The sequence below is a fragment of the Sphingobacterium sp. ML3W genome, assembly GCF_029542085.1.
In the GTDB taxonomy this organism is placed as follows: Bacteria; Bacteroidota; Bacteroidia; order Sphingobacteriales; family Sphingobacteriaceae; genus Sphingobacterium.
In genome coordinates, this window is the sequence record NZ_CP107036.1 from 4,266,612 (window position 1) to 4,324,282 (window position 57,671).

The following is a 57,671-nucleotide window of genomic DNA, read 5'->3' on the forward strand; positions in this document are numbered from 1 at the left end:
CCTTCGTTTTGGGATTTAAATCCATTCAGGGTATACACGGATCCTTTTTCCTATGCTGAGGGAAATTCGAACTTAAACCCAGCATACGAACACTCCTTTGAACTAGGTTATACTTACGCAAGCAAATATGTCTTAACGCTGAATTATGCACAGCGGTCAAATGTTGTCAACGATATATTGGGAAGAGATCCACTTAATCCCTATATTACTTTTGAAAGGCCCGAAAATATAGGTTCTTTTAAAAATTATGGGATTTCCTTTATTGCCCCGACCCAATTTACCAGCTGGTGGTCGGCAACCCATTTTGCAAACTATTATCGGAATGAATATGAATTGCCGCAAGAAGATGAGCTAATTGTCCGCAAGGGAAATACATTAAGTCTAAACAGCCAAAATTCGTTCAAATTGCCTAAGGATTGGTCTATCGAATTGGGTGGCAACTATGTGTCTGGCTTAACGGTAGGAATCAGTCATATCAAAAGCTACGGACAGATATATTCTGGCATCCAAAAAAACTTCCTCAATAAAAAAGCCACGCTGAAATTAGTGGTTAATGACATTTTCAGAACCAATAATCGACGATATGAAACTATCTCGCCAACGATCAGGCTGATTGGTAGATCTAATCCCGACAGTAGAACTGCCATCCTATCTTTCAGCTACCGTTTCGGTGGTTCTCAAAACACAACGGCACAACGCGCTACGGGTTCCGAAGAGATAAAAAGTCGACTCTAAACTCATGACAGTTAGCTAACTTTATACTAATACCAAATTTTGTACCTTTGTAAAAAAAAATTGAAGATGTCGGTCAAGATTGGTGAAAATATTGAATTGGGAGAATTCCCTTTGTTACTTGCTCCGATGGAGGATGTCAGCGATCCCCCATTTCGGTATGTTTGCAAACAAAATGGTGTTGATTTAATGTATACTGAATTCATTTCCTCAGAAGGGCTGATTCGTGATGCGGCTAAATCTGTTCAAAAACTTGATATTTTTGAATATGAACGGCCTATCGGTATCCAGATATTCGGTGGAGATATTGAAAGTATGCGCCAATCAGCTGAAATCTGCACAAAAGCAAATCCAAATCTAATCGACATCAATTACGGCTGCCCTGTTAAGAAAGTTGTCTGTAAGGGAGCGGGCTCTTCCTTATTGCAAGACATTGATAAAATGGTTGCGATGACCAAAGCTGTTGTTGAAGCAACTCATCTACCCGTTACAGTAAAAACACGTCTTGGCTGGGATGACAATACCAAAAATGTATATGAGGTAGCGGAGCGATTGCAAGATGTTGGCATCAAAGCATTAGCAATACATGGCCGTACCCGCGCGCAATTGTACAAAGGTCAGGCTGACTGGTCGATGATCCGTGACATCAAACGCAATCCGCGCATTCAGATTCCAATTTTTGGAAACGGTGATGTGGATTCGGTGGAGAAAGCCGCTGCCTGGAGACAAGAATATGAAGTTGACGGCATTATGATCGGGCGTGCCGCTATCGGCTATCCATGGATCTTTAGAGAAATCAAACATTTCTTCCATACCGGTGAGCGCCTGGAGGGACCTACGATCGCCGAACGTGTCGAAGTATGTAAAACACACTTAAACAAATCCATTGAATGGAAAGGGGATAAATTAGGGATTTTTGAAATGCGGAGACATTACGCAAATTATTTCAAAGGAATTCCAAATTTCAAAGAATCCAGAATGAAACTTGTCAGCTTACAAACGCAAGACGAGATTTTGGATGTACTCCATGATATTGAACATACCTTCGAAACTGAAGTATTTTAAGATTTTTCAATAATTGAAAAAGGCGACAACCAAATTTAAGTTGTCGCCTTTTTTATGTATTGAACAAACCAGCTATTTTCTTCGAATTAATTTCATCAGCCCATTCTTTTCAAGGAAAAAAGTAATACCAAGCAGTAGCAATAACATGGCATTTCCGACCCATATATTACTATGAAAAACTTGAAAGCTCAACCAGGAAATCAACAGCCCTACGCCGAGATAGACAGAGATCTTGATCATCTTATAAGGTATGGGATAATACTTCTGTCCCCAGTAAAGTGAAAAACCGATCATGACCAGATATACTACTGTTGTTGATAAAACAGCCCCCACATAGGAATAAGTTGGGATAAGCCAAACATTGAGCATAATTGTAATTAACGCTCCTATGCCCGAAATATAAATAGCGTAACGTGTATGATCTGTCAACTTATACCAAATCGATAAATTCATATATATTCCTAGTAGCACATAATTGAATAAAAGAATTGGGACAATTTTAAGCCCAGTCCAGTATGTTGCGATCTCTTCTTCATTACCCTTGATAAAATATTTCAGCCAATCCAGATTGACTGTCAATCCGACCATTGCGATAACCATGAGGATAACAAAATACTCCATGATGAGCGCATAGGTTTTCGATGCGTTCTGGTTTTTTGAATATGAAAAGAAGAAAGGTTCCGCCCCTAGTCTAAAAGCTGTAACAAATAAGCTTAAAAATACGGCCAATTTAGCAACTGCACCATATATACCTAAATCATCTTTCCCCGCCTCCCCAGGCACCAATTTCAGAAAGAACATTTTGTCTAGATTCTCATTAATAATAAATGAAATATTAGCTACTAAAATTGGGAAGCTATACTTTAACATTTCATTCATTAATCTTTTATCTAGGCTGAATCGGAAAGTTAACAATTCAGGCAGTAATAGAATTAATGTAACGATACTTGCGAAAAGATTGGAAATAAAGACATAACCGATCCAACCTTCTTTGAACCATGTTCCAGCAAAATCAGCCCAAAAGGTGTACTTATGTACCCAATCCGGCAAGAACAAAATAAAGAACAAATTTGAAATCACGGTAATACCAATATTGACAAATTTCAGTGCACTATACTTATAAGGTCTCCCTTCGGCACGCAATTTTGTAAATGGTATGACAGCAAGCGCATCCGCAACGAGAATAAATGCGAAGTATTTAATATATTGCTCATAGAGAGACACATCTCCACCATCTGCAAACCACGAAGCAATAGGTCTTGTGAAAACAAATACAGACAACAGTAATAATCCGGAGGTAATTAAAGTGATAAAGAAGCTATTGTTGTAAACTTTATTCTTATCCTGTGGTTCAACTTTCTGTAAATACCGGAAATAAGTTGTCTCCATTCCAAATGCTAGAATAGCATTCAGCATGGACATCCACGCATAAAAATTAGAATAAATTCCATAGATCGCTGCATCCTTGAATTTACGGAGATAGAGCGGTGTCATCAGAAATCCTATCATTCTTGAAACGATAGTAGTCACACCATAGATAACTGTATCGCTGAGAAATTTCTTTATTGTTGACACTAGGCTTGGGATTGGATTCTTTTAATCACTTCAAAATTAGAAAAGCCCTTAAGCTCACCTTCCTTAACTTCAACAGCTTCAACACTTGCATCCTCTGGACCTTCCTGGCAGAAGTCCAACATTGAATCAAGTGCAAAATCGTCACCCTCAGCTTCAATATAGACAGTTCCATCTTTTTGATTGACAACAAAGCCTTTTACACCAACCTGATCGGCAACAGCTTTGGCCGTCAATCGAAAAAAGACTCCCTGTACTTTACCCCTTATTGAAATATTCAAATGTTTCATAAGAGCAAAAGTACAGAAGTTTTTGTGGAATTAAATACTATGCTAAACGTTTGATTTTAACTTTATCTGTCAAGCGCATGTGTTCCATACCTTGGAGCAAAACAATTCCCGGCTTTTTACCTACTTCCAGAGATCCATATTTATCTTGGATATTCAGCGCAACAGCTCCGTTGATTGTAGCCCATTGAATGGTTTGCAAGAAATCCAAATCCTCGAAATGTTCATGCAATGCTTTCAACTCTTCCAATACCGAAAGCGTATCGTTCGATGCCAAACTATCCGTTCCGATAACTAATGGTTGTCCAGCATTTATAAAATTATGAATCTTAGGTAAAGCACCTTCGATATATAAATTTGCTTTCGGACACAAACACCACACGACATCCCGATCCATACGCTCCACAAAATCCAAATCTTTTAATGAAGTATAAGTGTTATGAACTAACAACAACTTATTCGGATAAGGCAAATAAGGTAAGTAAGACTGGATCGAATTCCGGGCTTGTGCTTTAATAGAATCTGCATTTTTTCCGATGCTCTTATAGAAGTCTAGAAATTCACCCGTTTTGTATCTAAACAATTTATTCTCTTCGTCACTCTCCTGATTATGAATACTAATGATGTTCGTCTCAGAGACAGCTTTTTTGAATTTTTTAAAAAGAGCTTTTGAACAGGAATAGGGTGCATGTGGCGTAATCGACACATGGCCATTTCTGAATTCTTGCGTCAACGATTTCGCTTCTTTTAATTTAAAATCAGCTTCTTCAGGTTCAACGCCAATGACTTCCACAAACGTATGATAAAGTATTTGCGATTCCTCCTTCAATGTAGAAGAGTTATCTGTATTCGCATGGTCGCCCACCGCTACAATACCATTTTCATACATCTCTTTATCCGCCTTTGCCATTGCATCATCCATTTTCTTCATCGAAGCACTGCGTGAAGTCATCACCTGACTTAAGAAGTTCGGTAGACCGGTACCTTTAGGTACTACACCTTTCATATGTGACAATTCAATATGGCAATGGGCGTTGATAAAACCTGGAATAATAACGCCATCATACCTTTCGATCTTGACCTTATCATTCAAAGTAAACGATGCGGGGTCGTAAATACCCTGAATTACCCCCTCTTCATCTACCGCCACAATACCATCTTTTATTGGCATTGAAGTGATCGGTAGAATATAATTTGCGCTTAAATATTTTAACATTTTATCTCCTCACTCTCAAATTAGTAATTAAAAATTTTTGACCGATATGAATACATACTAACAGTAGAAAACTCTATGCCAAGGTACCTAAAAAGAACAATAAATACCAAAAACAAGCCTAAACGTAAAACTTTAAACCATAAGGAAATTTTAACAAATTTTTAACTACACTACACTTTTGTCAAAAAACAGATCACGTTATATCATTCCGATTTTAATGTATATATTCGCATCATCGAATAGGGGTGCCTTGTTTTGTCAGAAACACAAATAAGGGCTGAGATTATACCCAACAGATTAAGTTCTGTGCACCTGATCCAGGTAATGCTGGCGGAGGGAGAGGTTAGTTAAATAGAACGATCATAGTGACCCCTTTCTATGATTTGTTTAACTTAAACAAAATACATCAACATGATCAAATTTTTGATTTGTAGCGCTTTAGCTACTGTTTCTATCCAAATTGCTGTTGCTCAGCACAATTTGACGATTAAGACCGTAGACAGGAACACACAAAGGCCGCTACAAAATGCATCTGTATCCCTGGATGGACAGGCTTCTTTTACAACCAAATCGGACAAAGATGGTCTGATCAAATTGTATAATATTCAGAAAGGGAAGCATTCCGTTCAAGTTTCTTTTATAGGATATCAAACCTGGATCCAAAACCTGAACATTGAGCGTGATATGGAATTGACTGTCCAACTTGATCCGAAAACAATTCGTACAGAAGAAGTACTCGTTGTATCTACCAGAGCCAAAAAGAATGCCCCAACGACATTCAAGAATATCTCAAAAGAAGAGATTTCACGAAATAACCTGGGGCAGGACATCCCCTATCTATTGAATCAAACGCCTTCTGTCCAGGTCAACTCCGATGCAGGAGCCGGCATAGGATATACAAACATGACCATTCGGGGATCTGACAACCAGCGCATCAATGTAACTCTTAATGGAATTCCACTAAATGATGCTGAAAGTATGGGCTCATTCTTTGTCAATCTTCCTGATTTCGCATCATCTACTGAAAGCATTCAAGTGCAACGGGGGATTGGAACCTCGACAAATGGCGCTGGTTCCTTCGGCGCTTCGTTAAATATTCAATCAAATACTTTAGCCGAAAAATCCTATACCGAACTTAACAATTCATTTGGATCTTACAACACTTGGAAAAATACAGTGAAGCTAGGTACAGGATTGATCAACGACAAGTTTGCTTTCAATGCCCGGTTATCAAGGATTAGCAGCAATGGCTATATCGAAAGAGGCGCCTCAGACCTACAATCTTTTTATATCGATGGCGGCTACTACGGTAAGAAACACATTTTAAAAGGAATCGTATTCTGGGGAAAAGAAAAAACATACCAGGCTTGGAACGGGGTACCAGAACCCTTGATCACGGGGGACAGATCCCGTATGGACGATTATGCAGATTATGGGTTAGAAATAGCTGGAACAGAAAAGGACCGTTTTATGAATGCAGGAAGGAACTATAATCTATATACCTACAAAAACCAAACGGACAATTATACACAGAAGCATCACCAACTTCATTACACCAATATCCTCAGCGACAAGCTCACGCTAAATACCGCGCTACATTATACAAGAGGCTATGGTTACTATGAGGAGATGAGACCAGCCGATAAATTAAGTAAATATGGTTTACCAGATGTCATCATTGGCCAGGACACCATAAAAAAAACAGATCTAGTCCGCAGAAGATGGCTTGATAATTACTTTTATGGTATGACCTACGCTCTTAATTACAAACCCAATGAGCAACTTGAAATTATTTGGGGTGGTGCATACAATCAATACAAGGGAAAACATTATGGTGAAGTAATCTGGGCACAGTATGCCTCAACGGGATTTATTGATGACAAATATTACTTTGGAAAATCGCAGAAAAACGACTTCAGCAATTTCTTAAAGGTAGATTACAAATTGGATAAATGGATTCTAATGGCCGACGTGCAATACCGAAATGTAGACTATCGCATGTATGGCGATGATGATAAGGTCAAAAACTATAATTACCACCCAAAATTCAATTTCCTAAATCCAAAGGCTGGAGCAACCTATCTATTAAATGATCATGCAAATATCTATGCTTCCTATGCCTTCGCACAAAAGGAACCCGTCCGGAAAGATTTCATAGAGAAAAACAGCAAACTTCCGGATCCAACGCCAGAAAAAATGCAGGACATTGAAATTGGATATAGATTCACCAATACAAAATTCAATATTGGATTGAATGGATACGGTATGTTTTATAAGGATCAATTGATTCCGACAGGTGAAATCAGTGATACCGGAGCTCCTATCCGACAAAATGTGAAAAACAGTTATCGCATCGGACTGGAATTTGACGGAGCCTGGAACATCAATAAGCAATTGAACTGGAAGGCTACAGCTACCTTCAGCCAGAATAAGATCAAGAATTTTGAAGAAGTCATGGGTGACCTCAGAATCTCCTATCCAAAGACTGATATTGCCCTATCGCCAAATACGATTTTATCCAGTAACTTCTCCTACAGCCCTATTGAACCGCTCACATTTTCATTGCTGTCAAAGTATGTAGGACGACAATATCTCGATAATTCCTCAGCGAAAGAAAGAAGCATCTCTTCATACTTTGTTAATAATCTACTAGCGAATTATAATTTTACAGCTTTAGGCATAAAAGACATTAACCTAAGTTTACAGGTAAACAACATCCTGAATGAAAAGTATGAAACAAACGGTTATACCTTTGGTTGGATGGAAGGCGATACCAGGAAATATTACAATTTCTACTTTCCACAGGCACCTACAAACTTTATGTTGGGCTTAAATATCAAATTTTAACAATTAGTATCCCAGCTATATAAAAGTCTCCTTCTCTTCAATAGAGAAGGAGACTTTTTATTTTGGTACCAATAAATGCTAGATTGGATCGTGTTTGACGATCGGAATTTTTAACTTTGGTTTTATACTTTTCATTATGCGTGCAGTAATACAACGGGTAAAACATGCTTCCTGTACAATAGACGAACAGATCACCGGGCAGATTCAAAAAGGTTTAGTGATCCTATTGGGAATAGAAGAAGCCGATACAATTGAAGACTTAAAATGGTTGGGACAAAAATTTGTTAACCTACGGATTTTTGAAGATGAGCAGGGACTAATGAATAAATCTATACTGGATATCGGCGGTAATATCTTACTGATTTCTCAGTTCACCCTATTCGCTCAGACAAAAAAAGGAAATAGGCCATCATTTATTCGGGCGGCCAAACCTGATACCGCCAAACCGCTGTATGAAGAAATGGCCAAATTGCTTTCTCAACTGATCGATCAGCCTGTTCAGCTTGGTATATTTGGAGCTGACATGAAAATCAATTTATTGAATGATGGTCCCGTTACCATAATAATGGATACAAAAGATAAGGACAATTTTTAAACTACTTAATCCGAAAAAATGACAATCAAAGAAGCACAGGAAGTAATTGATAAATGGATCAATACAACGGGGATACGCTATTTCAATGAGCTGACAAATACAGCCATGCTTATGGAAGAAGTTGGCGAAGTTGCCCGGATCATGGCGAGACAATACGGCGAACAGTCTTTCAAAAAATCAGATAAAGAGGTTAATCTGGCTGATGAGATGGCCGATGTATTGTTTGTCTTAATGTGTCTTGCAAATCAAACGGGTATAGACCTGACCGATGCACTGGAAAAGAACCTGCAAAAGAAATCTATTCGGGATGCAGACCGTCATAAAAACAATGAAAAATTAAAATAGCACCTTTGTGTTTCAGAGGTGTACAAGGTTTAATATTAATCTTACGCATAATTATAGAGCAGATATTATGAATAAACTATTTATTTATTCGCTAATAGGAAGTTTGCTATTCGCTTCATGTTCCAATACCCACAGGCAGCTTGACGCCCATAAAACTAGCCCCGAGACATTCAACAAAGCAGCTGTAGTAACGGCACATCCCATAGCCTCGGAAGTTGGCGTCACGGTGCTAAAAAAGGGAGGAAATGCCATTGATGCTGCCGTCGCGGTGCAGTTTGCCCTCGCTGTAGTATATCCAAATGCAGGAAATATCGGTGGCGGTGGTTTTATGCTATATCGCAACAATAAGGGGCAGTACGATGCACTGGACTTTAGAGAGACCGCTCCTAAACAGGCTCATCGGGATATGTATCTGGATGCGCAAAAGAATGTTATCCCCGATTTAAGCCTATACAGTGCGCTCGCATCGGGTGTTCCTGGTTCTGTCGCCGGCATGTGGGACGCCCATCAGAAATATGGGAAGCTAACCTGGAAAGAATTACTCTTACCCGCAATCGAACTTGCACGGAAAGGTTTTAAGATCAGTGAAAGGCAAGCCCGCGAGTTTGAAGATCATAAAGAGCGGTTTGTCAAGCTGAATCCCACTGGTGCCGCAATTATCAAAAATACAGCCTGGAAAACCGGTGACCTGTTTGTACAAGAAGATCTTGCAAATACCATCGAAAGAATCGCTAACGAAGGACGCGACGGCTTCTATAAAGGAAAAACGGCCGATCTGCTCATTGCCGAAATGAATAAAGGTAAAGGGATCATTACCCATCAGGATCTAACGAGTTATAAGGCAGCCTGGCGTGCCCCGATTGCATCGAGCTATAGAGGACACAAGGTTGTTTCTATGCCTCCACCATCGAGCGGCGGAACCTCCCTACTGGCTTTATTAAAGTCGGTTGAGCAATTCCCACTTCAGCGCTGGGGATTCCAGAGGGACTCCACCATACGTGTCATCGTTGAAGCAGAACGCTATGTGTATGCAAATAGAGCAAAGTATTTAGGGGATCCTGATTTTATCAATGTCCCTGTACAACAACTGATAGATTCCACGACAAATGCCACTAAACTGAATCCGTTTAATTTTCATCAGGCCACATTGAGTAAAAACGTCAATGCAGATATCATTCCGGGTTACGAAAGTGAGCAAACAACTCATTTCAATATTGTTGATGAGCAGGGAAATGCTGTTTCTATCACCACCACACTCAATGATTCCTATGGATCTGGTGTTATCGTAGATGGTGCAGGGTTTTTATTAAACAATGAAATGGACGATTTCTCAATAAAGACTGGTGTACCTAATATGTATGGCCTGACAGGAGAAAAAGCAAATGAAATTCAGCCTGGGAAGAGAATGTTGAGTTCTATGACACCTACTATTCTAGAAAAGGATGGTAAACTATTTATGGTGGTGGGGACACCCGGCGGATCAACTATTATTACCTCCGTTTTCCAAACCATATTAAATGTGATTGACTTTGGACAAAATGCACAATCCGCTGTCAGTTCGCCCCGATTCCATCACCAGTGGTTACCTGATCGCATTGATGTCGAGCAAGGTGCAATTGACACAATACTACGAGATAAATTGACAAAAGACGGCTATGTGATAAATCCTAGAGGAATAATAGGGCGTGTAGAAAATATTCTTATCCTTCCAAACGGCAAATTGCAGACCGGCGCCGATCCTCGTGGAGATGATACAGCAAAAGGATATTAAACATCAAATAAAAAGGCTCATCTGGAATTCCAGATAGCCTTTTGTATATCAGATAGTTTGGATGATCTTACATCATTCCACCCATACCACCACCCATTGGAGGAGCACCGGCACCTACAGGGTTTTCTTCAGCCTCGTCAGCCAATACACACTCTGTTGTCAACAACATTGAAGCAACTGAAGCAGCATTTTCCAAAGCAATACGAGATACTTTAGTAGGGTCAATTACACCTGCCGCGATTAAGTTCTCGTAACGGTCAGTACGTGCGTTATAACCAAAGTCAGCAGTACCTTCTTTTACTTTCTGAACGATCACTGCACCCTCAATACCTGCGTTATTACAGATTTGACGCAAAGGCTCTTCGATAGCACGTTTGATAATATCAATACCGATTTGCTCATCTTCGTTTTCACCTTTAAGGTTTACCAAAGCTTCAGTAGCACGGATAAATGCAACACCACCACCAGCAACGATACCTTCTTCAACTGCAGCACGAGTTGCATGTAAAGCATCATCAACACGGTCTTTTTTCTCTTTCATCTCTACCTCAGTAGTAGCACCTACGTACAATACAGCAACACCACCTGACAATTTTGCCAAACGCTCTTGCAATTTCTCGCGATCGTAGTCAGAAGTTGTTGTTTCGATTTGTGAACGGATTTGAGCAACGCGAGCTTTGATGTCATCTACGTTACCACCACCATTGATAATTGTTGTATTATCTTTGTCAACTTGAACTTTTTCAGCTTGACCTAAATAAGATAACTCAGCATTCTCCAATTTGAAACCTCTTTCTTCAGAGATTACAGTACCACCAGTTAAGATAGCGATATCTTCCAACATCGCTTTACGACGGTCACCAAAACCTGGAGCTTTTACCGCTGCTACTTTCAATGAACCACGGATTTTATTGACAACTAATGTTGCAAGAGCTTCACCATCTAAATCTTCAGCAATAATCAACAATGGTTTACCAGTTTGAACTTGTTTTTCCAAGATAGGCAACAACTCTTTCATGTTGCTAATTTTCTTGTCGTAGATCAAAATGTAAGGGTTATCTAATTCCGCTTCCATTTTATCAGAGTTCGTAACAAAGTATGGAGATAAATATCCACGGTCAAATTGCATACCTTCTACAGTTTTTACTTCTGTTTCAGTACCTTTTGCTTCTTCAACAGTGATAACACCATCGTTACCAACTTTTTCCATTGCCTGTGCAATCAAAGAACCGATGATCTCGTCGTTATTCGCAGAGATCGCCGCTACTTGTTTAATTTTGTTGTTGTCTTGACCAACTACTTGAGATTGAGATTTCAAGTTAGCAACAACAGCTGCCACAGCTTTGTCAATACCACGTTTTAAATCCATTGGATTAGCACCTGCAGCTACAGATTTGATACCTGGAGCAACGATTGCTTGTGCCAATACAGTAGCCGTAGTTGTACCATCACCCGCTTGATCAGCAGTTTTAGAAGCAACTTCTTTTACCATTTGAGCACCCATATTTTCCAAAGCATCTTTCAATTCGATTTCTTTCGCAACTGAAACACCATCTTTAGTAATTACTGGTGCACCGAATTTCTTCTCAATAATTACGTTACGTCCTTTTGGACCCAATGTTACTTTAACAGCATTAGCTAAAGTGTCTACACCTTTTTTAAGGGCCTCACGAGCCTCAACGTTATATTTTACTTGTTTTGCCATTTTTTTAGTATTGAGTATTGAGATATTAGTAGTGAGACTCTAGTATTACAAGTCTGCAGCTACGAACTGCCTCAATTTTTTAAATTTTAACTTTGTAATTTAGACTTTTAATCCCTTAGATAACAGCGTAAATATCAGACTCACGCATAATTAAGTACTCTTTTCCTTCGTAAGTAATTTCAGTACCTGCATATTTACCATATAATACTTTGTCACCTACTTTTACAGTTAACGGCTCGTCAACTTTACCAGTACCTACAGCAACTACTGTACCTTGAGATGGTTTTTCTTTTGCTGTATCGGGAATGTATAACCCTGAAGCTGTTTTTTCTTCTGCTGGAGCAGCTTCTACTACTACTCTATCTCCGATAGGTTGGATACTTAATGCCATAATTAATTTACTTTTTATCTGTTATTGAATTTATTTTTATGTTATAATCGTTATAGATACATCATCTTTTATGCCAATTGTAAATAAGAGGATGTATAAGACAATTTTTCACCGAAAACTTAACATGTTCACAAATAAAAGCACATTTTGCTGTCACACTGTCACTGTTTGTCTGACAACCTTACAAATACTTGTTTGCCATTCCGATCATACTTCAATAGACAGACTGACAAACCGCGTATAACAAAAAAAGGCCTCGTCTAAATTGTAGACGAGGCCTTTTAAATTTCTTTGTTTGCAACTATTTCTTAGCTTCTTCAGTTGGCTTAGCTGCTGGCGTTGTCGCCGGAGTTTTTTGTTCTGATTGCGCTGGAGCACCTGCAGGTTTCTGTGCTGGCGTACCCAAGTTCAAAGGTCCTGGTTGTTGTGCTGGGGCTTCAATTTGACCACCCAAACCACCTTTAGATGTACTTGGTGATGATCCCATAATGTTAACACCCAAACTAAAAATCATAATAGCAATAACCATGATCCATGTACCTTTTTCCAAAAAGTCACCTGTACGTTTTACACCCATTAGGTTTGTTCCTCCGGAAAAACCAGATGATAAACCACCACCTTTTGGATTTTGGATTAAAACCAAAAATGCTAAAATAATACTAGCTAATATGATAAGACCAATTAATAATCCTTGCATCTCTTTATGTAATTAATTTAATTTCTTTTCTAATTCTGTTATGCGTGCCGCAAAGTAAGCATTTTTTTCTGGATATTTCAAAACTAATTTTTCGTAAACCTCTATTGCTTTAGGATATAAACCCTGTTCGGTATATATTTTTGCAAGGGTCTCTGTCACCAGTGAATGCTGATCTTCTGAGCTTTTTCTCGCTTTATTCTCCAAATCCAACTTTTCAGCCTGCAATGGCTGGATAATAGGCTCTTCGCGGATAAATTTCTCGATCACCTCATCCGTTTTGCGCGGAATCTGGAAAGAGATTGTTGTTTTCACTTCATCACTGAGTTTTGCCTCTGGTGATTGCAAATGGAAAATGTTTTCCCGAATTTGTTGATCCAATAGCTGGCTATCCAATTTTTCATGGATCTTCGCAATATCATCATTTGATGGTGTCATTGGGCCCAACGGTGAATTTACATAAGGTTGGTATGTTTCAGCATACTCAAGTCGCGTTTTATGCAACCACCATAAAAAGCTATAGGGCATTGTATCATCATCATAAACTGTGACACGCTCCTGTGTATCCTCCGATGGCTGAACAGAAATTTCAGAATGAGCTGGCTCAACAGTTTCAGTTGACTCAACAATCGTGGTCTGTTGTTTTGCATCACGCGAACGAAAATAATCCTGCGCTACACCTGCTTGAATCAAACGGTCCAATTCATCTGTCTTCTCCACCTCTTCACCATCAGTTTCCTCCTGCTCAACTTCAATATCTACCGCTACCGCTTCCTCAACAATAATACCCTCCGACAAGCCATCCTCAATTTCATCATCAAGAACGATGTCTTCCAATTGGATTTCTTTCACTGCCACCCCTGGTCTGCTATGCATAAATTCGTATAACCAATTTGGAGACGAAGCATACAACAATGCAGACGATAGATTCTGAACAGGTTTGCTCTCACCAAAAACTTTACGTTCATATATAAATCGCAAACTTTGCGCATAAGGATATTTTTCAATCAAAGCCAAAATTACATCTTCATCAATAGACTCCGGATGATTGATTGCTCGAAAGAAAAGCTCGTTATTCGATAGTGGCATAGTAATATTCATCTTGGAGCAGGATTACCAGTTAGCAAATGCCTTATTATAAATATCCTCTGTCAACATTTGGATAATTTCCTTACCCAGGGTCTCCTCCTGTGCACTCTGAAGATTTCCTGCGAACTCTTTGAAACGCGTAAAGGGTTGCTCAAAATCGTCTTTAGGGTTTATCTTATTATGATAGGAAACTTTAATTGTAATGGTCATTCTATTCATCGCAGCACGGTCCGTTCCCGCTTCAACGGCGGCTGGACTGATCGTATAGTCTGTAATGAACCCCTCAAATGTAGCATCACCATCTTGGTTGACCTGACTTAATCGGGATTGGTTTCGAATACGTTCCTTTAGTGCCTCTGTAAAATTCTGGCTTAAAGTCGGATAAACCAAAGGTGCGATATTTTCGAAATATTGAATATTGACGGTCTTCATCCCTTCTGGAATGGATCCTCCTGTAAATCCATATTTCACACCACAACTATTCATGATGAATAGAAAAGCGGTTGTGAGAAAGCTGTATAAAATTCTTCTTGACAACATGTGCAAAACCCTAGTCTAAATTTAAGTCTTTAATTTTCCGATACAAAGTTCTTTCGGAAATTCCCAATTCTTGTGCAGCAGCTTTCCGTTTACCGCGATGTTTTTTCAAGGCTTTTTTGATAAGATCCGATTCCTTGTCTACCAAAGACAAAGACTCTTCTACCTCCTGTGCATCTTGCAGATAATCGTCCTGCGCAACAGGATTCTTCAATACATTTGCTGTATTATTATTCGGCGAATGTATCGTCAAGGTTGGCGCGATACCGTATCCTTCGGTATCAGATTTTATCTGTGGTTCAATTTCCTGATAGAGCTGATTGATATAAGGAGAATTTTGATCGAATGTAGAAGAATCCACACCTTTCTGGATCAGCTCGACTACGAGCTTTTTCAGATCGACCATATCTTTCTTCATATCGAACAGAACCTTATACAAGAGGTCTCTTTCAGAGAAATCTTCCTTTGCGTTATTATTGGATGAAACTATGGCCGGTAGACTCGTACGTGACTCATTTGGCAAATAGTTTTGCAGTGTATGCGCGTCAACAACACGTTCTTTCTCTAAAACAGCAATTTGTTCGGCAACATTTTTCAATTGACGCACATTCCCTGGCCAGTTATAGTTACGCAGCATATTTTGTGCATCTTCAGTCAGCTGCACACCAGGGGAGCGATACTTTTCCGAAAAATCGACAATAAACTTGCGAAACAATAAATTGATGTCTTCGGGACGTTCTCTGAGTGAAGGCACACGCAGAGGAACTGTATTTAGGCGGTAATAGAGATCCTCCCTAAATTTACCTTTTTGAACAGCTTCAAACATATTGACGTTTGTCGCAGCAACCACACGCACATTGGTTTTTTGAACCTTCGATGATCCCACACGAATATACTCCCCAGATTCCAAAACACGTAGTAATCGAGCTTGTGTACCTAAAGGTAACTCCCCGACCTCGTCCAGGAAAATTGTTCCACCATCAACCACTTCAAAATAACCCTTACGTGCTTCATGCGCACCGGTAAAGGAACCTTTCTCATGGCCAAATAATTCGGAGTCTATTGTTCCCTCTGGTATTGCTCCACAGTTGACCGCTATAAATGGGCCATGCTTACGGGAACTCAATTGATGGATAATATGCGAAAAAACTTCTTTACCACTACCGCTTTCACCTTGTATTAATACAGAAATATCAGTTGGAGCCACCTGCCGGGCAATATCTATCGCCCGATTTAACAACGGTGAATTACCGATGATTCCAAACCTATTTTTTATATCTTGGTTATCCATAAATTTCCAATTGGAAATAAATTTATATTAAGTTTTCTTAATCAACAATTTTACCGAGCAAGGTTGCTGATGTACATGATTCCACAAGCACATTGACATAATCCCCTTGTTTGTAGCGAGGGTCTATAGGAAACACAACCAAGGCATTCTGATCATTACGACCACAAAAATCAAACTCAGATCTTTTTGAAAAACCTTCTATCAGAACTTTACAAACTTTTCCAATAAAATGCTGGTAACGATATAAGCTATGGTCACGTTGTTTGTTGATTACTTCCGTCAAACGACGTTTTTTGACATCCTCTGGAATATCATCTTCATAACGCTTCGCAGCTAATGTGCCTGGTCTTTCAGAATAAGCAAACATATATGCAAAGTCATACTTCACATAATCCATCATCGATAACGTTTCCTGATGTTCTGCTTCCGTTTCTGTACAGAATCCGGTAATAACGTCAGTAGAAATCGCACAATCTGGAATAATTTTACGGATAGCATCTACACGTTCCATATACCACTCACGATCGTAAGTACGATTCATAAGTTCCAATACCCTAGAATTCCCAGATTGCACTGGCAAATGGATATAGTTACAAACATTTTCATGTGATGCGATTGCATATAAAACTTCATCCGTGATATCTTTTGGATGGGAAGTCGAAAAACGAACCCGTAAAAGTGGGCTCACCTCTGCAACCATCGTCAATAATTTGGCAAACGTCACCGTCTCACCTGGAGTTTCTCCTTCAGCAACTGGCGCTGTATGTTTATAGGAATCCACATTTTGACCCAATAAAGTCACTTCTTTATATCCAGCGTTGAATAAATCTTGTGCTTCTTTCACAATAGAATGTGGATCGCGGCTACGCTCACGTCCCCTGGTAAAAGGAACCACACAGAACGAACACATGTTATCGCAACCACGCATGATCGAAATAAAGGCCGTTACACCATTTGAATTTAATCGAACCGGATTAATATCAGCATAAGTCTCCTCACGTGAAAGCAATACATTCACTGCTTTTGCTCCGTCATCTACCTTTTCAATTAAGTTAGGAAGATCACGATACGCATCAGGACCTACTACAACATCAACTAATTTTTCTTCCTCTAGAAACTTCGATTTTAAACGTTCAGCCATACAGCCTAATACGCCGACGATCATTCCAGGATTTCTGGTCTTAGCCGCCTCAAATTCTTTCAGTCGATTACGAACACGTTGCTCTGCATTCTCACGGATTGAACAGGTATTAATAAAGACAACATCAGCTTCCTGATAATTCTTTGTCGTTTCAAAACCCTTATCCAACAAAATAGAAGCAACGATCTCACTATCCGAGAAGTTCATTTGGCAGCCGTAACTTTCAATATACAGTTTACGTCCATTACTGATCTTTGGATCTTGTTCCAATAACAATGCCTCACCCTGACGAGATTCGTCGTGTTCCTTAGTTGTATGTGTTAAATCTAGCATAGCTCAATTTTCAAAGACTACAAAGTTAGAAATTAAAATCCATATAATGACAGTTTGTCAGCCAGAAATATGGTTTATACTTTGTCAAATTTGTGAAGTAAATAATTTATATCATAGCGGGTCTGGCGGGATACTTCACAAAAAAGACGCGGATAGATTCCGCGCCTTCTGTTATTTTGGAAATTCAACAAACTCTCTATTTAAAAGAGTCAAACATATCCGTCTCCAAAGGAGCGATTTGCTTAGATCGTTATTGACCAGCTTGTTGTTTTGCTTCTTTCTTCATTTGGTCACCAGCAACAATAACGATCTCCACACGACGGTTTTGCGCACGTCCAGATTCTGTATCATTACTTGCTATTGGCTCAGAGAAGTTTCTTCCTTCAGTTTTAATACGTGAAGAAGATAAACCTTTAGATACCGCAAAAGCACGTACCGAATTTGCACGATCCAAAGAAACTTTGTCATTTGCAGCTAAAGTTCCCACATTATCTGTGTGTCCAATAACTAAAATTTCTGTTCCTTGCTCTTTATTTAATGTTGCAACTAAATTTGCAATATTATCCTTTGCAGATGTTTTTAAATCAGATTTATTGAAATCAAACAAAATACCCGAATCAAATTTTACAACAATACCTTCTGCAGATTGAGTCACTTCAGCACCTTCTACGGTTTTAGAAATCTCAGCAGCTTGTTTATCCATTTTCTTACCGATCAATACACCCGCTGCACCACCAATGGCCGCACCTGCTAATGTACCAATAGCCGTATTACCAGCCTTACCACCAATTAATGCGCCTAAAGCACCACCCGCAACACCACCGATCACACCACCTTTAGTCGTATTATTTGTATTTTGGATTGTAGAACAACTTCCAAATAACATAGCTGAGGTTGCAACAGTCAAACCAAATACAGCTAATTTTCTATTCATTTTCATATCTATCTAAGACTTTTAATATTCAAATTAAATTACTGTTCATGTTAAAATCAAACAAAGTGCCAAAAGCATCCTTTTTTAACTTTTTTGTTACCATACTCAAAAAAAAGCATCACAACGTTGATAAATGAAGACGATAAGCTACAAATAATCTCGACGGTCAATGTTCACTAGAACTAACAGCATAAAACGAAAAATGTTTTATTTCTCTTGGGTCTTAACTTCAATATCAGGTAATAATGATCCTTTTGGACGCCCTTTTGCTTCAAAATCCTCTAGAGACTGCCGTACATAATTCATCAAATCATATTGGCCCCAATGTTCAGCTAGATCAAATGAGGGACGATAACGTATCATGAACGCATCTAAATCCACGCTATCCAATTTCGTTAATTTCTGGACAGCTGCCCTTGAAAAGATACGGTCTACCTGTAATTCCTCTTTTTCTCGATCCATAAAGCGTCCAAAGCGTTTCGCATTTTTCGCCTCACGTCCAAAAAGATTATAAAGTGCGGTAGCAGGACTACCTAAATAGGTTCCAAATTTATTTTTCCCGCCATTATAGACCCCTTTCTTTGAATAATTTCCCATAGCATCATTCAGTTCGGCTTCCTTGGATTTTCGCTCAACAATGACTGTTTCAAGCTTAATCCCTTCCTGCATCTCAATATAGAATTCATTCAAGTTTGTCAAAACAGTCTTTACCGGTGAAAACCCAACTTTAGTGAAAGAAAGAGAATCTCCCACAGATGCATCTATCGTGAACACCCCAAAAGAGTTTGTCAATGCTGATCTGCTCGTGCGCAAATTCAGGACCACCACATCGCCAATTCTATTGGCAGTTCCCCTTTGCATCACCATACCTGACACTTTCTGTATATGTTGGGCCTTTGCACCGAATGCCGTCAAAAGCAACATCAAGATGCCTAATAGCCCTCCTATGTGTATTCTTCTCATTGGAATATATTGTTTTATCACGCTAGTTTTCTCAGGCATTTATCTCGCCATTAGCGTTTTTTGAAAGCTATGATGTAATATCAACGACTCGAAATCCAAACGACCTGATTCTCCGCTCTGCTCATTATAGCCTTTTGAATCCATCATGCTTTCAACCTATTTCGCTAAAAATAGTAATAGTTTGACAATTGTATTGTTAAAAAAGTTTAAATATTCTTTCTCTATTTATAGGGGTAGAAAACAAAATTGGCTCCTTCAGCAACAACGACAAACAAACACATATAATCCTTCGCAGATTTATAATTCTGAATAAAAGTAGCTTTACGATCCTCTTGAATGATATCCAATTCGACAAACTCTTCCAACGTAGAAGCATTGATTGTCCAATTAGTTTCCAGATCTACTCGATCTAAGATCACTTCACCCACGGAAACCTCATGTTGATGTGCTACAAAAATCGGATAGGAAGAATAGCCTTCCTCTATGATCTCCATCGAAACTTCACGGATCGACTCACTATAAAAATCAAGATCTACCTGCAAACTTTTCAAGGGACTCTGCCCAGTAGATTGCGCCTCCTCATTTCTGGCTCCGCCCGAAAATAAATCCTCTACTTCCATAATATTATGATTTTTTTAGTTCCAATAGAACGACATTTTCTACGTGTTGTGTATGGGGAAACATATCCACCGGCTTGATACGTTTTACATCGTATTTTTCTGCCAATAGTACTAAATCTCTCGCCTGTGTTGCGGCATTACAACTCACGTAAACAATTTTCGGAGACTCCATTTCCAATAACCGGGCCACGACATCCGCATGCATACCTGCTCTTGGCGGATCCGTAATCACTACATCCGGTTTCCCATGCTCAGCAATAAAAGATGGTATCAACACATCTTTCATATCTCCAGCGTAAAACTTCGTATTGTTGATATTATTGATCGCTGAATTGACCTTTGCGTCTTCAATTGCAGTAGGTACGTACTCAACTCCGATCACTTCTTTTGCCTTCTTAGCAACAAAATTCGCAATTGTACCAGCTCCTGTATATAAGTCATAAACCAACTCATCCCCCTTTAGATCCGCAAAATCACGTGTGATCTTATAGAGTTCATATGCTTGTGCAGAATTGGTTTGATAAAATGATTTCGGTCCAACCTTATAGCGAAGACCTTCCATTTCCTCATAAATAAAATCCCGACCCGCATATACTTGAATATCTTGATCAAAGATGGTATCATTGCGCTTTTGATTCACAATATAAAGAAGCGAGGCAATCTGCGGATATTTTTCATTGATGAAATTCATTAACAATTCCACCTGCCCTTCTTCTGGGTAGGCAAAAACCACAATGACCATCATCTCCCCTGTAGAAGAAATACGGATAATCAGATTTCGTAATACACCTGTATGTTCACGAAGATCGTAGAAGGTCATCCCTTTACTTAGTGCAAAGTCCCGTATGGTATTCCGCACCTCATTGGAAGGATCTTCCTGAAGAAAACAATGATCGATATCTAAGATTTTATCAAAACGTCCTGGTACATGGAAGCCCAAAGCATTCATTTCCAATTGCGATGAATCTTCATCAACAGAGGTCAACCATTTCTTATTGGAAAATGTATATTCTAATTTATTTCTATAATACTCCGTTTGAGCTGATCCCAAAATATCTTCCATGGAGGAAGTATCGACTTTCCCAATACGGGATAAAGCATTATCAACAGATTGTTGCTTGAATTTTAATTGGGCTTCATAGCTCATGTGTTGCCATTTACAGCCACCACAAACGCCAAAATGCTCACAAAAAGGGTCTACGCGATAAGTAGAAGCTTCCTTCAAACTCATCACCCGAGCTTCAGCAAAATTCTTCTTCTTGCGCATTAACTCCACATCGACAACATCACCAGGGACAGCTTTTTCGACAAACAAAACCAAATCATCAGTTTTACCTACACCCCTACCTTCTTCGGCAATATCAATGATTGCAATATCTTTCAAGAACTTTTTTTCTTGCGGAATTCTTCTACTCATAGTTTGCAAAAATACAATTTTTTATAATGATTTTCCACTGACCTATACGGTCTTAAAAAAAAGACCTCTTGCGCATCGAAATAATCCATTTACATCAGTCCGATTTCCCCAATATTCAAAATTAGTCAAGCAATAACAAAGACCATTATTCAAGTATCAACGATAATATAAGTTTAGCACAAACAGTTATGAAAATCGGCTAAAAGTTCTTTCGGCTCAATAACCTGAGCCTAACAAGCTCATTGATCCCTTAACGAAAAATACGAATCAATAAAAAACAGACGATTCAGAAAAAAAATTGAAGATTATTTAAAAGTGGATAACCGAAAGGCAATAGACAAATAAGACCCAGCGTCATTTAGAGTATAGTTGCCTGCACCAGATAAGGAAGAATCTCCTTTTGAAAAGAAATGAAATTTTTACGCACATCGGCATCTGAAACAGCTGTAAAAGCAAAAGAGAATACAATGCTCTTACTTGATTTGATCAGAAATGTCAGTTTTTCCTCACTGATCGCCTCATTAATCTTTTCATTCTGAATAAATGTGCTTAAAAGCAAAAATTCCAAATCCTCAGATAGTGTTTTTAGATATTCCTGTGCATTGGCAGACTCACGAATAAATTCCCAGCCAATCAACTCATTACATGCGGTATAGGTTAGTCGGCTGACACGAAGAATTGTGGAAGCCAAAAAAGAGGCCATATCATCCTCATATTTTGTCGTCTTTAAGATCTCCAACAAACTCGCCCGCAGATAATCCATCAAGATAGCATGCAAAATCATCTCCTTACTATCAAAATATTTATAAACAGTCGCTTTAGCAATCTTAGCTTTTTTCGCTAAGGTGTTTACACTGGTTTTATGATAACCATTTTGACGAAAGAGTTCCCGTGCGGTTCTTTTTATGGATTCAATGATATGATCTGGTTCCATATTCTTCAGATAAGACTACCACGCATCACACTATTCCCAATTCCTAAACAGAACAAGATGCGCTTTGAGAGTGGCAATAGTGTGATGGTTTCAATAGTCTTTATTAGCATTGATTTATATTAGTTCAGTCTCAAACTGAGATAAGAAACGTGTATCATTTTCAGAGAAAAGTCGCAAATCTTTGATCACATATTTAAGGTTTGTGATCCTTTCGATACCCATACCGAAGGCAAAACCTGAATACTTTTTACTGTCAATACCACAATTCTCAAGAACATTCGGATCTACCATTCCACAACCTAAAATCTCTACCCAACCTGAATATTTACAAAGATTACATCCAGCACCTTTACAGATCGTACAAGAAATATCCATCTCCGCTGAAGGTTCTGTAAAAGGGAAATAAGATGGACGGAAACGTACTTTAGTCCCCTCACCGTACATTTCTTGAACAAAATGATATAAAGTCTGCTTCAAATCAGCAAATGAAACATTTTCATCTACATATAATCCTTCTACCTGATGAAAGAAACAATGTGCGCGGGCAGAAATTGCTTCGTTCCGATACACACGTCCAGGCATAATCGCTCGGAAAGGAGGTTTACCAGCTTCCATCAGGCGAACCTGAACAGATGATGTATGTGTTCTTAGCGTAATATCGTTACCTTCTTGCTTTTTTATAAAGAATGTATCTTGCATATCACGCGCCGGATGTTCAGGAGGAAAATTCAAAGCAGAGAAATTGTGCCAATCATCTTCAATCTCTGGCCCCTCAGAAACGATGAAGCCTAGCTTTTTAAAGATCTCAACGATTTCCTTGCGTACCAATGAGATCGGATGTCTAGACCCCAATTGAAATCCGTTACCAGGTAGCGTTAAATCACCTTCCATTTGTTGGGATTTCTGCTTTTCACCTGAACCAAATTTCTCTTGTGCTTCCTTGAATGTATTTTCTGCCAACTGCTTAAATTCATTCAGTACTTTCCCCAAAGTACGTTTTTCTTCAGGAGTAACTGTTTTGAATTCGTCAAAAAGATTTTTTACAATCCCTTTGGAAACCAAAAACTTCAATCTGAAATTTTCTACATCGGCTGAAGAAGATGGCACAAACGCCTTAATTTCTTCAGTATACTGCGTAATTTTATCTTGCAACATAATTACGACAAACATAGCCAAAATTTCCGCCAAAAAGAAATTTTAGCGATCTCTCAACTCGTGTCAAAAGCGTTCCTGTATAGAAAATCAGCATTTACGATTCGATGAGACAAAGGTCTTTGTAATCAACTCTTTGAACGCACACAAATGGTTTGATTGTGTTAAAAAAGAATTAGAAATATGCCAAAAATCAAAAAGAGCAGATTTTCATCTGCTCTTTTGCCCATAACTATATTTAATATAAAATGATAATCTTCTAATATTCAAAGCTACCTTTAAGTTCGATTAAAATGGAAGCGGATTATCTTCCTGATCGTTTTCGGTAAAATCAACTTCGATTTCTTTATCCTCAGCTTTCTGCGCCGGTGTACTTGCAACATTCCCCGTGTTAGCAGCGCCAGCAGGTTCAAAATCCGATTTCCGTCCCAAAAGGGTAAAAGTCTCTGCAACGACTTCAGTCGCATAACGTCTGATCCCCTCTTTATCTTCGTAGGTACGCGTACGTAATCGACCTTCGATATAGACCAATTTGCCTTTAGTAAGGTATTTTACTGCCACATCTGCCAAACCACGCCACATGACAATATTGTGCCACTCGGTTTGTTCTACTCGTTTTCCGTCCTTGTTATACGTTTCTGAAGTTGCCAATGGGAAACTGGCAACGGAGACATTGCCTTCTAAATATCGAATTTCGGGATCTTTTCCAAGATGTCCCACTAAAATAACTTTGTTAACTCCTGACATAATTTAAAAGCATAAATGGTTAAAAATTTGATCTTTCCAAAAAGGTAAAGATCAACTTGTGTTTAGCTAATTTATCTAAATCTTTTAAAAATACATAATCCCAACTGGATTTTTTTTGATTTAGACTGCCCTCTAACCGCACTTCAAAGAATGTCGCATAAATATTCTGATGGCTCAGAATATGTTTAGTTTGCTTTTGCAGGAGTTTAATTTCAGCCTTTCCCCCAAAATACTGGACAAATTGCTCATCTCCAAGGAGCTCGGGTATCGTTAATGTTCGATCAGACTCGATCAGCGGAAACTCATATAAATTCTGCCAGACATCGCCTTCCCCGCGTTTTGACATTAAAATTTGTACATCATCCTTGATGATAAAATAATTAAAATATCGATCCTTACTCGCCTTGGCTTTAAGTTTAACTGGCAATCGATCGACCTCTCCTTGCAGCAAAGCGTAACATGATGTATTGAACATACAGGTAATACACAGGGGTTGTTTTGGTTTACAATGAATAGCCCCAAAATCCATGATAGCTTGATTGTATAATGCCGGATGGTCTTGATCTAAATTCTCCTGAGCGATAGCCGTAAAAATTTTCTTTCCCTCAGTAGAATTGATTGCTGTATCTATTCCATAGTATCTCGACAGCACACGAAACACATTCCCATCCAGTACAGCCTGAGCCTCATTATTAGCAAAGGATGATATTGCGGCAGCTGTATATTCACCTACACCAGGAAGTTTTAGCAGCGTTTTATAGTCTACGGGAAAAATGCCCTTATATTCGTCACGGACAATTCGTGCAGCCTTATGCATATTTCGTCCCCTTGAATAATAACCTAGTCCTTGCCAAAGGTGTAAAATATCATCTTCATTTGCATTGGCAAAGTCAACGACTGTCTCAAAACGTTCTACAAATCGTAAATAGTAAGGTAGTCCTTGTTCTACTCGAGTCTGTTGCAAGATAATCTCAGAGAGCCAAATTTTATAAGCATCTCTTGTTTCCCGCCATGGTAAATCACGCTTATGCTGTTGATACCATCCCTGCAATTCCGCACCAAATGTCATAACAACAAAAATGCACAATTTTTCAGCATTTTCAAGCAGCGCGCAAACAAAGATCGGCTGCCGCTATCAAATCAAAACCTGAAACAAGCATTCCAATACTCACCTCTTATTTTTTCGCATTGCGAAGCGATGTAATCTGTTCATCCGGTTCCAAAATGGCATTCTCCAAAGCAATGGAACCATTATATTTTTCTTTTAAAGCCTGATACAGGCGTCCGTCATAGGAGACAGCAAAGCGTCCGTCAGCTTTCAGATACACGGGCAAATGACGATTGCCTACATCAAAACAGAATTCTCCGACCACAGAAAGATCCTGACTGTCAAGCAATACACAAAGACAAGGCAAGATATTGACCTGTATAAACAGATCATCGCTATGATAGATACATTGTCCCGACAGTAAGGCCGTGCTGTCATCGCGTTGTATCTTTACTGTATTGCCCTTACGCGTTTTGCGATGGATAACACGTTTATTCACTTCAAAGTAGGAAAGATCCAAGATATCCGATTCACGATTGAATTTAACATCCTCAAAATTGGGAATGGACTCAATGAGGATTTCGGTAGGCTCTTTCGATTTACGCATATTTCAGCCCTTCCTCCGTTTTACTTTTGCTTACCTTCCTTTTCCGCGGACTGGTTGTACTTTTCTTTTCAACAACAACAACAACCTCTGTCACAACCGATTCCGCCACAACTGGCAAAGATTCTGTTACCTCATTTTCGATAACTTCACCTTCTTTTGACTCCGACAGTTTGTGCATGGTAAAGTCCCAACACAATTGCCCCAGCATTTGCAGAAAATCATAAAGCAATTCACCATCAGAACCCAGCGCTCGTAGAATAACGACATCTGACGAAGCCTGTGTAAATCCATAAGAGATATCATTATATTCTACAGTCAATATTTCATCAAGTTCGCTCTTTAATTCCTGAGCAAAAAGAGCAGAGAATAAAAAGGTCGCTTGATGGGTATAACCTTCAAAGAAGAGCATTTTCTGAATGGGCTGCTTTTTGGGTTGTAACAGCTGATTATCAATAAAGGCCAGTTTTCCTGATCTGAAAATCTTAGTCTGTGTATGCAAACGATCAAATTCAAATGCTTCTTTCATATAGATCCGCCCGACACTGATAATATCACCCCACATCAAAACCGCATCTTCTGCCAAATGAATATGATTGGTCGCCTTGAATATGGAGTCTTTAAAAGGTGTGACCGGATGCGGAATGTAATGCAATATCCCCCCCGAAGCCACCTGTACATCTGTGTGCTGGCTAGCCCCAGTTTTCATCGGGTGCAATTTATTGAAAGACTGCGTAAACAGCTTTAATTGGGCCTCTTCCTTTACATGGACATCAATATGAAGATGATCTGTATCCATAATACCGGGTGATGCACTCATGATAATCATTTCCAGATGGTCAGTTAGATTCGCAGCTCCATAATGAGTCAATTTATAAGGTGCATTATGGTAGCTTTCTTTCAGCCTGCTTCTACCGTCCTCTTTGGCTACATTTAATACTATCTTACTATCCATATCCTATTGTTTTTAGCCTACTTGTTCTAATAAAGCATATTCTTTGATCCATTTCTTTACATCTTCCAACCCTTCTAATGTCATCAGATTCGTAAAAATAAAAGGACGTTCTCCACGCATGCGCAATGTATCTCGGCGCATGACCTCCAAATCTGCATGTACATAGGGCGCCAAATCAATTTTATTGATCAACAACAAATCTGAACGAGTTATACCGGGACCACCTTTGCGTGGCATTTTTTCTCCTTCGGCAACATCAAGAACAAAGATGGTTAAATCCGCTAGATCTGGGCTGAATGTTGCTGTCAGGTTATCCCCCCCACTTTCAACAAAAATAAGCTCCACATCCTCAAAACGGTTGGCCAATTCCTCCACCGCTTCAATATTCATTGATGCATCCTCGCGGATCGCGGTATGTGGGCATCCGCCAGTCTCTACACCAATGATACGTTCTGCTGGTAGTGCCGAATTCTGCTGCAAATACATCGCATCTTCACGTGTGTAAATATCATTTGTAACAACACAGATGCTATAATCTGCGGACATCGAACGTGTCAATCGTTCGATCAAAGCAGTCTTGCCCGATCCAACAGGTCCGGCAACACCAATTTTCACATAATTTCTTTTTGACGTCTTTTTCATCTTTATTTATTTTTTCCATCGATTAGATGAAGTTTACTACGCTTAAAATTTAACTCGCTCAATCAGATAAAATAAATTTTAAGTATAGCAATAATTTTGCTTTTACGATATATAGATACGTGTATATAACTTTTCATGTTGCATACAACGGATATCTTGTGCAATACAACAGTTACCGATTAAATCCTCTTCCAACGTAGGTTGAGCAACAACCAACTTATTGATTAATGGTTGCAACTTAAACAGAATCTGTTGTGCATCCATTTGACTAATAGGGACCAGTTTCGCGCAGTTGGTCATAATACCATTGAGTGAATTATAATAAAAAGCGCTCAGTGCATCTGTATAACTAATCCCTTGCGCATGTGCAAACATGGCGAATGCCATAGCGTAATGCCCATGCAATTCTTGTGTATTTATTGCTTTCAAATAAGCTGAACAACGTTTAACCGGCTGCAATTTTTCAGTCAGCTTCAAGAAGCGTATTCCCAATTTTTTACTTGCATCCCGAATTTCATAAGGCGCTTTAAAGGCCGTGATCAGGGCGTCTAATTCTGCTACCTTTTTTTTTGTAGCCTTTGTTTCGCATAATTGCCAAGTCTTATGAAAAAAGGCCGCATCGTTGTAATAGAAGCTATGTTCCAATAAAGTCTGTGCATACTCTTTGGCAGTTTTCGAGTCATGTACGAGACCTTTGGTTATATAGGTTTCCAATCCATAGGAATGTGTGAATCCTCCAATCGGAAAAACGGAATCATTGATCTGCATCAATGTCAACAATGGATTCATATTATACCTCCTTCGCTAGTGTGATTTTATTTTGCACTACAGCATACTGATGTATGCGCAATGTATGCGTTCGTTCGATTACCCGTGACTCTTTCGTTGGTGTAAATCCTGCCCGCTGTAATTGTTCCCACAGCGGATTTTCGTAAGCCGCTATGATTTCATGATCTTTGTTGATAAAAACAGGGATATGCTTATTGCCTATTTCTAAACATATTCTTGCCATATCCAATACATTTTTTGGTCGTACGACCAAACAAGGACAGGGCAATATTCGGACAACGATACGGAGTTCCTCTGTTTCAAACAGAATATCACCATCGAACAAGGAGTCTTCACCCAGGTTTTTAAATCCGATCTCCCGACCCTGAACGGTAAATCCCCGAATGACACGTCGCTCGGTATTAAACCATTCAAGCTCTAAAAAATCAAGATCCACAGCATCCTGCTCCTTGCCATCTGCCCAAATATTCCCTTTAATGTCTCTTGCTAAAATCATATATTGAATTAGAACAGGAAGTAACGTTGTGCCATTGGAAGCTCTTTTAATGGCTCACAAGTAGCTAAAACACCATCCACTGTAACTTCATACGTTTCTGGATTGACCACGATATTAGGTGTGGCATGATTATGTACCATATCCTTTTTCATCACTGTACGACAGCCTTCTACTGGCAAACATTTACGTGATAAATTCAATTTTTGAATATTTCCATTCTCTAAAGATATTTTTGAAACGAAATTGAAACACAATTTTGACACTGCCTTACCATAGTTTCCGAACATTGGTCTGTAGATGATAGGCTGTGGTGTAGGGATAGAAGCATTTGCATCCCCCATTTTCGCACCTAGGATCATACCACCTTTGATAATCAACTCTGGCTTCACACCAAACAACTCTGGTTTCCACAAGATCAAATCGGCATATTTACCTGTCTCAATAGATCCGATATATTTATCAATACCATGCGCTTTTGCAGGGTTGATTGTAAATTTGGACACATAACGTTTTACACGGAAGTTGTCATTATCTTTACCTTTATCCTCAGCCAAAGGACCGCGTTGTATCTTCATTTTATGTGCCGTCTGGAATGTACGCGAGATAACCTCACCCACACGCCCCATCGCCTGACTATCCGAACTCATAATAGAGAATACACCCATATCTTGAAGAATATCTTCCGCCGCGATCGTTTGTGGACGGATACGTGAATCTGCAAAAGCAACATCTTCTTTCACATTTTTATCCAAGTGATGGCAGACCATCAACATATCAAGATGCTCTTCTGCGGTATTCACTGTAAACGGTTTTGTCGGGTTGGTAGATGCAGGGAGAATGTTTGGATACATCGCAATTTTGATGATATCAGGTGCGTGTCCACCACCAGCTCCTTCTGTATGGAACGTGTGGATAACACGACCATCGATTGCGGCAACGGTATCTTCTAAGAAACCAGCTTCATTCAATGTATCCGTGTGTATAGCCACCTGTACGTCGTACTTATCAGCAACTTTTAAAGCTGCATCGATAGTCGCAGGCGTAGCCCCCCAGTCTTCATGGATTTTCACCCCTAATGCACCAGCTTCAATTTGCTCTTCGATCGGCTTAGTTGTCGAAACGTTACCTTTACCGAAGAAACCAACGTTGATCGGTAAATTTTCAAACGCTTCAAACATACGCTCGATATACCATTTACCCGACGTAACAGTTGTTGCCAGTGTACCATCTGCTGGACCAGCACCACCACCGATAAATGTAGTTACACCTGAGTATAACGCAGTCTCGATCTGTTGTGGTGATATAAAGTGAATGTGTGTATCAATACCGCCAGCAGTAAGGATGTAACCAGCGCCACCATGCACTTCTGTAGAAGCTCCGATAATCATACCTTCGGTTACACCATCCTGCACGTCAGGATTACCCGCTTTTCCGATTCCAACAATTTTACCATCTTTGATACCGATATCAGCCTTCACAATACCCCAATGGTCAATAATGATCACATTGGTAATACAGAAGTCTAAAACACCTTCATCACGCAGGGCACGGGCAGATTGTCCCATACCATCACGGATCGTCTTTCCACCACCGAATTTATTTTCTTCGCCATATACGTTGAAATCTTTTTCAATTTCTATAAACAACTCCGTATCAGCCAAACGCACCTTATCACCCGTTGTCGGGCCAAAAAGAGCAGCATATTTTTCTCTAGGGATATAAAGCTCCCCATCAATATATTTAACAGATGATTTGTCTAAACCTAGTTTATCTAAACCAAGCGCATGTAGACCAACGGTAGATCCCAATGTCGTGAGTCCTACAACCTTAATCCATTCGCGTCTATTCCATCCTCCCATTCTATATTATTTAGATTGTCTGAATTTTAATTTTTTCATTTTCTCAACAGCTTTCGATTTGACATTTTGGTCAGTATACTTACCATTTGTCAATCCATTGAAACCGTGAATTTCTTTGCTTCCTCCAAATTCAACCAGCACAACAGACTTCTGTTCACCTGGTTCAAACCGTACCGCCGTACTTGCAGGAATATTCAAGCGCATACCAAATGCTTTTTCGCGGTCAAACGAAAGCAATTTGTTCGCTTCAAAAAAATGATAGTGCGAACCCACCTGAATTGGTCTATCGCCTTCATTTTTTACCACAACGCTAGTGGTTCTACGTCCCACGTTAGCCTTGATTTCTTCTTTTTTTAAAATGTATTCTCCTGGAATCATAGTATTAAGATTTATTAACGAATAGGATCATGAACTGTTACCAACTTGGTACCGTCCGGAAAAGTAACCTCAATCTGTACATCATGGATCATCTCAGGGACACCTTCCATCACCTGGCTTCTTTTCAATAAGGTCGTACCATAAGACATTAAGTCCGCAACAGACCGACCATCTCTTGCTTCCTCCATAATCTGAGCACTGATATAGGCAATACATTCAGGGTAATTTAGTTTCACCCCGCGCTTTAGTCGCTTTGCTGCCAGTTCTCCTGCCAAATGCAATAGCAGCTTTTCTGTTTCTCTTGGTGTTAAACGCATAAAAAATAATTATTTGTTATTTTGTTAAAGGAATTATTACAAGACCGGAATTGTAAAATATGCTCCAAAGGCAACACGGTTATATTGACTCTTACCCATATCCATATGTCCTTTGTAGTTTACTGTATTACCTACATAACCAAGGTAAAATCGCAGATCCTGATTATGAAAAGGTTTATGTTGTAGGGTCGCAAAGTAGGTCCAGTTTTGACGGAAATTTTTGCCAACCTGATCGTCATCTCTTGATCCGGCAGTCTCATAACCACCTTTCAGCGCTACCTCCCATTTTTCACTTAAAAACTGATCATACCGTACAATTGCTGAAGCGTAATTGACATCCTTTGCCAAGATGCGTCCTGTCCCCGTGCGGCCATAAAAGTCATTGATTGCTGATGATGCAATCAAGGCATGATCAACACCCAGGTAAGAATATTGCAGGTCTAAATAGACCATTTGCTTCGGCGTTTTAAACTTGTTTGCCAAAGAGATGGAATGATTGGTATGTCCCTTCGCAAACTGAGAGATATTATAGGACCATTTCGTATTGATTTTTTTATCCATAAAGGCTCCTACCCAAGTAAAGTAAGCTCCCATTGGCACATCAGATCGCTCCAAATCACCTACAGCAAAACCACTCTTGGTATGCACATCCATAAAACTATCGTTTGTAGTATTATAAACTTGTGCATGTAAGGAATGATTAGGATTGACTTCATAGGACAATGTTCCCCCTACCACAAATAAATTCAAAATACGATCAACATAATCCGTGAATTTATATTCGTAAATAGGGTTATTTTCAAACTCATAGCTACCCACTATAGCGCTCTGCTTACCCGCTGTAACGGACCATTTCAGATCCTTTCCAAACTTGTATTTGATATAGGCCATATCCAATGCCCTTGATCCATTGTCCTGACTGGTCGGTGCAAATGATCTATTCAGGCGAAAACGTACTTTATAAGAAAGTTGCTCGTTGTAATCGCCGCTCATCAAGATACGTGCATCGTCCAGATTTGCTTTTGCCTGGCCGGAGCCATCGCTATTATCAGTCTGCAGACCTGCACGCAGCAAAACATCCAGTTGAAATGATTTCGCCCTGGTTGGTTCTTTTGACAATAAACTACCTCTGGATAATAAGCTATTTCTTTCTGCTGGAATGGAATCTGTTGGAGTCTGTTCCTGCGCCTGTAATGTCGCAATGCCCAAACCCAAAGTTGTAATAAGTGAAAGTGTTTTTTTCATCCGTTTTAAATCGCTTTTTATTCGTGATGAAGCTATCAGATTTATTCAGACATATGCTTGAATAAATCATGATGGTTTCATATGATATACCTATCTCTGGCACAAGTATATCACAGCAAATTAAAAATGGAATAAGGATGAGATTAAAATGAGATTAGAAAGCGATTTTAGGCAGCGTGACAACAACTTGGGTGCCTTGGCCTTCTGCAGAATAAAGGCTGAGTTCCGCAGCATGAAGATCAAAGATATTCTTAGCTAAAACAAGCCCAAGGCCATTTCCATAGATATCCCCTACGTTGGAAGCACGATAAAACGAAGTAAAAATATGGGGCTGATCTTTCTGCGGAATTCCGATCCCTTTATCAAATACTTTAATTGTAATATTTCGGTCATCACAACTAATAGCGACCTGTACCTGCTCACCATTACCATATTTATACGCATTGGAGATAATATTGCTAAATGCAATATAGAATAGATCGGGATTAGCAAACACGGTCAACTCATCGCTATCCTCAGGGATTTGAGTAAGATCAAAAGACAACCTAAAATCCTTATAGATGCTTCGTTCAGCTTTATAAATTTCATAGAGCAATTCGTCGATGCGAATGAGCACTTTATTATCTACCTCCCCTTTAAAGCCCATACGCGATAATTGAAGGAGATTATTGATAATGAGTTCCATCTTATCCGCATACTTCGCAATCGTTTCCAATGAATAGTAGGCTTCGTGTTCTTTGGGGATGAAATTGCGTGCAAGTTCCGCTTCACCACCAATAATGGTCAAGGGTGTTTTTAATGAATGAGATGCATTACCGATAAAGCTCTGCTGGGACTGTACCGAAATATCCAAACGGCTGAGCATAGAGTTGAGGTTGGCAATCAATACGCCCAGTTCATCTTTGGCATTGCTGAATTTACTGGATAGTCTATAGTCCAGATTAGCAATATCCACTTTCCCTAAATCGCTATTGATATCTTTTATAGGCTTGAGCAGCCGGTCAGCAAAATAAAATGACATGAGGATAATCAATAGAATTGCTAAGAGCCCACCTGTAATTAAGGTACGGTCTAATTGACGTTGTTCATCATGCCCATACTCATCAACTCCTTCCGACACCACAATAAGATTATCGTGATGGAGTTGATCTTGAAAAAATACTGCTACAAATGCGGTTTGGTTATGCATGTACCTTCCCTTGCCGTACTGCATCACATCTTTGTAGAAACTCATCGGCATAGGCAAATTGGGCTTAAACCGAATACTGTCACTGCCTTTTACCACACGGAGCAAATGATCTGTTCCTTCAGATAACTGCTTTAGGTATTTACGTTTTACTTGAATATAGAGTTCCTTATTTTCTTCCTTCTGGTTGACAATATGATCACCGACAATGACAGCATTTTCTTCTAACCGATGAAAAAACTTGGTCTGCAGGCTATCGTAGGTAAAATAAGAGACGTACAAGGCAAAGACAACAAGCAGAAGCGTGCTGATGATAGAAAATAAGAGTACGATCTTGGTTCTAATTTTCATGACGGATGACATAGCCCATACCAATAACTGTATGGATCAGTTTACGGGTAAATTGCTTGTCAATTTTTTTACGCAAATAGTTGACATAGACATCCACGACATTGGTACTTAGATCGACATCCATGCCCCATACTTCCTCTAGGATGTCTATTCGTGTCAATACCTTATTACGATTGAGCATCAAGAATTCCAATAAGCGGAATTCGGTGGCCGTAAGTATGATTGGAAATTCCCCGCGTTGAACAGATTTGCTATCTCGATCCAGTTGCAGGTCATCAAATGTCAAGACGTTCTTTTGTTCGGTCACTGTTTTGGACTTGCGGCTATAGCGATTTATACGAGCCTTTAGCTCCTCTAAGCGAAACGGTTTGGTCAAGTAGTCATCCGCATCACGTTCAAAAGCCTCCACAATATCTTCGGTTTGGTTCAGTGCAGTGAGGATAATAATCGGGACTTCATTATTGGACATACGGATGTTTTTACATACATCAAGACCATTCATCCCCGGCAGCATCACATCCAGCAAAATGAGATCATAATGATTTAATCCGGCCATTTTCAAACCAGTATAGCCATCCATTGCAATGCTAATGTTATAGCCTTCTTCCTTTAGCCCTCTTTCTATTAAGGATATGACCGACGGTTCGTCTTCTATAAGCAGTAGTTCCACAGATATTGTTTTAAAAAGTAAACTTAAGGTTTGTAAAATACAAAAATATCGCCGCTCGTCTTACCTAAGCTACTGAATGCCATTAAATTCACAAATTCTTGACTTTTATATGATATTTTTGTGATGATAAAAACACACTTATTATTTTTCTGCCTAATAGCATCACCTAATTTTACAATATGGCATTTGAATACAATAATATCAAAATTTCTGCATGATTTTTCCCAATCGGCAAAAGATTATTTCACAAACCAGCCAATTTTCAATACTTTCGTATTCTAATTTGTATATCCAATGAAACATTTTTTCCTTTGCATAGCCTTTTTCACATTAGTTTTTGTTAAAACCAGTTCAGCTCAACAGAAGGTCTTTAAAATAACCTATCAGTTTGCAGACCCCGAAACAGGCACAGATACATCAGCTTCGGAATTTATCAAAATTTTGGCCGGAAACGGAGAGGCATTGATGCATGCCTATATTTGTAAGGACCAAATGCGTGTAGAAAGTTTGCTGTTTGGAAAATCCATACAGATCAGCAATATCAAAGACGAGACTTCTTATCTGATCGACGAAAATAGCAAAACATATACTTCAACGGATCTTGCTTCCGGTAAGCTTATTGAAACATCAGCAGATGGAGATTACGCTTACTCAAGTGATTTTGAAATGAGCTTAATTCCGAATGAAAAGAAAGTTATTGCAGGTCTATCTTGCAAAAAGGCAACATTTAATCTAGCAGGCAGTAAGGATAAACAGACTGAAATCACAGTCTGGTATGCAGAGCAATTGCCTAAATTATATTGGGGAACCTACGATTATCTAGAAAAAGTACCTGGAGCAGCGCTATCTATCGGCGCCGAAGGTTTAGGAATCCAAGCTACTAAAGTTGAAGAAGTCCCTTACGAAACGGCATTATTCGAAATTCCAGAAGGTTACGAAGAAGGAGAAGCAGAAGAAACTACGACTGACTCTGCTCTAAATGACCATTTATCTTGGTATCAAGATCCCAATACTGAATTTTTTGGAGTACAGGATAGCTTAGGCAATAAACTCACGTCAGCAAAATATGCTTCCATCTACGCGTACGTAGGTGATTATGCAATCGTCACCGATACAGTTCAAATGTTTGGCTTGATCGACTTACAGGGAAAAGAAGTTATCCCTTGTCAGTACGAATCGTTAAGTTTAGATACGGAAGGTGCGCCATTAGTATTTATGAAAGATCAGAAGTATGGCCTGTTGGATAACAGCGGCAAATTATTGCTCGCTGCAAAATATGATTTCATCTCCGTCCCAAGTTTAAGTTATGCCTTATATAACGAAGGAGACTTTACTGGTGTACTCGATCTAAAAGGGAACGTATTGATTCCTGCGAAATACGAAACTATTGCGGAGTATCGCGACAATCTAGCACTGATTATCGAAAATCTAACCTATCAGTTAGTTGACAAATCCGGCAAAAAATTGTTACCTACAGGTCAGGAATATTTATCTTTTGCTGGCGAGAAATTACTATTGGTTTTTAAAGACAACAAGTATGGATATATCGACTACAGTGGCAAAGTAGTCATTCCTTTTAAATTCCAAAATGCACAACCCTATGAAAATGGATTAGCCTTGGTCAGCGAGGACCTCGAGAATTTTTACTATATTAATGCAAAAGGAAAGTTTATAAAAAAGTATGAAGAGTAATCCACAAACATTCTATCTTTCAACATTGCATCGCGGGAAATACATGTTTATTCTATTGACCTCGATTCTATTGATAGGGATAGGGATGTCGAAAGTTCCGATTCAAGAAATTTATAAAATAATCATCGCTCTTTTGATGGTTCCCCTTGCACTGTATTTTGCCATCAAGTGTTCTACTCTGGACTCCACATGGCGGTTGGATGCAGATACACTCACCGTCAGCAATTCAAAAAAAACAGTTGAATTCCCATTGAGCAACATTTCACATATTCGAAATCTCAGACGCTCCGGCGGCAATTTGATTATCATAAACCAAAACAAAGGTTCCGCTTTTCGTACCTGGCGTAATAAGTTATTTCAGAAAGAGGATGATCTACCCTTATTGACCCAAGCAATCAAAGAGGCTAATATTGAGTATTACGATATGTAATAGCATACATTCCACGGTAACATTTGTTACCGTTTTTTGTAATAGCGGTATGTACCTTTGTCATATAACTTAAGAACAAGCTATGTTATTGGAATACATCAAACAACCATGGCCTTGGTATATTTCAGGGCCTTTAATTGCATTAGTCATGTACTTATTGCTAAAACAAGGAAAAGATTTCGGCATGTCGAATAATCTGCGGACGATGTGTACGGTATTAGGTGCCGGTAAATCATCCTCTTTTTTTCGCTTCGACTGGAAGACGCAATCCTGGAACCTTCTTGTGGTACTCGGGACCGCCATTGGAGGATTCATTGCCCATTACTTTTTAAGTGACAGCTCCGCTGCGCAAATCAATGCAAAAAGTGTCGCCGATTTAAAGGAACTGGGAATAATAGATCATCTACAGGGCTATCTTCCCGAATCTATCTTTATTTTTAATGGCTCTTTATTTCAGTTTCTAATTCTAAGCATTGGCGGACTATTGATTGGTTTCGGGACAAGATATGCCGGAGGCTGCTCCTCAGGACACGCCATCTCAGGACTCAGCAATTTCCAGCTCCCCTCATTAATTGCTGTCATTGGCTTTTTTATAGGTGGCATCATCATGGTTCACTTCTTATTTCCTTTAATCTTCGCATAAATGAAAGCAGTAAAATTTATATTGATCGGGATCTTATTTGGGATCATTTTATACAAATCAGAAGCAGCTTCATGGTATCGCATTTATGAGATGTTTCAGTTCCGCTCCTTCCACATGTATGGCATGATCGGTACGGCACTCGCAACAGCGATTATCATTGTACAAATTATCAAACGGGAACAGATTAAAGACAGCAATGGGATGCAGATCGCATTCCAGGCCAAAGACAAAAGTATCACACGCTATCTCGTCGGTGGCACCATTTTCGGATTGGGCTGGGCATTGTCAGGAGCTTGTCCGGGGCCTATGTTTGCATTGATCGGCTCAGGTTATTGGACATTGGGTATTGTACTGATCTTTGCCATCCTGGGAACATGGATCTATGGTTTACTTAGACACAAGCTGCCTCATTAGGCCGACAATAGACGATCATGAGTCTGTGGGTGTAACGATAGCATTTGATTTAGCAAAAATGGAACTACTATTTATAATTGGCTTTTTATTGGCGATATTGGTTGGGCTATCAATGGGTTTGATGGGGAGTGGCGGCAGTATTTTAACACTACCGATCTTCGTATACCTATTTCATATTGAGCCCCAATATGCGCTTGATTATTCCCTGTTTTCCATTGGAATACTGGCCATAATCGGCTCAATTAAACCCCTGACTAGAGGCGAGATAGATCTAAAAACTACAGCATTCTTTTTGGTTCCGTCTTTACTGTCGGTCTATTTGACCAAGCGCCACCTGTTGGCTGCCATACCAGCGCAATTTCATCTTGCGGAAATAGCGATCTCCAGAAATCATGTTATTATGCTGCTGTTTTCGATTGTTATCCTGATTTCCGCTCTAGCAATGATCTGCAGAAGGAAAAAGGTCGCAATACCTGCTGTCACGATGCATATTGGTCAAGTCCTCAAAATAATTATCGCGGGTCTGCTTGTCGGCGTCATGACTGGACTTGTCGGTGCCGGAGGCGGCTTTATTATTGTACCATCATTGGTGCTCCTTTTGGGAATTCCATTAAAACAGGCTATCGCAACATCGCTATTCATCATCGGGTTAAACGCGTCCTTTGGTCTGGTTGCAAACTACCAGCTATTAAACCACATGAATTGGCCGATATTGCTTACTTTTACGTTAATCACTTTAATAGGCCTTCAGATTGGCTCCAAATGGAAAGACAAATTGGAGGTGGTACGACTACAGGGGATCTTTGGTTATTTCCTGATCAGTATCGGTATCCTAATTCTTACTTTCGAAATCATTCAATTCGTAAATCACTAAAAATCATATATTATGTTTTTTCAACATATTTTCGAGTCATCATTAGCACATTCAAGTTATTTAATTGGCTGTCAAGCCAAAGGTGTTGCCCTAGTAATTGACCCCAAAAGAGATGTCGATACTTACTTAGAGATTGCAGCAAAAAACAATTTAAAAATTACACATATTGCCGAAACACATATCCATGCTGATTATCTCTCCGGAACATTGGAATTAGCTGAACTAACAGGCGCCCAATGTTACCTTTCCGACGAAGGGGGCGAAGATTGGCAATATGAGTTTCCCCATATCGGATTAAAAGACGGTGATCAGATCCATCTTGGAAATCTAATTTTTAAGGTACTCCATACCCCTGGACATACTCCTGAGAGCCTTAGTTTTGTTTTAATTGATACGCCGGCAACAATGGATCCGGTGATGATATTTACAGGTGATTTTGTATTTGTTGGAGACATTGGCCGTCCAGATCTTTTGGAGAATGCCGCTGGACTCATTGGTACCAAGGAAGTTGGTGCACAGCAGATGTTTAAGTCTTTACAGCATTTTTTGACACTACCCGATTATATTCAGGTATGGCCTGCCCATGGCGCTGGATCAGCATGTGGTAAAGCATTGGGTGCTGTACCTAGTTCAACCGTTGGTTATGAACGGATACGCAACTGGGCATTTCAATATCAAAATAATGAAAGTGATTTTGTTGCGGAACTTTTAGATGGACAGCCTGAGCCGCCGCGCTATTTTGCTATGATGAAGAAACTTAACAAAATTATGCGCCCGCTACAAACAAGTGTGCCTCTGTACACCAAACTTTCGATGGAAGAGTTCACTAGACTGTATCTGTCAGGCACCACGGTTATTGATACACGACATAAATTTGATTTTGCGAAAGGTTATCTTCCCAACAGTATCAACATACAACATAATCGGACATTCAATACCTGGGCCGGCTGGATACTGGATTACACAAAGCCATTTATTCTTATCATGGATGAAAACGAACAGGACGAAATTGCACGTAAGTTAATGCGCATTGGTCTTGACAATGTTGTCGGATATATTACAGCTGATGCCATTCCTCAATTGGGAATTTCTTTGGAACAACAACAGCTTATCGGATTCCAGGAAATGAATGATGCCCTTGAAAATCCCAACGTTCAGATTCTAGATGTAAGGAATACAGCCGAATTTACTGCAGGGCATCTACCACATGCCACACATCTCTTTGTTGGAACAATTGAAGACAATCTAGACAAAATTGATCGCACAAAAGAATTATACCTACATTGTCAATCTGGGGACAGGGCGACAATTGCAGCCTCGATCTTAGCTAAAAATGGAATTAAAGACATTAAAATATATAGTGCGTCCATCAATGACTGGAAAGCAAAAGGTGGTCTATTAGTTAAATAGCCTGCTGAATAAAATAGCTCCAGAAATAAATCCTGGAGCTATTTTATTTTTACATGATTTCAGTCATTCCGCTGCTTCTATAAGCTATTCCTGTTAATTCGTAGGAATTCAATGACCTCATCTTTCTTTTCTTCCATCTTCCCTTTCTTCTCCACAAATTGATGATTATAGATGGTCAGATATTGATGGTCATCGGTATCTGATTCATAAACTTCGGCAGTCGCAAAAGAAAAATGCTCTTCTTCATCGGAGAGATGATCATAGACATAGGCAAAATCATGATTGGCCAATGCGTTCGCCATCGTATCTTTGTCCTCAACAAATTTTAATCTTCCCGGCAAAATCCGTTTGCTCATCCAGATCTCATCTTTCTCTGAAAAAGGATAAATGGTAATACCTCGAAAAGCCATGATGATTGGCGTAATAAGGATAATTGCCATTTCGATCCCCCACACTACCCAAAGCATCGCTCCAGAAACAGGTGATTTCTTCAATGTAAATGTACCCACCTCATTTAACCCCTGTAGTGCCTCCCAGATAAAAGATGGATGCATAAAAAACGCTTTAAAGCCTTCTAGGCTAAAAGAAGATTTCACCCAGGTGTCTCCACCCATGGTGCCTTCAGCATTATACATCAACGAAACAAACAAAGCCCACTGTGCATAAAAACCAACTATAGCAACGATCAATGTGATGATAATCGCAACACCTTTATTCCTGAGTTTCCATTGTTTGAAACAAAAATTAAGCAGATAAAACAGTCCTGCTCCAAATCCAAGTGTGATAAAGACATTAAAATAGACAATCGGAATAAACCACTGTAAGGCGATATAGACAATTGCCAAAATAATTGATCCTACAATACCTAACACAAGCGAACCGATTAATGCGAAAGCAGGCACCTTCCCCGAAGGCTTATAATACAGATTTTCCATAAATTTATTTGTAATATTTGTTAACTCAATAGATAAATTTTCTAACCAAAACCAAGCCAATTATTAATAATCAAATCGCTTTTCGTCAAGATTTGATGACATTTATCTGGATTGGGCTGATTAATCGGCATTTCTTGAGACAATTTTGTAAGTTTGGAACATGAAAATCAAAATATTGTCCTTTCTAGCACTTATATGTGTCATAAATATTGGGGGACAGGAAGTAAAGGCCCAGAGAAAAGGATTCTGGCAGCAGAAGGTTGACTATACAATGAATGTCAACGTGGATGAAAAAGCTTATCAATATGATGGAAAAATGGCTTTGAAATATAGCAACAATTCAGGCCAATCCTTAAAAAAAGTCTATTTTCATTTATATTTTAACGCTTTCCAACCAGGATCAATGATGGATTACCGGTTGAAAAATATCAGCGATCCAGATAAGCGAATGGTATCAAATATTGGCACCAAAGAAAAACCAATATTGCAAAGCCGTATCGAAACCTTACAACCTAACCAGATCGGTTACCAAAAAATCAAAAGCCTCAGCATGAATGGGGTCAATACAAGCTATAAGATTGATGGTACCATACTAGAAGTCACCCTACCCACTGCGATCCAGGACGGAGAAACAGCTAATTTTAATATAGAATGGACTGCACAGGTACCTGAACAGATCCGGAGGTCAGGCCGCAATTCGGCAGAAGGCGTAGCGCTTTCTATGGCACAATGGTATCCGAAGATGGCACAATTCGATGAATTTGGCTGGCATCTCGATGAATATATCGGTCGTGAGTTTATAGCGCCTTTCGGCAACTTTGACGTCACTATACACCTCAACAAGAATTATGTTGTCGGTGCATCAGGTGTTCTTCAAAACCCAGATGAGGTAAAAGGCTATCAGGCAAAAGCCAAAGTAAAAGCCAACAATGGTAAGGCTACATGGCATTACAAAGCCCAAAATATCCATGATTTTGTATGGGCGGCGGATCCCAAATTTGTGGTAGACTCAGCTTCCAGCAAAAATGGAATAAAAGTTTATACGGTCTATCTCCCAACCGACAAGGAAGTTATATCAAATTGGAAAACAGCCCTGGGTCTATCTACCGAATTTTTCGATTTTTGCAGTGCTAAGTTTGGTACGTACCCATGGCCAACTTACACCATCATCCAAGGCGGTGACGGTGGTATGGAATATGGAACAGCAACCTTAATTACTGGAGGCCGTAATCTGAAAAGCCTTGTTGGTGTTATCTTCCACGAATCTGCTCACTCCTGGTACCAACATTTATTTGGAATCAATGAAACCGTAGATGAGTGGTTTGACGAAGGATTTACTTCCTATGTGGAAGAATTGGCGATGCAGCATCTCTTCGAAAAACGAGGAGCCATTGCATCCAATCCACTTATCGATGCCTATCGAGCTTATTATAAATTAGCGCTTTCAGGCAAGGAAGAGCCGATGAGCCTACTTGCGGATTATTACAATACGAATTATGGGTATAGTAATGAAGCTTACAATAAGGGTGCTGTGCTAGCGGAACAATTAGGCTATATTATCGGTCAGGAAAATCTAGAGAAAACATTTTTGAAATTCTACGACATCTGGAAATTCAAACATCCTACACCTAATGATTTCAAGCGTGTTGCAGAGGATGTATCCGGAATAAACCTAAAATGGTATTTCAATTTGTTCATCAATACGACACGCCAAATTGATTATGCAATTGGCCATGTAACTGATTCAGAAATTCAACTGCTCAATAAATCAAACTTTGCGATGCCACTCGATATACTTGTAGAATATCAAGATGGAAGCAAAGAGCTATTTTACATTCCTTTACGTGAAATGCGCGGTGAAAAACCGGAGGAAAATTTTGAGATCTATAAGGGTATAAAACGCACTATACTAAAGGATTGGTTCTGGACGAACCCTGAATATAAAATTTCAGTCAATAAGGCACCAAAAACAATCACAATAGATCCATCGCTGCGACTTGCGGATGTGGAATCAGCAAACAATAGCCTTACACGCTAATCCAAATATCGAAAGTAAACATTAGAGCAGATTGCTATAATAATCTGCTTTCGAGGTACGCATAAGCCCCAATAAATCGGAATTTATTGGGGCTTATTTTTTTCAGTCTGCCTCGGATGAAGGGTGCGCTGTTATCCTATATACTATCCCTTCAACGGAATAACCATATTCCAGGTCCGTTCAAATTGATAAGACTCGGACCCATCTCCTGTAGCCGCAAAAAGATGTGTCGGTTTTCCATTTTCAAATAATAAAAACGGCCGTTCAAAATTGGCTTGATGACTGACAGTACCATCATTCCAACGGATCGTCTTGGAATAGGCTTTGACGGCTTTTGACAGATGCCAATCGATTCCATCTTTCGAATATGCATGGATACCGCCCCCCTCTTCCCCACAGATTTTGCCATAGCGATCTTTCATAATCAATTCAAAATGCTGACCATTATGCCATACGAAAGGATCTTCTACATCATTTTCATGATTTTGATCGGTATGGAAAGAAAAAATAGGTTTATCAGACAAACGATGATATGGCCCCAAGAACGAATCAGCTTGCGCTGCCCCCAATAGCAAAGGGGGATTATAATTCACAGGTGATGATTTATAGATCAGATATACCTTTCCATCTGGCAAAACAACCGGAGAAGGATTGGATGTTATGGAAGTATCCCATTCACCCTGCCTCGGATTCAAAATGGGCTGATCGACGCGCTTCCAAGGACCTGATATCGACTTTGAATAGGCCATCCCGATACGTTTATGCATCCAGGCTTTCTGCCCCAGTCCCGATTCCCAAACATTCTCGGAATAACTAGGATTGGGCTCGTCATAATTGTTTCCAAAATAATAAAGCACATAATAGTCACCGTTTTTAACGATCCGAGGATTGTGAGTTGTACAACCATCAAAATACTTTTTCCCACGGGCAGGCAATACCACTTCTACAAATTCATAAGGCCCCTCTGGTGTATCAGCAATCGCACGCACCACTTCGGAATTGGTCACCCAATTACCAAAGCCATATTTTTTGCTCCAGCGTGAAGCAAACATATGATATCTACCATCTTCCCCCTTAATCACTGAAGGATCCCATATCCAATAATCCGCCATCGCAAATCCACCTCCTTTTGGTGCTGGGAGCAACTTATCGATAAATGCTTCTTCATACTGATTATCCACAGCAAATCCTTGCTGTGAAAGCAGTAGCATACTCGATGCACCAATGACATTTTTTAGAAAGTCACGACGGGAAGATATTTTCATAAGATTGGTTTTTTGATTATATAAAATGAATCTGATCATCAAGATAGAAAATAACTCCTTTGTTGTCAAACTCTTTATCTCCTATTTTTAAAAGACTATTTCTAAAAATAACCCCATTCAACATCGACGTGACATAACACGGGGTTTTGCTCGCCAATATAAAACATCCAAAAGGATAGGGAAAACGACTTCCCAAGTGGAAGAAAAAATGTGAATAAACTCCGAAGTTGGTCCAGTGTTGGTATATTTGTAGCCATGATTTACATCCATATCCCATTCTGCAAACAGGCTTGTCATTATTGTGATTTCCATTTTAGTACTTCACTACAATACAAGACCGAAATGGTTAACGCCCTTTTGCGAGAAATAGAACTTAGGTCACCCTATTTGGAAGACAGAAAAGTTGAATCCATCTATTTTGGTGGTGGGACGCCCTCACTATTGGAGGCGGACGAAATCTCAAGGATCATTGATGCTGTTGCCAAACAATTTGACATCAGTAATCATGCTGAAATCACGTTGGAAGCTAATCCAGATGACCTCAGTGCTGCAAAAGTGAATGCATTAAGATCAACTTCCGTGAATAGGTTCAGTATAGGAGTACAGTCTTTTTTCGAGGAAGATCTGAAATGGATGAATCGGGCGCATACCAGACAGGAAGCATCCGCAGCAATCATGCGTGTACAAGATGCAGGATTTGAGAATATCACCTGTGATCTTATTTATGGCTACCCCCTGTTGACCGATGAAAAATGGCGCTACAATATGCAACAACTGATCGATTATGCAATCCCCCATATTTCGTCTTATTCAATGACCGTTGAAGCCAAAACAGCACTAGATCATTTTATCAAGAAGGGCATGAGTCCTGCCATTGATTCAGATCAGGCAGCCGATCAGATGAATCTGCTGATCGAAACATTGAAAGGTGCGGGCTATGAACAATATGAAATTTCCAATTTTGCTAAAAATGGTTTATATGCACGTCATAATACAAACTATTGGAAAGGCAAGCATTATCTAGGTATCGGCCCTTCGGCCCATTCATTCAATGGTCATTCCAGATCTTGGAATATTGCCAATAACGCCAAGTATATCGGCTCGATACAAACCAACCAGCTCCCCTTGGAGATCGAGTATCTATCTGTTCGCGATCAGATTAACGAGTGTATTATGACCTCACTGCGCACCATGTGGGGCCTTGATCTGGAACTGTTAGAAAAGAATTTTGATTACACTATTAAAAGCAAGATAATAGAAGATGCCACATCATTTCTCGAGCAGCAGCAATTAATTTTAGACAATAATAAATTAAAATTAACAGATTCTGGTAAATTAATGGCAGACCATATCATGTCCGAATTATTTATTATTGAAAATTAACAATAAAACAGCCAATAAAATTATCAAAACAACAATAGTAAGCGTCTTTTGATTTCAATAATTACGAAAATGAAAATCAAATCGCTTTTTTAGTTCTGTTTGTACTATGTTTGCAACATAATCTATTATAAAAATATTATGTTACATAGTCCTTCTTTTGATCTAGAAATCAAAAGTTACAGAGAACAGCAAAATGCAGCTATTGAACTGATTCAAATCATTAGTAATCTTTGGTATAACCAGGCTATTGAGCTCGTTCTGTTCAGAGAGCAGCTGGTTGATGAAAAAGTAAGTGTGATTCTCAACCACCTCCGGGAAAGTACTATCCTTTCCGGCAATATACTGACCATATTTGATCTATTGAATCTTGCTCGTGTATTGGAAAAATCAAATCTAGCTCCCGCTCGAATTGATATCGGTAAACTTGCAACTAAAGCCACAAACGACCAGATCAATGCGGAGGATTTGTCTTCTTTTATTTTCAATGAATTAGAGGGAATCACCGAGTGGCAGGAATTAACACCCCGTGATGTTGTACTCTATGGTTTCGGTCGTATTGGCCGTCTACTCGCACGCGAACTCATTAATAAATCGGGTTCTGGCAAGCAACTTCGTCTACGCGCAATAGTCACTAGGGACCCTAACGATGCCAAATCATTGCTTAAAAGGGCTGCTCTTTTGAAAAGTGACTCCATACATGGGGAATTTGAGGGTGAAGTTTATACAGATCCTGAAAAAAATGCACTAATTATTAATGGGATCACGGTCAACGTCATCTCTGCTAAGCAACCTGAAGATATTGATTATACAACATACGACATCAATAATGCTTTGGTTATTGATAATACAGGTGCCTTTCGTGATGAAAAAGAACTTGCACGCCATTTAGCCTCTAAAGGCGCTTCCCAAGTATTGTTGACGGCACCTGGCAAAGGAGTACCCAACATTGTCTATGGTGTAAACGAAAACACGATAGATCTGGAAGAACATGCTATTTTTTCAGCAGCCTCCTGTACCACAAATGCTATTGCGCCAGTTTTGGCCGTCCTCGAAGAGAAAATAGGTATCCTGAAAGGTCATATAGAAACTATCCATTCCTATACGAATGATCAAAATCTGGTAGATAATATGCACAAAAAATCCAGAAGAGGTCGTGCTGCCGCTTTGAACATGGTCATTACGGAGACTGGGGCGGGAAGTGCTGTTTCAAAAGTCCTCCCGCCATTAACAGGCAAACTCACTTCCAACGCAATCCGGGTACCTGTCCCTAATGGGTCTTTAGCCATATTAAATTTAGAATTGACATCAGCCATATCTTGGGAACAAATAAACACACTCTTAAAAACGAGTGCATTGGAAGGCAATCTTGTCGAACAGATTAAATTCTCAAGCAATGATGAGCTTGTATCTACCGATATTATAGGTACAACAGCAGCCGCTGTCATTGATGGACCAGCAACCATTGTTTCAGCTGATGGTAAAAATATTGTACTCTATGTATGGTATGATAATGAGTATGGTTATTCCCATCAAGTTATGCGTTTATCGCGGCATATTGCAGGTGTAAGAAGATATACGTACTATTAAAATCCAATTTTCTATATAAAAATAGGGTATCCGATCATTTTGGATACCCTATTTTTCTTTAATGTCGTTCGTCCTCTCTTAACGTCTCTTTTTCAGCCATGCAACTTCCGGCTAGTTTGCTTTTACCTTTGGAGCAGCTTTCTTTATATTTTATAAGTTGGCATTCTTCAAATATTTCATGATAATGGGTGTTGCTCCCGCTTTTTGCTGTACATATTGACGGGCGGATTTCGCTGCCTCTGCACGTTTTGATTGATCCTGCAATCGTCCAAAGGCATCCATAAGCCCCTTACTATCAGCAAATGAAAAGCCTCCCCCCTGTTCAATCAGATCTTTCGCTTCTTGGAATTTCTTAAAATTGGGACCAAACAGCACAGGCATTCCATAGGTTGCCGCTTCGAGCGTATTATGTATCCCTACACCAAATCCGCCGCCGATATAGGCGACCTCACCATAACCATACAAAGAAGACAAGAGTCCAATATTGTCTATGATCAATACTTTTGCTTCCGTTAAAGTTACCGTCTCATATTCCGCCATTTTTGAAAAACGAAGCGCTGCAGGCCACAGATTTAATATGCTGACGATATGGCCCTCATTGATCTCGTGCGGCGCCAAGATTAACTTATATTCTGAAAACTGCTGGAACAGCTCTTTCAATAATTTTTCATCCTCAGGCCAGGTACTTCCAGCCACCAAAACAGGAGCCGTTCCCACAAAATCCGCTATCAACGGTATTTCTTTTCGAACCTTAGGAAGGTCAATCACACGATCAAAACGTGTATCACCTGCTAATCCCGCATTTCGGATTCCATATTCTTTTAACAAACGCACGCTTTCCTCATTCTGAACAAAAAAATAAGTCACAAAGCCCAGAATTTTCAGAAAAAAGGTACCATAAGCTTGAAAGAAAATCTGTTCCGGTCTAAAAATTGCCGAAACAAGAAATAATGGAATAGACCTGCTGTGTAAGCCTTCAAAATAATAATACCAATATTCATATTTTGTAAAGACTGCAAATGAGGGATTGATCAGGTCTAAAAAAAGCTTTGCATTCTGAGCAGTGTCATAAGGTAAATAGAAAACATGATCCGCCAGATTGGTATTCTTTCTGATCTCATAGCCAGAAGGAGAATAAAATGTTACAATTATTTTATGGTCCAAATAATTATTTTTTACGGCTTCTAAAACAGGTCTTCCCTGCTCAAATTCGCCCAATGAAGCGAAGTGAAACCAGATATGTTTTTGGCTAGAGTCAACCGATTGTTTCATCCGCAAATACCAGTCTTTTCGCCCTGTTACCATAAGGCGCGCTTTGGTATGAAAAGGGGCCAAAATACGCAATAAGAGTCCATAAAGAAAGATTCCAATTGAATAAAGCAAACGCATGTTGTTAAAATAATGTTTATCTTAGTCAAAGATATCAAACCCATTTCATTAATAAGGAACCATTGAGTGGAAAATAAACATCGCAAACGGATTTTGATCACTGGAGCAGCAGGCTTCCTTGGTTCCCACCTTTGCGATCGCTTTATTGCCGAAGACTACGATGTTATCGGAATGGATAACCTGATCACTGGAGACCTACAGAATATCGCACATTTATTTAAGCTGGAGAATTTCGACTTTTATCATCACGATGTTTCAAAATTTGTGCATATTCCAGGAGATTTGGATTATATCCTCCATTTCGCTTCTCCAGCCAGTCCTGTTGATTACCTCAAAATCCCGATTCAGACACTCAAAGTCGGCTCCTTAGGTACGCATAATCTCCTTGGCTTGGCTAGGGCGAAACAAGCCCGGATATTAGTAGCATCGACCTCAGAAGTCTATGGCGACCCTTTGGTCTCACCACAGTCAGAAGATTATTGGGGCAATGTTAACCCTGTCGGCCCCAGAGGGGTATATGATGAGGCCAAAAGATTTCAGGAAGCAATTACGATGGCCTATCATAATGCGCATAGGCTGGACACACGTATCGTAAGAATATTTAACACCTTTGGTTCCAGAATGCGTCTAAATGACGGACGTGCGATTCCAACGTTTATAGCACAAGCTATTCGAGGCGAAGACATTACCCTTTTTGGTGATGGTTCACAAACACGGTCATTCTGTTATATCGATGACCAAATCGAAGGCATTTATAGGTTGTTGCATTCAGATTGTATACAGCCCATAAACATAGGTAATCCAGATGAAATATCACTATTACAGTTGGCACAGGAGATCATAGCACTAACAGGCAGCTCAAGTAAGATCAGCCATAGGCCATTGCCCATAGACGACCCTAAACAACGTAAACCGGATATTGGTCTAGCGAAGGCAAAATTGAATTGGCAGCCCAAAATAGACCGAAAATTAGGCTTAGAAAAAACCATAGATTTTTACAGAAAGGTTCCTTTGGAAACTTTATTACATAAAGACTTTACATACTATAATCAAAAATAATGAGCAAAAAAATATTAGTCACAGGCGGAACAGGCTATATTGGTTCTCACACAGTTGTCGAACTACATCAGGCAGGATATATTCCTGTCATCGTTGATGATCTTTCCAATTCAAATATCAAGATATTGGATCAAATAGAGAAAATCATCGGGATTAAACCCGAATTTCATCAATTCGATCTTTGTGATTCCAATAAGGTAAATGAATTTGTGAAAAATAACAGTGATATTTCAGGGATTATTCATTTTGCAGCATCCAAAGCTGTAGGTGAATCCGTTCAAAACCCTTTAAAATACTACCACAATAATTTCTTCTCCTTGATCAACATCTTGGAATCTTATCGGAATAAACCGATTAATTTTGTATTCTCTTCAAGCTGTACTGTTTACGGCGAACCAGACTATCTTCCTGTCAATGAAAGTGCTCCTGTAAAAAAAGCAACTTCACCTTATGGAAATACAAAACAGATCGCCGAAGAGATTCTTCAAGAAACAGCTACTGCATACGATAACTATAACATTATCGCCCTACGTTACTTCAATCCAGTAGGTGCGCATGAGTCTGCATTGATAGGCGAACTTCCAAATGGTGTACCTCAAAACTTATTACCATTCATTACGCAGACCGCTATCGGAAAAAGAGAAAAACTAATGGTATTTGGAGACGATTATGACACACCTGATGGTTCTTGTGTACGTGATTATATTCACGTGGTCGATTTAGCAAAGGCACACGTTGCTGCAATCAAATTATTGGAAAAAGGAAACCCTAACGGACAATATGATGTGTTTAATGTAGGAACTGGTAACGGTTATTCAGTACTTGAAGCCATCAAAGCATTTGAAAAAGCCTCTGGTCAAAAATTGAATTATGAAATTGGCCCACGTCGGGATGGCGATATCATCAAAGTATATGGTGACGTGACCAAATCGGCAGATCAATTGCACTGGAAAGCTGCATTGGGCATCGATGAGATGATGGCCTCCGCATGGGCGTGGGAAAAAAATCTGAAAGAAAATCCTTTGGATTAAATAGGAGCTCGTTGAGCTCAAGAAAGCATTATAATTTTTCACTTCATATGACCGTCTTAAGAACTGAGACGGTCATTTTTTTGATAATAGTGGATTGGATTGTTTGCATCCTTTCTCTTTTTCCAAAGGCTACGCCTTGTTTCTGAAGAAACAAGGCTGGGTAAAATCAGCTTATTTTTGTTGAAAAATTTACACGAAGAACCGTGTTAGTTGTTTGATAAATCCATTATCATCTATTCCTATACCTAAAGGCACCACAGTAAAACCCTGTTATCAAGCATCTTGTTGATTTTTGGACAATTCCAAATTTGAGTAAAATGACAATTGTAAATCTTGCAATTTTCAAGGGACTTTGTTGTAAATAGCTTATGGACAAGTTCGCTCCATGCTCGTCCCGCTCCCGACTTGTAAAAAACATGCAGGCACAGTGAAAGCACCGTAAAAGGTGGACTCAAGGTGGACTCACTGTGCACTCAAACTGCTTACAGTTCGAACTCGGTAATAACATGGTCTTAACTTGGTCCCCATCAGATCCCTTTGCCAGCCGAAGGGTGACAGTAGACATCCCCAAGAAGCAACTTGACAAAATATGTGCTTGATATCGATGCATTACTTTTTTGGAAAAACCGGCACCCAGCTCGATTCGACTGCCATTGGTAGGATCATTACGTAATAAAAAGCGAAAACAAGCATCACGATCTTTCAGCAAAGCATTCTTAATGTTGAGATGAATAAGAAATTCCCCTTTAGACAAGTTCTTTATCAGAGATATATTCCATCAATATTCCGGCCTGTCCACCAAGTTTCTTTTTCAAACGTTGCATTGATTTTTTGATTGCATCAGGAGTAACGCCCAAAACATTGGCAACCTCTCTATTATTTAAGCCCATTTTCATAAGCACAATCACCCTCAGATTAGATTCGGTAATATCTGGAAATTTAGCCTGAATATTTTGCAATAAGTTCGGAAACTCCTTAGCAAGCAGAAGCTTAAATTCCTGCCATTTCTCATCGGTGATAAGATGAGACTGCAAAAGTGTTTTAAGTTCATCCCGGTCTTTGACAGGTGTCTCCCCCATTTCATCAAGCATAGAAGAAAGAAGATCTATCTGTTCATTATTACGCTTGAGATATACCATATACTCCTCTAGCTGACTTTTGGAACTCATCAATTCCTTGTCCAATTCGGCTTTGGTGTACTTGAGATTCAACAACTGATATTCATATTCCCGCATACGCTTACGTGAACGGTATCGAAAGGCATTATAAATAAAAAAGGAAACGACCAATACAAACAAACTCAATGTCACCCACAATCTTGTTTCAGCACGTTTCTTCTTGATGAGCGCCTGAGCCAAAGATAGTTTATCAGCATATTTTTGCTTGTCAGCCATAAATTTCAATTGCGACAACACGGGATCTCCATCCAGAAATCGCAATGAATCTTGGAGTTGTTCGATACGCCGGCGCGCATTTAGTTCTTGCTTCAAGTCACCATTTTGAACAGCAAGATTCAACTTATGCCCCTCAAGCTCCAATATCGTCTTTTTGTCATCGGCTCCTTCCAATAGATGTTCGGTTTCCTTGATCATTTGACGGACTTCGCGATTTGCGCCCATAGAAATACACAAGCGGATCCGCATCATTAAAGCAAAAACGGTATTTTTATTATTACCCAGAGATTTCGAGATTTCCAAATCTTTATCCAAAAGTGACAATGCCTTCTGATAATCTTTCATTCCCTCGTAGATCCGTGCCTGATTGCCCAAGGTCTTGGCATAACGAAGAGAATCCTTCTCAGAAAGCGCCAAATTTTGGGCAATCTCAAAATTTTTCATCGCCTGCACCGTATCCCCACCACTTTTTAAAGTCAATAAGCCTAGGTTGTCCAAAATCTCGGCTTTCAGTTTTGGAGAGATGCCTTCTTGCTGTTGGCCGAGTTCCAAATACTTAATTCCCGTTCTATAGTCGCCCAAAGTGCCGAAGAAATAACCAAGCTTTTTGTATGTATGTGTCAGATCTAACACCAGATCCTTTGGTATATCCTCTATGCCCTTTTCACCCTCCAATAGCAGAGGAAGTGCCTCAGAAGCTTTTAGACATCTGTACAGATAAAAACCGTACATCACCTTTACCCAAGCTTTGACATTCTGATAATTATACTCCTTTTCCAGGTCGAGTGCCTTTAGGTAGTATTTGTCACTAAAGCTATTTCTTCCACCTTCACTGTCAAAAGATTGATCCGCTAACAAGCAATAATAAATCGCGAGCAATGCATTGTCATTTTTCCGAATAGCCTGATTAAAATATGGGGTTAGGTATATGCTCAACGCTGAACTAGAAGTCTGATACTTCTGTGATTCCCGGATAATTGTCTCATAAAAGTTCTTTTCTTCCACAGAAGAATTAGAATCCATGATATCCATTCCAAAAACAGCGCGACTGGGAATTATCGTTATAAAAAAAAGTATAATAAAAAATCTCAGCATAACGGCATAGAAATCGAATTTCTCACTAAAAATAAAAAATAATTTTAATTAAATCAGCATACATTAAAATCAACATACAGATAAAAGAGAAATACGCTGATCCGATAAAATAAATGATTAAACTGGGATTCCGGACATCTTAAATATCTTTAGAAAGATGTATCATGCCCATGTGAACTAAAACTATAAATGCGATTTGGCGTAATGGCTTTAGTCAATACAACATCGTGTTCATTTCGATCAGCGATTCGTTCGATTGGATCAAAAAAAGATAGTCCTACACGTTGGGTTTCTAACGTACAAAGTGCAAAAAAACGATCATAAAATCCTTTCCCATAACCGACGCGATGACCATCAACATCAAACGCCAATAAAGGAACTAGAATAAAATCAATAACTGAAGGGCGTACTTCTACTCCTGAAACAGGCTCCGGAATTCCCCACTCATTCGTCTCGAAAATCGTTTGATGATCAAGGATATAGTGTTGCATGGAATAGTTCGAAAAGTTTGAGCGAGATACGACCAAGATGATCTTCGGAAAAAATTCCTTCACATAATTTATGATAGGATAAGTATCGGGTTCATGATATTTTTGGATTGGAAGATAAACATGCATATAGCTAACCTTTGTTAGATCTATTTTTTGAAATTGCAACAGTAATTTATGGTTAAGACTTTCCTCATCTTCTGTGGAAAGTTGGCATCTTTTTATCTTAAACTCCTGTCTTAATTCCTTTTTAGATTTCATGCTTAAAGATAATTTTTTTATTCCATCATTCAGCTGAAACGCATCCAGTAAATGGATGATCTAATTCTCGATAATGAAACTGCAAATAGACGGAAGCAGGCAAAAAAAACGGCCTTGTAGCGAGCGCTATCAAGACCGAATAATCAACCTAAACCTAAAATCTTATATTACTTTACGCGTTCGATATAGTTACCTGTTTGCGTATCGACTCTTACTTTCTCTCCCTGGTTAATGAATAAAGGCACCATAATCTCTACTCCTGTTTCTACAGTAGCTTTTTTCAAAGCGTTTGTAGAAGTATCTCCCTTCACTGCTGGCTCCGTATATGTAATTTCCAATTCAACACTTTTCGGTGCTTCTGCCATAATAGGCTCATCACTTTCAAAAGCAATAATGACAGTCATTCCTTCTTTCAGGAAACGCGCTGAATCACCAAATAAAAACTTAGGAATATTGAATTGCTCGTATGTGTTGTTGTCCATCACTACGAAAAATTCGCCATCCTCGTATAGGTATTGGTAATCACTCGTTTCAACACGCGCAATCTCCACACTCTCATCAACTCTAAAACGATATTCAACTAATTTCCCAGTCTTCACGTTACGCATTCTTGCTTGATAAAAAGCGCGCAAATTACCTGGTGTACGGTGTATATATTCTTCTACAGAGACTAACTCTCCGTTAAATCTTAAAATATTTCCTGATTTTACCTCTGATGCCTTAGCCATTCTTTGAATTGAACTTTAAACGGTTATCTCATTATTGAGTCGTCAAAAATACAAAAACTAATTGTTTTATAAAAATTTTATTCGCTACTTTTTGAAGTCGACGATAGAAATTGTTTCGTCACAAAATTCGTATTCTTTTTTTTGATTTGAACAGATAATAAACAATCTAAAATCGAGCTTGGTACGCGCTATTAAATTCAGATACCATTCCTCTCCTGCGCTATCCAGATTACTTGTTGGCTCGTCCAACAATACTAAATTTGAATTAGAGCAACATGCCAGTACCAGTTTAACCCGCTGACGCATTCCTGATGAAAAATGCTTTATTTCTTTGTCCAGAGCACTTTCCAACCCTAACAAATTTAAAACACTTTCTTTATCAAAACCCTGAAGATAACTTTTAAATTGAAAATGAAAATCGAACAGCTCACGCAAGGTAAATTCTTCAATCAACTCTATATATGGTGCAGCGATAGACAATTGTTGGTAAACCTGATCAATACCAATGATGCTCTCCCCATTCGTATAAACCAATTCACCTTCAGAAGATGACAAGCTCCCAGAAAGAACCTTCAACAAGGTGGATTTTCCAGAACCATTCTGTCCGAGGACAGCATAGCTCTTTCCGGATTCAAAACGATAGTTAATATGCCTGAAAATCCATTCGCTGTTATATCTTCGACCAATATCCTTTAATGTTATTTCCAAAGCTATAAAAATCAGTAATGCTATTACATCGCTCTATTGTTGAATCCCTTCATGATACCTCTTCCGGAGTTCCGAATGAAATCCAAAATTTCATCACGGATCTCTGTTGCCTGATATTCAGCTTCAATAATTTCTATTGCTTTAGCAAGATTTCGGTTCTGAACAAATAGAATCCGGTAAAGATTTTGAATTTCAGCTATCTGTTCTTCCGAAAAACCTCTTCTCCGCAATCCCACAGAGTTAATTCCTGCATATGAAATCGGCTCACGGGCTGCTTTTACAAATGGAGGAATATCTTTCCGCACCAAAGAACCTCCTGTGACGAATGCATGCGAACCAATTTTCACAAATTGATGTACTGCAACCATTCCTGCTAAAACAACATAATCCCCGACTGTGATATGTCCCGCAAGGGTACTATTATTCGAAAAAACACAATTATCACCCACTTCACAATCGTGTGCAACGTGGCTGTAAGCTTGAATCAAACAGTTTTTACCGATGACAGTTTTATAACGGTCCTTGGTTCCTCTATTGATTGTTACACATTCACGAATCGTTGTATTATCTCCAATTTCTGCTGTTGTAATCTCGCCATCAAATTTTAAGTCTTGAGGTTCACCAGAAATCACGGCACCGGGATATATCTTACAGTTCTTTCCAATTCGAGCTCCATCCATAATGGTCACGTTTGAACCAATCCAAGTACCTTCTCCAATGACAACGTCCTTGTAAATGGTTACAAATGGTTCAATGACCACATTTTTAGCAATCTTTGCTTCTGGATGAATATAAGCTAATGGCTGTATCATCTATACTTCTTTAGTTGTTATTTACTCTTACGATCTGTGCCATAAGTTCTGCCTCGCAGACAATTTTCTCTCCCACCATGGCCACACCTTTCATTTTAGCAATACCTCTCCGGATCGGCTCCATGAGATCACATCTAAAAATAACACAGTCCCCTGGGGTTACTTGTGCTTTAAAACGTGCATTCTCAATTTTGAGAAATAAGGTTAACCAGTTTTCAGGATCTGGAACAGTCTTTAGGACCAAGATACCACCAGTCTGCGCCATTGCTTCAACTTGCAATACACCGGGGAATAATGGAGCTCCAGGAAAATGTCCCATAAATAAGTCTTCATTCATGGTCACATTCTTTAACCCCACAACATGTGTCTCGGTTAATTCTAAAATCTTATCGACCATGAGCATTGGCTGACGATGTGGAAGGATTTTCATAATCTCCACAGTATCATACAACGCTGGCATATTTGGATCGTAAACTTTTATTTTTTTACGTGTTTTATCTTTCTTAATCTGCTCTTTGATTTTCTTTGCAAAGGCAACATTTGCAGCATGCCCCGGACGAGCAGCCATAATATGGCCTTTCAGAGGTCGACCTACAAGTGCCAAATCACCAACCATATCCAACAGTTTATGTCGGGCTGGCTCATTCTGATGACGCAACTGAATATTATTCAGAATACCTTCTTTTGCAACGGCAACTGTATCGTTATGAAAAAGATGCGCAAGTTTCTGCAATTCCTCAGGAGAAGTTTCTTTATCAACAATAACAATTGCATTGCTTAGATCCCCTCCCTTGATGAGTCCGTGGTCGACTAACATCTCTAATTCGTGTAGAAAACAAAACGTACGTGAAGACGCTATTTCTGCTTTAAAATCTTCTATAGAAGTAATCGCAGCATGTTGACTACCCAAAACAGGTGAATTGAAATCAATCATACAAGTCAAACGATAATCATCCATAGGCATTCCTAGGATCTCAACTTTACGTTCTGGCTCTGCATAATGAATATTACTAGAGATTTCATAATAATCTCTATCCGCATCTTGTTCTTCAAACCCCGCTTCTTCCAACAATTTCACAAAAATTGCTGAACTCCCATCCAATATTGGAATTTCAGG

The 57,671-nt window shown here is 39.3% G+C and carries 54 protein-coding genes, 1 pseudogene and 1 riboswitch (2 of these 56 cut by a window edge); of the genes and pseudogenes, 17 read left to right on the plus strand and 38 right to left on the minus strand.

The features are described 5' to 3' along the window. Positions 1 to 735, plus strand: partial view of an outer membrane beta-barrel family protein gene (locus tag OGI71_RS18115; RefSeq protein ID WP_282250823.1) — the 3' portion only. It extends 1,707 nt beyond the left edge of the window; only the last 735 of its 2,442 coding nucleotides appear in the window; its start codon lies beyond the left edge, outside the window; it ends in the stop codon at positions 733 to 735. A 66-nt stretch (positions 736 to 801) separates the two neighbouring features. After that, a complete protein-coding gene (gene dusB / locus OGI71_RS18120) occupies positions 802 to 1,797 on the plus strand; it encodes a tRNA dihydrouridine synthase DusB (protein WP_259186741.1) in 996 nt (331 codons plus the stop codon). Between the two features lie 72 nt (positions 1,798 to 1,869). On the opposite strand, the gene OGI71_RS18125 is transcribed toward dusB, so the two are convergent. Genes OGI71_RS18125 through OGI71_RS18135 form a run of 3 tightly spaced genes read right to left on the minus strand, consistent with a single transcriptional unit; the run spans position 1,870 to position 4,872 of the window. Beyond that, positions 1,870 to 3,372, minus strand: coding sequence for a polysaccharide biosynthesis C-terminal domain-containing protein (locus OGI71_RS18125; protein WP_282250825.1), 1,503 nt, complete (start codon positions 3,370 to 3,372; stop codon positions 1,870 to 1,872). Further along, positions 3,372 to 3,659 (minus strand): acylphosphatase, encoded by a 288-nt coding sequence (locus OGI71_RS18130; protein ID WP_282250827.1) that lies wholly within the window; start codon positions 3,657 to 3,659, stop codon positions 3,372 to 3,374. Before OGI71_RS18130 ends, OGI71_RS18125 begins: the two co-directional genes overlap by 1 nt. 37 nt (positions 3,660 to 3,696) lie before the next feature. Continuing rightward, on the minus strand, positions 3,697 to 4,872 hold the full coding sequence (locus OGI71_RS18135) for an amidohydrolase family protein (protein WP_282250828.1): 1,176 nt from the start codon (positions 4,870 to 4,872) through the stop codon (positions 3,697 to 3,699). A gap of 231 nt (positions 4,873 to 5,103) precedes the next feature. Beyond that, positions 5,104 to 5,229: riboswitch (TPP riboswitch) on the plus strand. A gap of 54 nt (positions 5,230 to 5,283) precedes the next feature. Here OGI71_RS18135 and OGI71_RS18140 point away from each other — a divergent pair. The 4 genes from OGI71_RS18140 (at position 5,284) to ggt (ending at position 10,430) form a co-directional block, all read left to right on the plus strand. Then, on the plus strand, positions 5,284 to 7,719 hold the full coding sequence (locus OGI71_RS18140) for a TonB-dependent receptor (protein ID WP_282250829.1): 2,436 nt from the start codon (positions 5,284 to 5,286) through the stop codon (positions 7,717 to 7,719). A 136-nt stretch (positions 7,720 to 7,855) separates the two neighbouring features. Further along, entirely contained in the window at positions 7,856 to 8,314 is a 459-nt protein-coding gene (gene dtd / locus OGI71_RS18145; protein ID WP_282250830.1) for a D-aminoacyl-tRNA deacylase, read from the plus strand. Positions 8,315 to 8,332: 18 nt separating this feature from the next. Continuing rightward, on the plus strand, positions 8,333 to 8,659 hold the full coding sequence (locus tag OGI71_RS18150; RefSeq protein ID WP_108636271.1) for a nucleotide pyrophosphohydrolase: 327 nt from the start codon (positions 8,333 to 8,335) through the stop codon (positions 8,657 to 8,659). A 67-nt stretch (positions 8,660 to 8,726) separates the two neighbouring features. Next, positions 8,727 to 10,430 carry a gamma-glutamyltransferase gene (ggt, locus tag OGI71_RS18155; protein ID WP_282250838.1) on the plus strand — a complete coding sequence of 568 codons (1,704 nt, stop codon included), beginning with the start codon at positions 8,727 to 8,729 and terminating at the stop codon, positions 10,428 to 10,430. Between the two features lie 67 nt (positions 10,431 to 10,497). Here ggt and groL read toward each other — a convergent pair whose 3' ends face one another. From groL to OGI71_RS18285, 26 genes and pseudogenes are all read right to left on the minus strand, one after another. Next, on the minus strand, positions 10,498 to 12,135 hold the full coding sequence (gene groL / locus OGI71_RS18160; RefSeq protein WP_223584413.1) for a chaperonin GroEL: 1,638 nt from the start codon (positions 12,133 to 12,135) through the stop codon (positions 10,498 to 10,500). A 115-nt stretch (positions 12,136 to 12,250) separates the two neighbouring features. After that, on the minus strand, positions 12,251 to 12,526 hold the full coding sequence (locus OGI71_RS18165) for a co-chaperone GroES (RefSeq protein ID WP_088160030.1): 276 nt from the start codon (positions 12,524 to 12,526) through the stop codon (positions 12,251 to 12,253). Between the two features lie 301 nt (positions 12,527 to 12,827). Next, positions 12,828 to 13,223 carry a preprotein translocase subunit SecG gene (gene secG, locus OGI71_RS18170; protein ID WP_282250844.1) on the minus strand — a complete coding sequence of 132 codons (396 nt, stop codon included), beginning with the start codon at positions 13,221 to 13,223 and terminating at the stop codon, positions 12,828 to 12,830. Between the two features lie 12 nt (positions 13,224 to 13,235). Then, a complete protein-coding gene (locus tag OGI71_RS18175) occupies positions 13,236 to 14,321 on the minus strand; it encodes a hypothetical protein (protein ID WP_282250845.1) in 1,086 nt (361 codons plus the stop codon). Positions 14,322 to 14,333: 12 nt separating this feature from the next. Beyond that, positions 14,334 to 14,795: an LptE family protein gene (locus OGI71_RS18180; RefSeq protein ID WP_282250846.1), complete on the minus strand. Its 462-nt coding sequence runs from the start codon at positions 14,793 to 14,795 to the stop codon at positions 14,334 to 14,336. A 64-nt stretch (positions 14,796 to 14,859) separates the two neighbouring features. Next, positions 14,860 to 16,137, minus strand: coding sequence for a sigma-54 dependent transcriptional regulator (locus OGI71_RS18185; protein ID WP_282250847.1), 1,278 nt, complete (start codon positions 16,135 to 16,137; stop codon positions 14,860 to 14,862). Positions 16,138 to 16,174: 37 nt separating this feature from the next. Then, positions 16,175 to 17,611 carry a tRNA (N6-isopentenyl adenosine(37)-C2)-methylthiotransferase MiaB gene (gene miaB, locus OGI71_RS18190; protein ID WP_223584403.1) on the minus strand — a complete coding sequence of 479 codons (1,437 nt, stop codon included), beginning with the start codon at positions 17,609 to 17,611 and terminating at the stop codon, positions 16,175 to 16,177. Positions 17,612 to 17,861: 250 nt separating this feature from the next. After that, a complete protein-coding gene (locus OGI71_RS18195) occupies positions 17,862 to 18,551 on the minus strand; it encodes an OmpA family protein (RefSeq protein WP_257094794.1) in 690 nt (229 codons plus the stop codon). A gap of 201 nt (positions 18,552 to 18,752) precedes the next feature. Further along, positions 18,753 to 19,508, minus strand: coding sequence for a hypothetical protein (locus OGI71_RS18200; protein WP_282250848.1), 756 nt, complete (start codon positions 19,506 to 19,508; stop codon positions 18,753 to 18,755). Positions 19,509 to 19,729: 221 nt separating this feature from the next. Then, positions 19,730 to 20,128, minus strand: a complete 399-nt coding sequence (locus OGI71_RS18205; protein ID WP_282250851.1) for a hypothetical protein — start codon at positions 20,126 to 20,128, stop codon at positions 19,730 to 19,732. Positions 20,129 to 20,132: 4 nt separating this feature from the next. Continuing rightward, positions 20,133 to 21,545, minus strand: a complete 1,413-nt coding sequence (gene rlmD / locus OGI71_RS18210; RefSeq protein ID WP_282250852.1) for a 23S rRNA (uracil(1939)-C(5))-methyltransferase RlmD — start codon at positions 21,543 to 21,545, stop codon at positions 20,133 to 20,135. Positions 21,546 to 21,903: 358 nt separating this feature from the next. Continuing rightward, positions 21,904 to 22,479: a TetR/AcrR family transcriptional regulator gene (locus tag OGI71_RS18215; protein WP_120261822.1), complete on the minus strand. Its 576-nt coding sequence runs from the start codon at positions 22,477 to 22,479 to the stop codon at positions 21,904 to 21,906. Positions 22,480 to 22,593: 114 nt separating this feature from the next. After that, positions 22,594 to 23,634 carry a phenylalanine--tRNA ligase subunit alpha gene (gene pheS, locus OGI71_RS18220; protein ID WP_223584381.1) on the minus strand — a complete coding sequence of 347 codons (1,041 nt, stop codon included), beginning with the start codon at positions 23,632 to 23,634 and terminating at the stop codon, positions 22,594 to 22,596. 285 nt (positions 23,635 to 23,919) lie between these two features. Then, positions 23,920 to 24,378: a single-stranded DNA-binding protein gene (locus OGI71_RS18225; protein ID WP_120261823.1), complete on the minus strand. Its 459-nt coding sequence runs from the start codon at positions 24,376 to 24,378 to the stop codon at positions 23,920 to 23,922. 19 nt (positions 24,379 to 24,397) lie between these two features. After that, entirely contained in the window at positions 24,398 to 25,447 is a 1,050-nt protein-coding gene (mutY, locus tag OGI71_RS18230) for an A/G-specific adenine glycosylase (protein WP_282250855.1), read from the minus strand. A 106-nt stretch (positions 25,448 to 25,553) separates the two neighbouring features. Continuing rightward, positions 25,554 to 26,033: an urease accessory protein UreE gene (locus OGI71_RS18235; protein ID WP_282250856.1), complete on the minus strand. Its 480-nt coding sequence runs from the start codon at positions 26,031 to 26,033 to the stop codon at positions 25,554 to 25,556. Then, positions 26,026 to 26,985 carry an urease accessory protein UreD gene (locus tag OGI71_RS18240; RefSeq protein WP_282250858.1) on the minus strand — a complete coding sequence of 320 codons (960 nt, stop codon included), beginning with the start codon at positions 26,983 to 26,985 and terminating at the stop codon, positions 26,026 to 26,028. Before OGI71_RS18240 ends, OGI71_RS18235 begins: the two co-directional genes overlap by 8 nt. Before the next feature lie 12 nt (positions 26,986 to 26,997). Next, positions 26,998 to 27,627, minus strand: coding sequence for an urease accessory protein UreG (gene ureG, locus OGI71_RS18245; protein ID WP_120261827.1), 630 nt, complete (start codon positions 27,625 to 27,627; stop codon positions 26,998 to 27,000). A 102-nt stretch (positions 27,628 to 27,729) separates the two neighbouring features. Next, positions 27,730 to 28,416 carry an urease accessory protein UreF gene (locus OGI71_RS18250; protein ID WP_282250859.1) on the minus strand — a complete coding sequence of 229 codons (687 nt, stop codon included), beginning with the start codon at positions 28,414 to 28,416 and terminating at the stop codon, positions 27,730 to 27,732. A 1-nt stretch (position 28,417) separates the two neighbouring features. Next, positions 28,418 to 28,912 carry an urease accessory protein UreE gene (locus OGI71_RS18255; RefSeq protein WP_282250860.1) on the minus strand — a complete coding sequence of 165 codons (495 nt, stop codon included), beginning with the start codon at positions 28,910 to 28,912 and terminating at the stop codon, positions 28,418 to 28,420. Positions 28,913 to 28,920: 8 nt separating this feature from the next. Continuing rightward, positions 28,921 to 30,771 (minus strand): urease subunit alpha, encoded by a 1,851-nt coding sequence (ureC, locus tag OGI71_RS18260; protein ID WP_223584367.1) that lies wholly within the window; start codon positions 30,769 to 30,771, stop codon positions 28,921 to 28,923. An 81-nt stretch (positions 30,772 to 30,852) separates the two neighbouring features. Then, positions 30,853 to 31,149 (minus strand): annotated as a pseudogene (gene ureB, locus OGI71_RS18265) (urease subunit beta); the annotation flags it as partial. A 14-nt stretch (positions 31,150 to 31,163) separates the two neighbouring features. After that, entirely contained in the window at positions 31,164 to 31,466 is a 303-nt protein-coding gene (gene ureA, locus OGI71_RS18270) for an urease subunit gamma (RefSeq protein WP_046674789.1), read from the minus strand. 36 nt (positions 31,467 to 31,502) lie between these two features. After that, entirely contained in the window at positions 31,503 to 32,711 is a 1,209-nt protein-coding gene (locus tag OGI71_RS18275) for a porin (RefSeq protein ID WP_282250871.1), read from the minus strand. 154 nt (positions 32,712 to 32,865) lie between these two features. Then, on the minus strand, positions 32,866 to 34,248 hold the full coding sequence (locus OGI71_RS18280; RefSeq protein ID WP_282250873.1) for a HAMP domain-containing sensor histidine kinase: 1,383 nt from the start codon (positions 34,246 to 34,248) through the stop codon (positions 32,866 to 32,868). Continuing rightward, positions 34,238 to 34,918 (minus strand): response regulator transcription factor, encoded by a 681-nt coding sequence (locus OGI71_RS18285; RefSeq protein ID WP_282250875.1) that lies wholly within the window; start codon positions 34,916 to 34,918, stop codon positions 34,238 to 34,240. The genes OGI71_RS18280 and OGI71_RS18285 overlap by 11 nt, the downstream gene beginning before the upstream one ends. A 294-nt stretch (positions 34,919 to 35,212) precedes the next feature. On the opposite strand from OGI71_RS18285, the gene OGI71_RS18290 reads away from it, so the two are divergent. From OGI71_RS18290 to OGI71_RS18315, 6 genes are all read left to right on the plus strand, one after another. Next, on the plus strand, positions 35,213 to 36,610 hold the full coding sequence (locus tag OGI71_RS18290; protein WP_282250877.1) for a WG repeat-containing protein: 1,398 nt from the start codon (positions 35,213 to 35,215) through the stop codon (positions 36,608 to 36,610). Continuing rightward, positions 36,600 to 37,040, plus strand: coding sequence for a hypothetical protein (locus OGI71_RS18295; RefSeq protein ID WP_282250880.1), 441 nt, complete (start codon positions 36,600 to 36,602; stop codon positions 37,038 to 37,040). The genes OGI71_RS18290 and OGI71_RS18295 overlap by 11 nt, the downstream gene beginning before the upstream one ends. Before the next feature lie 82 nt (positions 37,041 to 37,122). After that, positions 37,123 to 37,683 carry a YeeE/YedE thiosulfate transporter family protein gene (locus OGI71_RS18300; protein WP_282250882.1) on the plus strand — a complete coding sequence of 187 codons (561 nt, stop codon included), beginning with the start codon at positions 37,123 to 37,125 and terminating at the stop codon, positions 37,681 to 37,683. Beyond that, the gene (locus OGI71_RS18305) at positions 37,684 to 38,097 is read left to right on the plus strand and encodes a DUF6691 family protein (protein ID WP_282250883.1); all 414 of its coding nucleotides are present in this window, start codon (positions 37,684 to 37,686) and stop codon (positions 38,095 to 38,097) included. A 58-nt stretch (positions 38,098 to 38,155) separates the two neighbouring features. Beyond that, on the plus strand, positions 38,156 to 38,971 hold the full coding sequence (locus OGI71_RS18310; protein ID WP_282250885.1) for a sulfite exporter TauE/SafE family protein: 816 nt from the start codon (positions 38,156 to 38,158) through the stop codon (positions 38,969 to 38,971). 12 nt (positions 38,972 to 38,983) lie between these two features. Continuing rightward, on the plus strand, positions 38,984 to 40,381 hold the full coding sequence (locus tag OGI71_RS18315; RefSeq protein ID WP_282250887.1) for an MBL fold metallo-hydrolase: 1,398 nt from the start codon (positions 38,984 to 38,986) through the stop codon (positions 40,379 to 40,381). 77 nt (positions 40,382 to 40,458) lie between these two features. Here OGI71_RS18315 and OGI71_RS18320 read toward each other — a convergent pair whose 3' ends face one another. Further along, positions 40,459 to 41,316, minus strand: a complete 858-nt coding sequence (locus OGI71_RS18320; protein ID WP_282250889.1) for a hypothetical protein — start codon at positions 41,314 to 41,316, stop codon at positions 40,459 to 40,461. A 160-nt stretch (positions 41,317 to 41,476) separates the two neighbouring features. Between OGI71_RS18320 and OGI71_RS18325 the strand changes: the two genes are divergently transcribed. Then, complete coding sequence (locus tag OGI71_RS18325; protein WP_282250890.1) at positions 41,477 to 43,354, plus strand: M1 family metallopeptidase; 1,878 nt, start codon at positions 41,477 to 41,479, stop codon at positions 43,352 to 43,354. A 143-nt stretch (positions 43,355 to 43,497) separates the two neighbouring features. Here OGI71_RS18325 and OGI71_RS18330 read toward each other — a convergent pair whose 3' ends face one another. Further along, positions 43,498 to 44,619 carry a glycoside hydrolase family protein gene (locus OGI71_RS18330; protein WP_282250892.1) on the minus strand — a complete coding sequence of 374 codons (1,122 nt, stop codon included), beginning with the start codon at positions 44,617 to 44,619 and terminating at the stop codon, positions 43,498 to 43,500. Positions 44,620 to 44,829: 210 nt separating this feature from the next. Between OGI71_RS18330 and hemW the strand changes: the two genes are divergently transcribed. Together hemW and OGI71_RS18340 are read left to right on the plus strand one after the other, a co-directional pair. Continuing rightward, a complete protein-coding gene (gene hemW, locus OGI71_RS18335; RefSeq protein ID WP_282250894.1) occupies positions 44,830 to 46,002 on the plus strand; it encodes a radical SAM family heme chaperone HemW in 1,173 nt (390 codons plus the stop codon). 138 nt (positions 46,003 to 46,140) lie between these two features. Continuing rightward, a complete protein-coding gene (locus OGI71_RS18340) occupies positions 46,141 to 47,589 on the plus strand; it encodes a glyceraldehyde-3-phosphate dehydrogenase (protein ID WP_282250896.1) in 1,449 nt (482 codons plus the stop codon). 150 nt (positions 47,590 to 47,739) lie between these two features. Here OGI71_RS18340 and OGI71_RS18345 read toward each other — a convergent pair whose 3' ends face one another. Next, positions 47,740 to 48,978, minus strand: coding sequence for a glycosyltransferase N-terminal domain-containing protein (locus OGI71_RS18345; RefSeq protein WP_282250897.1), 1,239 nt, complete (start codon positions 48,976 to 48,978; stop codon positions 47,740 to 47,742). 66 nt (positions 48,979 to 49,044) lie between these two features. Here OGI71_RS18345 and OGI71_RS18350 point away from each other — a divergent pair, with 66 nt between their 5' ends. Then, positions 49,045 to 50,037, plus strand: coding sequence for a UDP-glucuronic acid decarboxylase family protein (locus OGI71_RS18350; protein WP_282250901.1), 993 nt, complete (start codon positions 49,045 to 49,047; stop codon positions 50,035 to 50,037). Next, positions 50,037 to 51,068 carry a UDP-glucose 4-epimerase GalE gene (gene galE, locus OGI71_RS18355; RefSeq protein ID WP_282250903.1) on the plus strand — a complete coding sequence of 344 codons (1,032 nt, stop codon included), beginning with the start codon at positions 50,037 to 50,039 and terminating at the stop codon, positions 51,066 to 51,068. The genes OGI71_RS18350 and galE overlap by 1 nt, the downstream gene beginning before the upstream one ends. A 746-nt stretch (positions 51,069 to 51,814) precedes the next feature. Here the strand turns inward: galE and OGI71_RS18360 are convergent. The 6 genes from OGI71_RS18360 to OGI71_RS18385 all read right to left on the minus strand — a co-directional run. Next, positions 51,815 to 53,485: a tetratricopeptide repeat protein gene (locus OGI71_RS18360; RefSeq protein WP_282250905.1), complete on the minus strand. Its 1,671-nt coding sequence runs from the start codon at positions 53,483 to 53,485 to the stop codon at positions 51,815 to 51,817. Positions 53,486 to 53,706: 221 nt separating this feature from the next. Beyond that, complete coding sequence (locus OGI71_RS18365) at positions 53,707 to 54,306, minus strand: 5-formyltetrahydrofolate cyclo-ligase (protein WP_282250906.1); 600 nt, start codon at positions 54,304 to 54,306, stop codon at positions 53,707 to 53,709. 167 nt (positions 54,307 to 54,473) lie between these two features. Beyond that, complete coding sequence (gene efp, locus OGI71_RS18370) at positions 54,474 to 55,034, minus strand: elongation factor P (RefSeq protein WP_120261848.1); 561 nt, start codon at positions 55,032 to 55,034, stop codon at positions 54,474 to 54,476. A gap of 84 nt (positions 55,035 to 55,118) precedes the next feature. Further along, the gene (locus OGI71_RS18375; protein ID WP_282250907.1) at positions 55,119 to 55,742 is read right to left on the minus strand and encodes an ATP-binding cassette domain-containing protein; all 624 of its coding nucleotides are present in this window, start codon (positions 55,740 to 55,742) and stop codon (positions 55,119 to 55,121) included. Positions 55,743 to 55,765: 23 nt separating this feature from the next. Further along, positions 55,766 to 56,554, minus strand: a complete 789-nt coding sequence (lpxA, locus tag OGI71_RS18380) for an acyl-ACP--UDP-N-acetylglucosamine O-acyltransferase (RefSeq protein ID WP_075990789.1) — start codon at positions 56,552 to 56,554, stop codon at positions 55,766 to 55,768. A 10-nt stretch (positions 56,555 to 56,564) separates the two neighbouring features. After that, positions 56,565 to 57,671, minus strand: partial view of a bifunctional UDP-3-O-[3-hydroxymyristoyl] N-acetylglucosamine deacetylase/3-hydroxyacyl-ACP dehydratase gene (locus OGI71_RS18385; RefSeq protein ID WP_259186648.1) — the 3' portion only. 294 nt of this gene lie beyond the right edge of the window; 1,107 of the gene's 1,401 nt are visible here — the last part of the coding sequence; the start codon falls outside the window, past its right edge; it ends in the stop codon at positions 56,565 to 56,567.

Excerpts from the sequence above, each read along its gene's own strand:
- ureG (WP_120261827.1), bottom strand. The coding sequence starts at position 27,627 with ATGAAAAAGACGTCAAAAAGAAATTATGTGAAAATTGGTGTTGCCGGA.
- OGI71_RS18290 (WP_282250877.1), top strand. The coding sequence starts at position 35,213 with ATGAAACATTTTTTCCTTTGCATAGCCTTTTTCACATTAGTTTTTGTT.
- ggt (WP_282250838.1), top strand. The coding sequence starts at position 8,727 with ATGAATAAACTATTTATTTATTCGCTAATAGGAAGTTTGCTATTCGCT.
- OGI71_RS18225 (WP_120261823.1), bottom strand. The coding sequence starts at position 24,378 with ATGTCAGGAGTTAACAAAGTTATTTTAGTGGGACATCTTGGAAAAGAT.
- OGI71_RS18205 (WP_282250851.1), bottom strand. The coding sequence starts at position 20,128 with ATGGAAGTAGAGGATTTATTTTCGGGCGGAGCCAGAAATGAGGAGGCG.
- mutY (WP_282250855.1), bottom strand. The coding sequence starts at position 25,447 with ATGACATTTGGTGCGGAATTGCAGGGATGGTATCAACAGCATAAGCGT.
- OGI71_RS18165 (WP_088160030.1), bottom strand. The coding sequence starts at position 12,526 with ATGGCATTAAGTATCCAACCTATCGGAGATAGAGTAGTAGTAGAAGCT.
- OGI71_RS18275 (WP_282250871.1), bottom strand. The coding sequence starts at position 32,711 with ATGAAAAAAACACTTTCACTTATTACAACTTTGGGTTTGGGCATTGCG.
- galE (WP_282250903.1), top strand. The coding sequence starts at position 50,037 with ATGAGCAAAAAAATATTAGTCACAGGCGGAACAGGCTATATTGGTTCT.
- OGI71_RS18200 (WP_282250848.1), bottom strand. The coding sequence starts at position 19,508 with ATGAGAAGAATACACATAGGAGGGCTATTAGGCATCTTGATGTTGCTT.
- ureA (WP_046674789.1), bottom strand. The coding sequence starts at position 31,466 with ATGCGTTTAACACCAAGAGAAACAGAAAAGCTGCTATTGCATTTGGCA.
- OGI71_RS18315 (WP_282250887.1), top strand. The coding sequence starts at position 38,984 with ATGTTTTTTCAACATATTTTCGAGTCATCATTAGCACATTCAAGTTAT.
- OGI71_RS18215 (WP_120261822.1), bottom strand. The coding sequence starts at position 22,479 with ATGGAACCAGATCATATCATTGAATCCATAAAAAGAACCGCACGGGAA.
- OGI71_RS18150 (WP_108636271.1), top strand. The coding sequence starts at position 8,333 with ATGACAATCAAAGAAGCACAGGAAGTAATTGATAAATGGATCAATACA.
- lpxA (WP_075990789.1), bottom strand. The coding sequence starts at position 56,554 with ATGATACAGCCATTAGCTTATATTCATCCAGAAGCAAAGATTGCTAAA.
- efp (WP_120261848.1), bottom strand. The coding sequence starts at position 55,034 with ATGGCTAAGGCATCAGAGGTAAAATCAGGAAATATTTTAAGATTTAAC.
- OGI71_RS18235 (WP_282250856.1), bottom strand. The coding sequence starts at position 26,033 with ATGCGTAAATCGAAAGAGCCTACCGAAATCCTCATTGAGTCCATTCCC.
- dtd (WP_282250830.1), top strand. The coding sequence starts at position 7,856 with ATGCGTGCAGTAATACAACGGGTAAAACATGCTTCCTGTACAATAGAC.
- OGI71_RS18365 (WP_282250906.1), bottom strand. The coding sequence starts at position 54,306 with ATGAAATCTAAAAAGGAATTAAGACAGGAGTTTAAGATAAAAAGATGC.
- OGI71_RS18240 (WP_282250858.1), bottom strand. The coding sequence starts at position 26,985 with ATGGATAGTAAGATAGTATTAAATGTAGCCAAAGAGGACGGTAGAAGC.
- OGI71_RS18180 (WP_282250846.1), bottom strand. The coding sequence starts at position 14,795 with ATGAATAGTTGTGGTGTGAAATATGGATTTACAGGAGGATCCATTCCA.
- OGI71_RS18320 (WP_282250889.1), bottom strand. The coding sequence starts at position 41,316 with ATGGAAAATCTGTATTATAAGCCTTCGGGGAAGGTGCCTGCTTTCGCA.
- OGI71_RS18340 (WP_282250896.1), top strand. The coding sequence starts at position 46,141 with ATGTTACATAGTCCTTCTTTTGATCTAGAAATCAAAAGTTACAGAGAA.
- OGI71_RS18255 (WP_282250860.1), bottom strand. The coding sequence starts at position 28,912 with ATGATTTTAGCAAGAGACATTAAAGGGAATATTTGGGCAGATGGCAAG.
- OGI71_RS18325 (WP_282250890.1), top strand. The coding sequence starts at position 41,477 with ATGAAAATCAAAATATTGTCCTTTCTAGCACTTATATGTGTCATAAAT.
- rlmD (WP_282250852.1), bottom strand. The coding sequence starts at position 21,545 with ATGAGTAGAAGAATTCCGCAAGAAAAAAAGTTCTTGAAAGATATTGCA.
- OGI71_RS18305 (WP_282250883.1), top strand. The coding sequence starts at position 37,684 with ATGAAAGCAGTAAAATTTATATTGATCGGGATCTTATTTGGGATCATT.
- OGI71_RS18140 (WP_282250829.1), top strand. The coding sequence starts at position 5,284 with ATGATCAAATTTTTGATTTGTAGCGCTTTAGCTACTGTTTCTATCCAA.
- OGI71_RS18280 (WP_282250873.1), bottom strand. The coding sequence starts at position 34,248 with ATGAAAATTAGAACCAAGATCGTACTCTTATTTTCTATCATCAGCACG.
- OGI71_RS18130 (WP_282250827.1), bottom strand. The coding sequence starts at position 3,659 with ATGAAACATTTGAATATTTCAATAAGGGGTAAAGTACAGGGAGTCTTT.
- OGI71_RS18330 (WP_282250892.1), bottom strand. The coding sequence starts at position 44,619 with ATGAAAATATCTTCCCGTCGTGACTTTCTAAAAAATGTCATTGGTGCA.
- OGI71_RS18195 (WP_257094794.1), bottom strand. The coding sequence starts at position 18,551 with ATGAAAATGAATAGAAAATTAGCTGTATTTGGTTTGACTGTTGCAACC.
- OGI71_RS18295 (WP_282250880.1), top strand. The coding sequence starts at position 36,600 with ATGAAGAGTAATCCACAAACATTCTATCTTTCAACATTGCATCGCGGG.
- OGI71_RS18185 (WP_282250847.1), bottom strand. The coding sequence starts at position 16,137 with ATGGATAACCAAGATATAAAAAATAGGTTTGGAATCATCGGTAATTCA.
- OGI71_RS18360 (WP_282250905.1), bottom strand. The coding sequence starts at position 53,485 with ATGGATTCTAATTCTTCTGTGGAAGAAAAGAACTTTTATGAGACAATT.
- secG (WP_282250844.1), bottom strand. The coding sequence starts at position 13,223 with ATGCAAGGATTATTAATTGGTCTTATCATATTAGCTAGTATTATTTTA.
- pheS (WP_223584381.1), bottom strand. The coding sequence starts at position 23,634 with ATGTTGCAAGATAAAATTACGCAGTATACTGAAGAAATTAAGGCGTTT.
- miaB (WP_223584403.1), bottom strand. The coding sequence starts at position 17,611 with ATGCTAGATTTAACACATACAACTAAGGAACACGACGAATCTCGTCAG.
- ureC (WP_223584367.1), bottom strand. The coding sequence starts at position 30,771 with ATGGGAGGATGGAATAGACGCGAATGGATTAAGGTTGTAGGACTCACG.
- OGI71_RS18135 (WP_282250828.1), bottom strand. The coding sequence starts at position 4,872 with ATGTTAAAATATTTAAGCGCAAATTATATTCTACCGATCACTTCAATG.
- dusB (WP_259186741.1), top strand. The coding sequence starts at position 802 with ATGTCGGTCAAGATTGGTGAAAATATTGAATTGGGAGAATTCCCTTTG.
- OGI71_RS18310 (WP_282250885.1), top strand. The coding sequence starts at position 38,156 with ATGGAACTACTATTTATAATTGGCTTTTTATTGGCGATATTGGTTGGG.
- OGI71_RS18300 (WP_282250882.1), top strand. The coding sequence starts at position 37,123 with ATGTTATTGGAATACATCAAACAACCATGGCCTTGGTATATTTCAGGG.
- OGI71_RS18345 (WP_282250897.1), bottom strand. The coding sequence starts at position 48,978 with ATGCGTTTGCTTTATTCAATTGGAATCTTTCTTTATGGACTCTTATTG.
- OGI71_RS18250 (WP_282250859.1), bottom strand. The coding sequence starts at position 28,416 with ATGAATCCATTGTTGACATTGATGCAGATCAATGATTCCGTTTTTCCG.
- OGI71_RS18175 (WP_282250845.1), bottom strand. The coding sequence starts at position 14,321 with ATGAATATTACTATGCCACTATCGAATAACGAGCTTTTCTTTCGAGCA.
- groL (WP_223584413.1), bottom strand. The coding sequence starts at position 12,135 with ATGGCAAAACAAGTAAAATATAACGTTGAGGCTCGTGAGGCCCTTAAA.